Raw genomic sequence first — 57,671 nt, 5'->3', positions numbered from 1 at the left:
TTGCCTGATTGACGCCGACGAAGCTGACCGATTGACTGCGCACGGTGAAATCGAAGTTGCCCATGTGTATTTTCGATCCCATTCCTGGCTGGGCATCCCCTTGTTCGATGGCGATGTGGTGCGTGGCGTGCTTGCGGTGCAGAGCTATACCTCGCAGGTGCGCTATACCCTGCGTGACCAGGAACTGCTGACCTTCGTGTCGCGGCACATCGACACCGCGTTGTCGCGACGCACGGCCGCCGAAGCGATCCATGCCGCCAATCTCAAGCTGGAAGCCCGGGTGCAGAACCGCACCCGCGAACTCGATCACGCCAATGCCAAGTTGCAACACGAAAACTCCCACGATGCGCTGACCGGGCTACCGAATCGTACCTACCTGCAACAGCGCCTCAATCTGGCCTGGTCGCAGTTCGGCAGCGAAGGCGGACACCTGGCGGTGATGTTCATCGATCTCGACCGTTTCAAACTGGTCAACGACAGCCTCGGCCACCATTTTGGCGACCTGCTGTTGATGCAGGCCGCTAACCGTTTGCGCGGTTGTCTGCGCGACACCGACATGCTGGCGCGCCTGGGGGGCGATGAGTTTTCCGTGCTCGCTCCCGAGGCGCCGCTGGACGTGGTGATCGACATCGCTGAACGGATTCTGGTGGCGTTTGACCTGCCGTTTTTAATCAATGGCTATGAGGTTTTTTCGTCCTGCAGCATCGGGATCGTCAGCGCCGACAGTCAGTTCCATCAGGAGCCAGCCGACTTGCTGCGCGACGCCGACGCGGCGATGTACCGGGTCAAGAGCGCCGGGCGCGACAGCTACGCGGTGTTCAATCAGGAAGTGCGTCGTGAAGTCTCGGACCAGGTTGAGCGGGAAGGGGCCTTGCGCAACGCGCTCAAGCGTACCGACGAATTGCTGCCGTATTTCCAACCGATTGTCAGCGTCGAAAGCGGCGAACTGTTGGCCCTTGAAGCGCTGATCCGCTGGCATCAGCCGGGCGGCCGGGTGATCGCGCCAGGCGAGTTTTTGCCGGATGTCGAGGGGCTGCGTCTGATCGGTCGACTGGACCTGTACATGCTCAACAGCATTGCACTGATCCTCGCACAGCCCGAGCACGCCAACTGGCCTGCGGTGCACGTCAATTGCTCCAGCTACAGCATGACGCGTCCCGACTTCGCCAGTGATGTGCTTGCACTGTTGGCGCGGCATGGGGTTTCGCCGTCGCGGATCTGCCTTGAGTTGACCGAAGGTGCGCTGGTGGCGGAGCCGGCGATTGCCCGACTGACCATGCAGCAATTGGCCGACAACGGCATGTCGGTGGTGCTCGATGACTTCGGTGCAGGGTTTTCATCCCTGAGCTATGTGCATCAATACCGTTTCAGCGGCTTGAAGATCGACAAGTCGTTCATCCTCGAACTGACCACCAGCGCTCGCAGTCGCGCGATCGTCCGGGCGATTGTGCGTATGGCCGAATCGCTGGACCTGAGTGTGGTGGCCGAAGGTGTTGAGGATGAAGCGACGCTGGTCTTGCTGCGCGAAATGGGCGCAGGGCAGGCCCAGGGGTATTATTTTGCCCAGCCGATGGGGTTGGAGGCGTTGTTGGCGAGTTCGCTGATGGGGCGTTAGGGTCGCAACCAGGCTCGGCGCGCAAGGCGATACTTTCCAGCACCTGCGTAACCGTGCGAATTCACACTTTTCTTACTTCAGTTCCGTTCTTATTTCGGTTCCAGGCACGAAATATTTACTGGGATCATCGACCTTCTTCAGGTCAATCAAGGCTCGGCAAATGCAATGTGAGAATTGTTTCTGCAACGTGTCGGGGTCTTTCCATGCCATTTGCGATGCTTGCACTTGTTGTCCCTCGGACGATTTATAGCAGACACAATTATCAAGTCGGGTGACGCCGTTATCATTTGTGCTCTGACAGGCAGTGGTAAGCAAAGAGATCGCTATGAGCATTGCGAAGCGTTTCATGGGCACCCCTCCGAGGCTGTTGTGAAGGGCTAACTCTAAATAGACCGCGAAGGCGGTTATACGCCATGGGCCGAAAGCCCAATCTGCTCAATAAGCCCGACAGTAGAAGGAAGCTTAGCTCTCATTTTCCATCGCTCCATCCACAGTCCAAAGCGGACGGTCACAAGGAAGATAAAAATCAGTTGTGTGCGGTTTTCTGGCGAAGAGAATGGGGGGACGCGGCAGACTTGGACAGACTGCCGCGGCACCGCTAGTTGGGCATTGGAATGGTGATGCCTTCCTTCTCCAGATCTTCGCGTACCGACTGGAACTTCTGGTATTTGGAAATTTCGATCGGGCCGTCGTACGTCATGCTTTGGATTTTTCGTGGTGGATACTGAACGTAGGTTTTCATCAATTTGGCGATCGATGCGCTGATGGGCACCAGTGTCCAGGTGTGCTCGGTGTAGTTGTTCATGAAAATGTCATAACGCTCCTGCGGGTCCTGCAGCAGGTCGAACACTTGCGGCACCGTCGCGACATATTTGGTCGGGCCTTTCCAGCCCTGGTTGGTATCGACCGCGAGGCCACCGGTGACGGCACCGTTGTCGCCCCTGAGGTTGAACACTGCCTTGTAGTTGCCGACGCGGGCGGCACCGGGCGACAGTTCATTCTCGGTGAAGTAGAACCACTCCTTGCGAGGATCAGGGCCGGATCCGAGCAGCACCGGGGTCATGTCGTAGCTGTCGAAGATGATCGGTTTGCCTTCGCGGTCCTTGTCCGGCAGCTTGACCCCGGCCACGGAGGCGAAGGTCGCCATCAGGTCCAGGCCGCCCATGATGTCGTGGTTCTTGGTATTCGGTTTTATCTTGCCGGGCCACGCCATAATCGCCGGCACCCGGTTGCCACCTTCACGCACGGTGCCTTTGGTGCCACGGAAAGGCGTGTAGCCGGCATCCGGGTAAACGTCCTGCCAGGCGCCGTTGTCGGTGGTGTAAACCACCAGGGTGTTTTTATCCAGGCCCAGCGCCTTGAGCTTGTCCATGATGCGGCCGATGCGGGTATCGAGTTCAACGATAGAGTCGGCGTATTTGGACTTGGAGATCGACTTGTGCACGAACTCCGGCGCCGGCATGTTCGGCTGGTGCACTTTCATGAAGTTGACGTTGATGAAGAACGGCTTGCTGGATTTTGCCGCCGTGTCGAGAAATTCCATGGTGGCTTTTTCGACGTAGTTGTCAAAGAACGGAATACCGACGATACCGGGTTTGCCATCGATCACTGGCGTGTCGACGTACTGACCGTTGATCTTGAAGTCCTCCACCGGTTTTTCGCCGGCCTTGGCCGACAGTGCGCCGCGCGTCACTTTGGTGAACATCGCGCGGGTTTCGTCATCCATGTCCGGGAACCATGTAGGGTCAGCGTAGGTGTATGCGTTCAGGTGATACAGGCCGACGTACTTCATCACGTCGTAACCTTGAGCATTGGGCAGCGCGTAGTCGTCTTCGCCCAAGTGCCACTTGCCGGTGAAGTAGGTGTCGTAACCGCCGGTTTTCAGCACGGACGCCAGTGTCCATTCAGCCGCCGGCAAGCCGCCGCCCTGACCCTGGAACGCCACGGTGGTCATGCCGCTGCGGTTCGGGATGCGCCCGGTCTGCATCGCGGCCCGACCTGGGGTGCAACTGGGTTGGGCATAGAAGGAATAGAAGGTGGTGCCTTCTGCGGCGAGTTCGTCGATGCTCGGTGTCGGCATGCCTCGACCGACCCCGCCACCATAAGGCCCCAGGTCACCGTAGCCGGTGTCGTCGGAGACGATGAGCAGAATGTTGGGTTTTTCCGTCTGTGCCGCCTGCGCAATGCCGGTGAGTGCCATCACCAATGAGCACGCAACGTAAAACCTGGTGTGGTGTGAAAGACTATTCATGCCCGGTTTCCTTTCTCTGGATTTGCCCCTTTGTCGAACCACTCAAACAGCGTGGGAGCGGCACGGACCCAAATGAGTACCCCCAACCATGAGCCTGGACAGTTCAGGAAACCTTCTAACGGCTGAATAGAATTCCCGTTCACTAACAAATAGCCCACTATTGGACATGGTTAGCGTAGATCGAGATTTAGAGTAATCCAGGCTGAAAGCCGCTGTTTATGGGGCTTTCAGACCTTCGGTGCAGAAGCTATTTGCCATCACTGAGTCGGTTTCACAGGGTTTGCTGCGGATTTTTCTTCTACAAGTTTGTACGCCACGTAGTACTTGTAGATGTTGCCAACATAATCCACGGTCTCCCGGCCAACCACTTGCGCCGCCGCCTGCTCGACATTGCCGAACCAGATGTTCTTGTTCAGCCCGGATTTTTCCGCCAAGGCGCGGAACTTGCGCAGGTTGCCGGGGCCGGCGTTATAGGCGGCGAAGGTCATCAGGGTCTTGTTCATCTGGTTCAGTTGCGGGTCGTCCAGGTACTTGTCCGCGAGCAGACGCATGTACTTGCTGCCGGCCTCGATGTTTTTGTCGGCACTCTTGTCAATGCCGCCGATGCCCACGGAGGGGTCCTTGGCGGTTGTCGGCAGCAATTGCATCACGCCCACCGCGCCTCGGGGGCTGCGGGCTTGCTGATTGAGTTGCGACTCCTGAAAACCCTGGGCCATGAGCATCAGGTGATCGAATCCGTAAGAACTGGCGTGGCGGTTGAAGATCTCGACCATTTCCTGAAACTTCTTCATCTCCTCTTCAGACGTGGCATTGAGCACGCGCTTGCTGCTATTGGTGACGTACTTGGTGCGCAAGCTGTTGCCGAAGGTGGTGCCGACCTTGTGGGTCTTGACGAAGCCGGCGAGCTGTTCTTTCAGCTGCGGGCTGTCCTTGCGGATCGCCCAGGCAAACTCGGAGTTGTCATGCAGAACAATGTCCTCATGAATCTGCATGTCGGTGTACAGCGGTGCCCAGATTTTTGCGATGTATCGATCCACCACCGTGGCCTCGAGCAATCCTGCATTGACCATTTGCAGCAAGTCTTCGGACTCCAGGTTTTCGTCGGCGGCTTTCAGGTCGATGGGGGCCAAGCCTTGCTCCTTGAAGGAGGCGTTCAAGGCCTGGAGGTGCTCGTAGTAGCTGCTGGAGGCGCGTACGGTAATTTTCTGGCCGGACAGGTCTTCCAGTTTTTCAACGGGTTTGCTGTCAGGGGCGGTGACCAGGATTTCCGGGATCTTCACGGCGAACGGGTCGGCGAAATCAACGTCCTTGAGGCGTGCCTCGGTCACGGTGAGCCCGCCGGCGGCGATGTCACCAACGCCTTTCATCAGTTTGGACATCAATTCGTTGCGTGCGGTGGGGATGAACATCACCCGCCATTGCATGGATTTTTTCCCGTAGGGCTGGGTCTTGTTCAGCCAGGCTTCCAGCCCCTTGCCAAGCTCATAGCTGAGGCCGCGTTGGCGTCCGCGATCAAGTTCGAAAAAGGTCTTGCTGTAAGGCACTAGCACCCGGATCAACCGGCGCTCGCGCATGCCCTCGAAATCGCCGACCCAGTCTGGCAGAACCGGCAACACCAGCTTCTGCACTTCGGCTTCTTCGGCGGGTGTCAGTTCGACGGCAGGCAGTTCGGGCTGGGTTTGTGCCAGGGCCGCATTAAGCCAGCACAGCATGAGCATAAGGGCTAATTTATGACAGCTACTCCATACATTGCTCATGCTCACTCACCGACAGGGCAGGGAGATCGGGTTTACATGCCAGTATGGCTAATGGTTGGACTTTTACCGCATCGAAGAGTGGTCAATCGAATGCTTACGTCTCAGCGCGGCGAGCAGGAGCAGGAGCGACGAGGTTTTTTGACTGTGTATAGATGAGTATCGTATCGACACTTGCAGCCGACTCCGCCGAGCAGGCCAATCTGCTGGCGCTGAACGCGGCGATCGAGGCTGCCAGGGCGGGTGACCAGGGCCCTGGCCAAGCGCACGTCCGACTCCACGGGGGAAATTGACCAGTTGCTCAACACGTTTGGCAGCAAGACCCAGGAAGTTTCGCAGAAGATGGAAAGTTGCCTGGACCTGTCGCGTGTCAGTGTGTCCTCGATCGAGAGCGCACGTGACAGCTTTTAAGGCATCCAGTTGTCGGTCAATGAAATCAGGGATCAGAACCTGCAGATATCGCCAGCAGCAGAAGAGCAGCACAGGGTAGCCGAAGAGATCAATCGGCATATCCAGCAGATCTACGACGAGGCGCGGCTGGCCGAAAGCCTGGCCAGCTCTGCGCAAGAAGACTCAGGCCGGCTTTCGTACCGCTCCAATGAACTGAACGGGCTGGTGGGGCGCTTCAAGTCGTAGAGGCGGCCCGATGCGCTCGGCTATCGGTCCAGCAGAGGTGCCAGCAGTGCACACATGCCGCGCCAGTGCGAACCCTCCCAGTAAACCCGTTGGCAGGCGTCGCAGCGCACGAAGTGCGAATAGAGGATGCCAACGCGTGGCGGCACCTGCGACCGGGCCAGTTCCGGGCTGATCTCGTGCAGCGGCAGGTTGCAATGAAGGCACAGGCTGAATGGCCGCGCGCTACGCGCCAGGTCGAGGCGCTCGTATAACTCGCGCAGCTGCAGCGACGGTTTCAGGGCATGCACGTAACAGCCGTGGCTGATGATCCGCCGCTTGAGCAGTTCGCGGTCACGGGTTAGCACGATGCGTCCTTGCTGCGCAGCGATCTCGGCGATCTCGCCATCCTCGAAGCCATTGTCGTAGAGGGTGTCGAAGCCGCTCATGCGCAGCAGGTTGGCCAGCCCGCCCAGGTGCGCATCAGCGACGAAGCGCAGCACCCGTAAAGGTTGCGCACGAACCTTGAGCTGCGGGCTGATGTCCAGCGCTTCGAACTTGGGATACACCGCCAGCCGGTCACCGTCGAAAATCACCCGCTCGAAGCCCACCGACTCGCCGTTGAGCAGCACCAACTCGACCTCGGTGTGCGGTATCCCGAGCGCCTCGATCATGTGCTTGACCGTCGCTGCTCGCGCGCACTCACAAGTAAAGGACTGCCGCCGCCGTTCAGCCGGCAGGAAATCGTTGAGCTCTTCGTAGAAGCGGAAGGTTGCACTGGTCATGCTGAACAGTATGGCAGGGCTGCAAGGATGAGCGAGTCTAGTCCGAATGTCCGTTAATCATCCGGTGTCTTTAGCCCAATCAGGCGCGCCACTTTTTTACACGCTTGTGAATTTACTACCCAATTTCTTGACCGGAAACGGTGCATTTTCACGTCGGTAATTTATTGGAAATCAAATTGGCGCCAATATTGACTGGGTTTTTGTGAAATTGGTCTGATCCTTGCTCTAGGTCTTGCACACACTATTTGGGGGCAGGGCATGAGTTATCAATTTCCGTGTATCGAACTGAGTGGCGGGCCATTTGCCCGGGGTGTGCAGTACGGCAAAGCCTGTCCACAGATCATTGCTCGCAGCATTGAAATCTACGGTCAGCAACTGCTGGACATGGGTTATGACTGGGCCGGTATCAAGCGATTGGTCAATCAATTCATTCCCAATATCGAAGCGTTCGAGCCGCAGTACCTGGAAGAGATGCGGGGCATCGCGCAAGGCTCCGGTCACGACTTCGAGGCCATTGTGATGATCAATGCCCGTACCGAGATTATTCACCTGGGGCGGCGTTCGATGCAGGACAAACCGGAACTGGATGGCTGCACCGGCGCCATCGTCCTTCCTGGTGCCACCGCGAACAATGAAGTACTGCACGGCCAGAACTGGGACTGGCGCATGGAGTGCGCGGAGACTGGCGTGGTCCTGCATATTCGTCGTGACGACGGCCCGGATGTGCTGACGTTCACCGAAGCCGGTGGGCTGGCCCGCGCGGGCATGAACTCCATCGGCACGGCGATCACGGGCAACAACCTGGAATCGGATCGTGACTATCAAGCGCTTGGCGTGCCATTGCCGCTTATCCGCCGCAAGGCGCTGGAAGCCAATCATTTCGCCCTGTCGATGAAAGCCGTGGCGGTGACGCCAAAGTCGGGCTCGAACAACATGATGCTCAGTCATGCGGCCGGGTTTGGTATCAACTACGAATGTGCACCTGATGAAGTGTTCCCGCTGTACGAGGTCGACGATCTATTGGTGCACGCCAACCATTGGCGCAGCGCAGTGGCGCAGATCAAACTGAAGAACACCGGCATCGGTGGTGCACCCGAAAGCTTTTATCGCGATATCCGGGTCGAGAAACTGCTCAAGCCATTTCATGGCAGCCTGACGCTGGAACACCTGAAAAGCGCATTTTTCGATGATTTCGGCAAGCCATTTGCGGTCTGCCGACCACCACGTCCGAGCTCGAGTGGCGAGGACAATCTGTCCGCTACGGTGGCGATGATTCTGATGCGCCCAGCCAGTGGGTTCATGGAAGTTGCCTCCTTGCCGGCGATCAACCGTACATTTGGGCAGTACCGCCTCGAGATGGAATCCGATTACGCGCGGTACGCCACCTGGTAAGCATTGATCGGTTGCCTGCCTGAGCTCTGTCCGATTGAGCCCTGCCCGATTGAGGGCCGTATCAACATCGAGGAACCCACATGTTTCGTTTGATCATTCAGCGTCTGGCCATGGCGGTCCCGACGTTATTGCTGATCTCTATTGCGGTCTTCGCAATGATCCGGCTGATACCCGGTGACCCGGCGCTCTTGATGCTGGGCGACATGGCTGATCCGGCCAGTCTACTCAAGATGCGGCAGTCCCTCGGGCTGGATCAACCGATGATCGCGCAGTACCTGATCTGGCTCAAGGCAGTGTTCCATGGGGATCTGGGCTTTTCGATCACCAGTCACGAGGCCGTTTTGCCGCTGGTGCTTGAAAGGTTCAGCGTCAGTGTGACCATCGTTCTGACGTCGGTCGCGCTGGCGGCGGCGATTGCCGTTCCTCTGGGTATGTTGGCGGCGTGGAAACAGGACACGCTGGTTGACTTGGGACTGGTGACGGCCGCGACGTTGTTGCTGTCGATCCCCGGTTTCTGGATGGGCCTGTTGCTGCTGTATGTGTTTGGCCTGGAACTGGGCTGGTTGCCGGTGGTGGGGTATGTGCCGTTTTCGGCTGATTTCGGCAAAGCGCTGGCCTACATCATCTTGCCCGTGACAACGCTGGTGCTGCACGAAAGCGGCGTGATTATCCGGATGCAGAGGGCCAGCTCGATCGAAGTGTTGCGCCTGGACTACATCGCGCATGCCCGAGCCAAAGGCTTGTCGGAGCGCGCGGTGCTTTGGCGCCATACGTTGCGCAACGCCTTTGCACCCACCTGGACACTGATCGGCCTGATCCTCGGCAACTTGCTGGGTGGGATCGCCGTGATCGAAACGGTGTTCACCATTCCCGGCATCGGGCGCCTGATGGTCGACTCCATTTATGCACGTGATTACCCCGTACTGCAGGGCTGCCTGTTGCTCATTACGTTCGTCTACGTGTTGGTCAACCTGCTCGTAGATTTGATGTATCCGCTGTTCGATCCTCGGGTGAAAGCATGAAGATTTTAAGCGAAATTGCCGCGCCGCCGACCGCTGTGCCGAAGACCTCGGGGCACAAGCGTCCGCTCCCGTTCAACGCGCTGATCGGTGGCAGCCTGCTGGTGGTGCTGGTGCTGCTCGCGGTGGCCGGTATCGTCTGGACACCGTATGACCCGCTGCGTCTGGATCTGGCCAATCGATTCATGGCGCCGTCCTGGCCACACATTTTGGGGACTGATGAGTTCGGCCGCGATGTCTTCAGCCGCATCATCATCGGCGCTCGCACCAGCCTGTGGATCAGCCTGCTTACGGTGATATTGGCCATCAGCATCGGCACGCTGTTCGGTTTGCTCGCCGGTTACCTGCGCGGCTGGACGGACCGCCTGTTGATGATGGTCAACGATGCCTTGCTGGCATTCCCCGGGATGTTGCTGGCGCTGGGGTTGCTCGCGATTGTCGGCGCGAGTCAGTACGGCATCGTGCTGGCGCTGGGCCTGGCCTATATCCCCACCGTGGTTCGGGTGGTGCGCAGCACGGTGTTGTCGTTGCGTGAACGAGAGTTCATCGAAGCCTCCAGGGTCATTGGCAATAGCGAGCTGTACACGATGTGGCGGCATATCGCGCCGAACTGCGTGGCACCGTTGATTGTGCTGGCCACCAGCATGTTTGGCTGGGCGATTCTCTCGGAGAGCGCATTGAGCTTTCTCGGGTTGGGCGTTCCACCGCCTGCGGCCACGTGGGGAAACATGCTTGCCTCCAGCCGGCCGCACCTGGTCACGGCACCGTGGCTGGGCTTCTTCCCTGGCTTGATGATTTCCATTGCCTTGATCGGCATCAATCTTTTCGGTGACGCCCTGCGTGATCGCCTTGACCCCCGGATGAGTCGCTAATGGATACCGTCAAGCCTTTGCTTCGCGTCAGTAATCTTTGCATTCAGGTGGGAACCGAGGGTTCGCTTGCGGTTGACCACCTCAGTTTCGACATGGCCCCCGGCGAGATCGTAGCGCTGGTGGGTGAGTCCGGCAGTGGGAAGACGATGGCGGCGCGTGCTGTCATCGGGCTGTTGCCGCCGCCGATGCGCGTCGCATCCGGTCGTATCGAGTTTGCCGACACCGACCTGTGCACCTTGCCCTACGATCAGTTGCGTGATGTTCGTGGCTCGAAGATCGGGATGGTGTTTCAGGAGCCGATGGTCTCGCTCAACCCGACAATGACGATCGGTCAGCAGATGGCGGAAGGGTTGCGCCTGCACACCGATCTGGATGAAAAAACCATTCTCGCCCGGTCATTGGAGATGCTGCGCCGAATCGGCATGGATGATCCGCAACGCTGTTTGAACGCCTTTCCCCACGAGTTCTCCGGTGGCATGCGACAACGCATCATGCTGGCTTCGGTCATGTTGTTGCGTCCGGCGCTGTTGATCGCCGACGAGCCGACCACGGCCCTCGATACCCTGGCCCAGGCTGACGTCATCGAACTGATGCTCGAACTGACGCGGGAAGAGGGCACTGCGATCCTGTTCATCAGTCATGACTTGTCGCTGGTGGTGCGCCATGCCCACAAAGTCGTGGTGATGCGCAACGGCAAAGCGATCGAAAGCGGCCCCACCGAACAGATCCTGCTGGGCCCCAAGGCCGATTACACCCGGCAATTGCTCGAAGCGCTGCCCACCCGAGGCAACCTTGACAGCGCATCACGGGCCGCGCCGCTGATCGACATGCGCAACGTCACCATCGAGCACCCGGGGCGCCAGGGTTTCCTGTGGCGCGGTAAAGCCAAACGCGCGGTGGATGGGGTCAGTCTGCAAATCGCTGCGGGTGAAACGCTGGCGCTGGTTGGCGGCAGTGGGTCGGGTAAAACCACCCTTGGCCGTTCGGTCGTCGGGCTGGTCAATCCGATTGCTGGCGAGATCTTTTTCGATGGCGTGGACATCCTCAAAAGCGCCAACCGTGAGCATCGATTGCAATGCCAGATGATCTTTCAGGACCCGGTATCGTCCCTCGATCCGCGCGCCAGAATTTCTGAAATTCTCGCTGAACCGTTGCGCCATGTGCCGGGCCTCAGTCGCGAGCAACGTGCCGAGCGCGTGCGCACCATTCTGCAGGATGTCGGTCTGGACCCGCTCTTCGCCAACCGCTTCCCGCACCAGCTTTCAGGTGGTCAGCGGCAACGTGTGGCGATTGGTCGGGCGCTGATTCGTCACCCCAAACTGGTCATCGCCGACGAACCGATTTCCGCGCTCGACATGACCATTCAAAAGCAAATCCTGGCGTTGTTCGAGCGGCTGCAAAAGCAGTACGGCTTTGCGTGTCTGTTCATCTCGCATGACCTTGCGGCGGTAGAACGAATTGCCCATCGCGTGGCCGTCATGCAGCAAGGTCGATTGGTTGAAATTGGCACCACCGCACAAGTGTTCGACAACCCGCAACACGCCTTCACTCATCGACTGCTGGCTGCCGCCAATCCGTTGGTGCGGCTGGCCGATGGCAGTTATCAATTGCGCAGCAGTGCTGCTGTGTGAAGGACTTTAAGGCCGTCGTACCTGTGGCGGCGTGAACCTGTTTCCTCTTTATCAAGGACTCGCTTATGAATCGCTTTTTAGTAAACGCTTTGACGCTGAGCATGATGACCCTGATCGGTTGCGGAATCGCCCAGGCGCAAACCTTGCGTCTGGCAATGAACTCCGATATTCGCAGCCTGGACCCTGGCGTCAATCGTGATGACCGTTCCGATGCGGTCGTGCTGCACATGACCGAAGGGTTGGTGGCCTATGGGGAAAAGGGCGAAGTCAAACCGTTACTGGCACAGAAGATCGATGTCTCTGCCGATGGTCTGACCTACACCTTCACCTTGCGCCAAGGGGTGAAGTTCCATAACGGGGAGCCGTTGACCGCCGCCGACGTGTTATGGAGCTGGAACCGGGACATGGACCCCAAGACTCAGTGGCGTTGCCTGCCGGAGTTCGATGGCAGTGGCTTGACCAAGGTGACCAAGGTAACGGCACCGGATGACCATACCGTAGTGATGGAACTGGAAAAGCCCAGCGGTATGTTCCTCGCCACGCTGGCGCGTACCGATTGCGGCGGCACCGCGGTACTGAACAAAGCCTCGGTCAACGCTCAAGGTGAGTTCCTGGCGCCGATAGGCACTGGCCCTTATCAGTTAAGCGAGTGGAAGCGTGGGCAGTACGTCACGCTGACCAAATTCACTGGCTATCAGTCCTTGCCCGGCCCGCGCGATGGCTATACCGGCGGCAAGAGCGCGCTGACCCATGAAGTACGGTTTGTGATTATTCCCGATCAGGCGACGGTCAAGGCGGCGCTCTTTTCGGGCGACCTGGACATGGCAGAAGTCACCGAAACCGACCTGCCAGAGATCAAGACCCACGCAACGCTCAAGGTCTCGACAGACCCCAGCGCGACCATGAATGTGCTGATGTTCCAGACCCGGGATCCGTTGCTCAAGGACAAGCGCATTCGTCAAGCCATTGCCGCCGCCATCGATGTCAAACAACTGGTCGCGACGACGAGCAATGGCTTCGGTGTGCCTAACAACTCAATCATCAGCGTGGCCTCCAACTACTACGGTCCAAGCGAGCAACGCGGCTTCACCTACGACCCACAAAAGGCGGCGCAACTGCTCCAGGAGGCAGGCTATCGCGGCCAACCACTGACGATCGTCGCCAACAAACGCTCGATGGTTCCCAGTTACGACCTGGCCATTATTGCCCAGGCGATGCTTCAAGCAGTCGGCATTAACGCGCAGGTTGAAGTGATGGAGTGGGGCACTCAGCTTGAGCGTTACCAGGCCGGGCGTTATCAAGCCATGTCCTTCACCTATTCGGCACGCTTCGATCCGGCGCTGAGTTTCGAGCAGGTGACGGGTAACAAGGACAAAGAGTCGCGCAAGGTCTGGGAGGATCCTGTGGCGATTGAGTTGCTGAGCCAGGCACTGAAGGAAGGTGACGTCGCCAAGCGTCAGTCAATCTTCGATCAACTGCATGAGCGCTTCATCGATCAAGTGCCGATGATCGTCATGTACAACGGCCTGGACATCGTTGCGCTGAATCAGAACGTAGAGGGCTACGACGCCTGGATCGGGCAGAAGCCGCGCCTGTGGGGCGTCAGCATCAAGCCTTGAAACTCATTGCTCCAGTGGGGTTTGACGGATGTGCGCCGCGATCAGTCGCTTGAGTTGTTCGCGGTCACCCTTACGCAGGAGCTCAACGATCTGGAAGTGTTCGCGGCTCGACTGCTCGGCGCGCAGATGCGTACGCCAGGTGCCACCTGGAGACGAGGGGGGGCGGCTGCGAATTTCTTCGATGAACTCGATCATTACCCGGTTGGTGCACATGTCATAGATCCCGCGATGAAACTCGAGATTCGCGACGTAGCACTCTTGCATCGTCCCTTCGTTGACCAGGCGGCTGAAGCGCTGCGCGATGACGTCCAGCGCCTGCAAACGCTCCTCGGTGACCTGCATCTGATCGACGGCTGCACATTCGAGTGCGATGCGGACTTCGCGGGTATCCGACACCTGGGTCAAGTCAGGCGTGTGCACGTAGTAACCGCGATTGGGGATGTGTTCGACCATGTTTTTGAGGACCAACTGGTCCAGCGCACGACGGATGTCCAGTCGAGTACAGCCGTAGCGGTGTTCGAGATCGATCTGCTTGAGCCAGCTGCCGGTCGGAAGAACACCGGCATTAATGTCGTTTGAAATCAGCAGCACCAATTGGCTGCGATCAGTAGTTTTTTTGTTCAAAGGTGACTTCCACAAAACTGGGTAGTGGGTGTGTGAGTCGTCGACCGTGCATGACCCTGACCCGCTGTAGTTTTCAATAATGGCACAATTATCAACGAGGTTTCACAATGTTGAGCAACCCTCAAGACACCCCCGAATCGCGGCATCGCCAGATGTACTACCGAGGTAGCACGACCATTTTTTCGTGCCGTAAGGATCCGCGTTTTGCCTATTGTCTTTATGTTCCGCAAACCTTCGACCAAGCACCTCAAGGCCACCGTCTGCTGGTCGCGATCCATGGTACCGGGCGCACGATGGTCGAGTATCGGGACGCGTTCGCCGAGTTCGGGCGCTTCAATCGCTACATCATTCTCGCGCCGCTGTTTCCGGTAGGCCCACTGGGCGATGGCAACCCGCATGGTTTCAAATACCTTAAGGAAGGCGACATTCGTTATGACGAAGTCCTGCTGGCAATGGTCGATGAAGTCTGCGAGGCGCTCAGCACTTCGTTCGAGAAGTTTTCATTGTTTGGTTATTCGGGCGGTGGACACTTTGCGAACCGATTTTACTACCTGCACCCCGAACGTCTACGCTCCGTTTCTATCGGTGCACCGGGGTCGGTGACCTTGATCGATGAGGGGCGCGATTGGTGGGTGGGTACCGGAGGGATCGAGGCGATTTTCGGCAAGCGTCTGAATCTCGATGCGCTGCGTGAAGTCGATGTTCAACTGTTAGTGGGTGCCGCAGACCTGGAAACCTGGGAGATTCACTACGCACCCGGTTCAGTGCAATACATGGAAGGCATCAACGATGCCGGGCGTACAAGGGTGGAGCGCAACGCAACGCTCGCACGTAACCTTGAGGCCTATGACATACGTGTTCAGCAAGACATTGTTCCCAACACCGCCCACGCCGGAATATCGGTTGTGCCCTACGTCCAGGACTTTCTATTGCAACTAGGCGATTGATCAAAACGTCGTCGAGGCCACATCAATTTATGAGCACTGATTACCAGCAAACCTTTTATGAAACCACGGCCGACATCACCCCCTATCCCGCTCAATCGGGTCGCGTAGAGACTAAAGTGTGCATCCTCGGCGGTGGGCTGGCAGGCCTGTCGACCGCACTCGGGTTGGCGGAGCGAGGTATCAATGACGTCATCGTTCTGGAATCTCATAGCATCGGTCATGGGGCCTCGGGTCGTAACGGCGGCTTCGTCTTCGGAGGCTACAGCCTGGGAAACGCTGACCTTCTCGCCACCCTTGGCGTTGAAGAGGCGCAGCGCCTTTACCGGCTAACGCTTGATGCCGTTGAGTTGATCCGCAATCGCGTCAAACAATACGGTATCGATTGTGACCTGGTTGACCAGGGGGTGATTCTCGCCAATTGGTTCAACGACCCGGCAAGACTTGAAACACCGCGAAAACTCATGAGTGACGTCTACGGAGTTGATTGGGAATACATGCCGCCAGGCCAGTTAAAAGAGCTACTCAAGACTGAGCGCTATTTCGGCGGCCTGCTGGAGCGTAACGCCTTCCACTTTCATCCTCTCAAGTACGTGTACGGCATTGCTCGCACGGTGGCTGAATTCGGTGTGCGTATCCATGAACAATCATCCGCCCTGAATATCGAGAAGCGTGGAAAGAAATATGTTGTGCAAACCGAAGGCGGGGAAGTGCATGCCGAGCATGTCATCTTTTCCTGTGGCGGGTACGCGCGCGGCGTCTATCGCCCGGTCGAACGTGCTGTATTACCCATTGCCACCTATGTCGTAGCAACCGAACCTCTCGGGGCTCGCTTGAAAGAAGTTATTGACTGTGAATCAGCGGTCTACGACACGCGGTTCGCGTTTGATTACTACCGGCCGCTTCGCGACAGCAGAATTTTATGGGGAGGGCGGATTTCGGTGCTCAATCGGAGCCCGGAAGCGATCGCCAGTCTGCTCAAGACAGATCTTTTAAACGTCTATCCGCAACTGGAAGGTGTAGAAATCCAATATTCCTGGGGCGGGTTGATGAGTTACGGCCGGCATCAAATGGCCCAGATTGGCCAAGATGAAGCGGGCGTCTGGCACGCCGTTGGTTTTGGTGGTCATGGCATGGCGCCCACGACGGTGGCGGGCGAGGTTCTGGCTGACGCTATCGCCAAGTCGATTCCGATACCCGACGGTTTCCGCCAGTTCGGGTTGACCCGTACGTTTGGTCTGGCCGGTCTGGTCGCCGCGCAAATGACCTATACCGCATGCCAAGCGCGAGATGCTTTCGACGCTCTGCGCCTTAACAAGTAACGGCAACAACCGGGTTAAAAAGGTATTCGCCGAACACGGTCACGTCATGCGGCTTCAGCAACTAAGCCCCTTGCCAGTCGTTAGTCAACGGCAGGGGACTCGTTTCAAGCAACTTGAAATAGTCGGGGATATCGGGATCAGTGAATGTGTTTCTTGACGAAGGTAGCTGTCGTCGAAATCAGCTCGTCGATCTGCTTCTCGTCTTTGCTCATGTTGAAGGCGTGATCCATGGGCCGGACAAGCAGCTCATGTTCTCCGGGATGATAGCGGATAAAGCTTTTTCCGAGGGTTGGCTGCGGAGAAACGATGTTGTCGTTAGTGCCGACGGCGACGAGCAGTGGGCCCTTGTACTGGGTGATCTCGGCGGCGGCATCGAGGGTCATCAAGCTGACAAAGAACGCGGATTTAAGCTTGACCTCGCCACCACCAGGAACTGCCAGTGCGACGGGGGTGTCACCGCTTCGCAACGCTTCCTTGATCTTCTCGGAGCCCCATAACAGCGGGAAAGCGGCTCCCATATTGGTCGCGGGGTTCCAGAGTGCGACCGCGTCGAGTTTATGCGGGGTCCGTCCTGCTACAGCAGCACCAATTGCTCCGCCCATGCTCCATCCAACAAGCGCCATGCGGTTGGCGTCAACGCGCCCGGACTTGGCCAGAAAGTCGAGCGCAGCCAGCCCATCCTCAACATACGTATCGAGTGTGCCGTCGGTCTTGGCACCCTCACTGTCGCCATCAAAACGGTAATCGATGCGCAGGCTGGCAATGCCTTGTCCGGCCCAAAGACGCGCAGCACGGGCGTAGATTCCTTCATTGACGGCCGGAATGATCCCCTCATCCCTACTGCCCCCGAAACTGTGAAGCAACAGAATTACCGGGGGCTTCTTAACGCCGTCGGGCAGGTTCAGAGTGCCGACGACGTTCATTCCGTCAACGGAAAAACTGACTTTTTCTTCAGCCGCAGACGCGAAATACGGGGCTGTAACCAGGCTTGCGAGAAGCACTATACGGGTCAAAAAAGTAGGCATAGGGGATCCTTGGCTAGACGGGTAAAAGTTTAACTATTGGGCCTGGGGGCATCGTCCGAAGATGCAGTCGGGGCTCCGAGCAGTCCCATGGACGGCACAAATGCAGCTCCGACCGCTTATGGCCGGATTGCTTCCTGTCGTGCAGGGCCGCAATCGACTGTGGATTCAACCGACCGATGTAACAGATTGGCTAGCCACTTTCTTGGCAAATCTCTTACCAAAAGCAATCCACCATTTTTCGTAATAGAAAGTCGAGATATGTGCGGTGATAAAAATGGCGGCGAACAACAAAGGGCGCTTCAAGTATTTTATGACGGTATCTCCGCTACCCAGCCAAGTATGTATTAGCATCGGATGAACAACGTAGAGCGCGTACGAGATGGTGGCAATATAAAATAAAGCACGATTGTTCAGAAGCAGGGCAACTCGTGTCCGGCTATTGAGTAATGTGCTCCCCACCATTGCTGCGGCAAGATAGGGGCGGAAGTAGTTCATGAAGCCCGCATCGGGATGGCAGGACAAGACAAACAGGAGGAATAAAAATATTTGAGTGGTTGCCGTTTGTGTCGGAAGTTTGGCAAGGATGTTGCCCAGTCTATTGTTGTATATCAGTGCAAGTATGCATCCGGAAAGTATTTCATCAATGCGGTAATAAGTGTTGATTGCGACATGGACATCATTCATGACTCGATACATCGTGACAGCGATGCAGAGACAAGGGATTAGCATTACCCACTTGTTTCTCATCAGAACGACCAGCCAAGCGATGGCGAAATAAAACTGGACCTCCATGCACAAACTCCAAAGGTGGCCGTTTACACTGCCAAGCCACATAGGCGGCCAGTTGGCAACGAACAGAAAGTTTGCGATGTAGACATCCGGAGTGCTGTTCATGACAGGCAAAGCAATGAGCATGTACAACCAGGCGAGCGGCACAACCCGAAAGATTCTGCGGATTAAAAAATCAACGACGCTGCTGTTGTTGAGCAGAAAGTTTGTTATCAGGAAACCCGATAGCGTAAAAAATATAGCCATTCCCATAACGCCTGCGGCGGCATTAAATTGCCAAGGCTTTGGGCCAAGTGGTAGCAGGTGGCACGCCAGGACAAGCAAGATGCTTATGCCGCGCCATCCATCAAGTACGCTGAATCGAGAACCCTCTCCGGAAATACTATTCATATTTGCATCCCGCTGTTGGGTCGATAGAGGGCATTCGATAAAGGCAATGCTGCGTCTGAAGACTGTCTGAATTCATATAAAAACCCAGTAGTTACAGCGGTGAGCAATTCATGAAGTCAGACCATTTAAGCCTGTAGTCTAGGACACCTTTTGCGCTTTACACTTCACGCCATGAAAAAATTCCAGTCGCGAGGAATTCGCTAAATGACTGGGTTTTTGACGTTGCTTGGTAGCATCGCGCTAAGGAAACGCGCACTTTTTGATAGGTGCCCTGACCGGTGGCTTTGGGCTGTGGATTCAATCGGTCGATTTCTGCCGGTACGGCATGAGACTCAATACTTGGATTTTTTGACCCGGGCGTTTTTAATCATCACCTCGAGTTGGGCGATCATTTCATCAGGGTCAATTTCAGTCATTTCACCGCACGATGCCGCAATGATCATTTCAGCGAATTCGGGACTGTATTCCGACTGGTAAGCGGGAGCTGCGTGATCGACGGTCGATACCACCCACTGGTCATTCACCTCCAGACCGATAATGTGGTTTCTTTCCTGTAGAGCGAAGAGGGCAGTCTGGAACTGTTCGTCCGTCATTTCTGGGAGACGTTGCGCCACCTCAGCCTGAAGGGCTCTCACGCAAACCCCATGACTTGCGAGACTCATGATCAAAACTTGCACGTTACTCAATGATTCCATCATTTGATTTCCTAATCCGAAGGTGGTCCCCGGTGCTCCCGAGGACCAGTCAGGCGACAGTCGTCAGGTCACTGCCCCAAATCGTAGCCAATCATGAACAACGCAGCTTCCAGTGCACGGAGAGAATCTTTAGGTTCGACGATTCCGTGGAAACTGCAGCCTGAGGCCTTGGGATGCGCCAGGACCGCGGCAAGCGTCCAGCTGGCGCGTATGTTCCAAAGGGCATGGTGTGAACCCGAGCGCAAGCGTTTGAATTTGTAAGGACCTGCACTTGGGTCCCGACGCTTTGGCAACACAGCTGATTGAGCCTCCTTTGCGGCCGCCCATGGGAAACAGAGAGCACTTGGAACGCTAGCCAGACTTTTCGCATCGCAGTATTTGACGATGAGCCATCCCAAGCTTGCCGCCACGCGGCTGTCGTAGATCACGAAGTCATCGCACAGCAGCGAGTAAACCTTGGTCATTCCGGAGTTAAAACGCAGTTGGTCGCAACGCAGTGCAGGCGCTTCAGGATCGCCGGCATTGATGGCGGCCTGAACTGCTTGTAGCGATCGCGCCAACCCTGCCTCGTTCAGCTTTAACCATTCATTGTTTCGAGCAGTCACGCCGCCCCATGCCATGACATCCGACGTTGCTTTCACCACTTTCGAATCGTCAGTGCCGGCGGCGGCCAAGTCCGCCTTCAATGCAGCCAATGCCGTTGCGTTACTTAAGAACGTCGATCCTGGGTTGAAGGCCAAACGGTGGTTGCCCGGGTGGTTCCATTGATACTTTTCGAAAGCGTTGAACAAACTTGTGCAGTTCCATTCTTTCCCGCTACGGCGATCAATATAAGCATGCTGAAAAAGGGAAGTATCCAGCTCCGTGGCCATCCAATGGACGAAACCAGCGACATGGAAATCGGCAAGATAGGTTGAACGCTTCATGGACATGCTCCTGTGGGCTGACGGTTAAGTTGGTGTTTTCCTTGCCAGCCCGAGCATCATTCCACACACTCAGGACACTTTTTGTCCTGGACGTAACCATGGTCTCTTTTTACGAGCGTCGAGATTATCTGCGTGACATCTTACAGCGGCATGGCACTGCTTTGCCGACGTCTCAAGTTCATGAAGCGATGTGTGCCTGCTTAGGTAACGTTGATCATCCATTCAAAACAACACAGCGCGACCTTCTAAAGCTCGAGGCCGATGGCTACATAAAATGTCAACGCCGAGGTGCTGCCAAGCACTTACTCTATTGGTCGTCGACCGGAGCCAATTTTAATTTGACGCTCTCGCCAACGGAGGCGATGACACTGTCGACCATTTTCGATCATGCGGATCGGTTTGGTCTCAAGACACATACCCAAAAGCTTTCGCCACTGCGGCGTCATGCACTTCGTGTCATGAACGACTACTCAAAACGACAGCTGGATTGGGAAAAGCGAATAACCACCGGAACTCGGTTTACGGTCCTGATCCCCGGGGAGTACGACTTAACCCATCTGACCAAAATCCAGGAGGCCATATTCGAAAACCAGCCACTGGAAGTGACGTATCAGCCCCGGGATGTGGGTGACATCCAGTGTGTCTATCAACTCAAACCGTTGGGCCTGTCTCACCAGGATTCAAACACCTATTTGTCTGCACTGGTGCAGGAAGAGGAGTGGCCTCTTGGTCAAACTCCAGAGCCGGACGCACCCCGTGGGAAGTACAGCAGCAATGGCCCCAACAAGTTGTGTGCGTTGATGCTTCATCGAATCTTAAAAGTGGAACCTGGTAAACGCGAAATCGCCGACCCTGAAGGCTACGACATCAATTCGATCGATGCGCAGCAGCACCTCATGACAATCCACTCACCGGTCCCCGTAAATGTCAGCTTGCGCCTGAGTGACAACCTGCATAACCGGCTTTCTGAAAATCCACTCTCGCACGACCAGATCCTGGTCGCCGAGGCCGGGAGCTGGATATTGAACTGCCGGATGCTCGACACTCAGGGGCTGCGCCTTTTTTTGCTCAGCAATGCCGCCGACATCGAAGTCCTATCGCCCATCGAATTAAGAAATCACGTTCAGGGCGTCCTGGAGCGGGCAGTCGGTATGTACAAGGCCGGCCCGATTTAACCTCCCTCGGCGTTTTTACAGACTCTCAGCCGATAACAGCCTGTCACGAAGGGCGGCAATCAACCCTTTGTCGCCTCCCCACTGATCACACCGTTTAGCGTCTCTACTTCTAGTCAGGCTTGTACATACAGAGGGGAGCGCGCGATGAGCAACGAACAGGCGGCACCTGAGACGAAAGGCGTTACGGTGACGTTACTTGCAGCCATTGACCTGGGGCCTGAGATCGAGGGTATGGCAGGGCGCCAACTTAGAATGCGCAGGGTGACCATCGAGCCTGGAGGCGTCTTCGGGCCGACTCACAACCATATAGACAGACCCGGCACCGTCTACATTCTGCAAGGAACGATCACTGACCATCGAAATGGCGTCGCCACGGATTATGGGCCGGGAGTGGGCTGGCCCGAGGACAGGAACACCACTCACTGGCTTGAAAACAGAGGCACGATTGCGGCGGTGGAGATCTCGGTCGATATTGTCAGGCAAGAGTAAGCTCAGGACCAAAACAAGGCGATACCTTGATCGTCCAGCGCCATTTGCACGAGCAAGCTGTAGGCGTTGCTGCTGAAGTAGTAGGGGTTTTCCGAGGCCGGGATCTGTAGGTCATGGGACTGGAAAGCGAACCACACATTCCAGTCGACCTGTTCTGACAGTTGGGAACGTCCATAAGGGTTCGGGTCCAGCAGTACGTTGTTGCAAATGCCCTCCAGGGTTTTCAGTTCTGGATGAGCCTCCAGATAACGAGGCGTGCACACGGGATAGACGACTTCATTGAACAAGGGGGGGCGCCGCCGCCCGGGTGACGCACAACGCCTCGGCGGCCCGGCTGGAGTTCCGATACTTGGCGGCGGCCACGAAGGATCTCATGGCCTTGAAGGACGGCATTGAGAGCAGGGTCTGATCAGGCTGGGAGCTTTTAGCCATAACAAAAACTACCTGTTTTCTCGAAAAAAAAGTCGGTTCTGCCCATCGGGCTCCGGGTCCACACTCTACCGCACGATGGGCTGCGGACCACGGCCAATCGAACCCGCGCCGCGAACACAAAAACAAGGAGACGACATGCCGTACCAATCAGGAAGGGAAGCGTTCATGCAAGGTGTCCGGGCGCTCATTCCATTGAGTCCCGGTGTCGTTCCTTTCGGTTTATTGACGGGGGTCATGGCGATCAACATGGGCATGTCGCCCGGCACGACCATGGGCATGACGCTGCTGTTCTACTCTGGGTCCGCTCAGATGGTTGCACTGCAACTGCTCCATACGGGCGTTGTGCCGCTGGCGATCGTGGTGACTGCCTTGGTCATCAACTTGCGCTTCATCATGTACAGCGCCTCATTGGCCCCCCATCTGCACCACTTGCCCCGACGCTGGACGTGGCCGCTGTCCTACATGCTTTCTGACCAGTCCTACGCACTGTGCAGTCTCAAGCTTTCCTCTGGCGAGCTGGGTCAATTCGCACACCACTACTATGCCGGCACCGCCTCTGCCATGTGGCTGTCGTGGCAATTGTCGGTATTGGCGGGCATTTATCTGGGCGCAAGCATCCCCGAGACCTGGTCGTTGAGCTTTGCCATCCCCCTTTCGTTTCTGGCACTTCTGGTGCCCGGCATCCGTAGCGCGGCGAGCCTGGCCGCCGCCTCGGTCGGCGGGATGATCGCCGTGTTGGCGGTCAATATGCCCTATAACCTTGGGCTGATAACTGCTTCCATCGGCGGGGTCATGGCGGGTCTGTTGATCGAGAGTGTTCGCAAACGGCCATTGAGCGATGCGCTGATCCATGATGTCGAGAAGGAGACACCATGAGTGATCTAGCCTTGTGGGGGATGTTCCTGGCGGCCGGTTTGGGAACGTTCGCGATGCGTCTTTCTTTTGTCGAACTGTATGGCCGGTTGCGCATCCCGTCAGTGCTGAGTCGGGCCTTGCTTTACGTACCGGCGAGTGTGCTGGCGGCCCTTGTGCTGCCCGCCGTGGTGTACCCCAACGGGCAGGGTGAGTTCGTGTTGAACAACCCCCAGATACCCGCCGCCATTATTGCGGCGTGGGTCGCCTGGCAGACTCGCAATACGGTCCTGACGCTGGCGGTCGGTATGGGAGGGCTGTGGCTATTCAAGTGTTTCGGTGTGTAATGAATCAATGAGCAGCCGGGACGGCCTCAACAGCAGGGGGCCGTCAGCGACAAACTGTCTGCCAGGCGCCTGGCCTGCTGAGTCGCGTCCTCACGCGCGCGCCGATCAACGTCTTCCCCCAGGATGGTTTTCTCCACAATCACCGAATGCACATCCGTGACGCCGATAAATTTCAGCCAGGCTTCCACGTAGGGCTTCTGGAAGTCGAAGCGCTCCGCAGGTGTGATCGACTGCGCCGAAAAATCCAGGCCGCGGGCGTACATCACCACAGCGAGTTTGTTGTGCAGCATGCCTTCCAGACCGCGTTCCGGGTCAACGCTGAACAGAATGTCTTTCTGCGATACCAAGTCGATGAAGTGCTTGAGTTTGTACGGGATGCTGAAATTCCACAGCGGTACGGACATCACCAGTACATCCGCGCGGTGTAGGTAACTGGCCAACTCTTTTAACGTGTTCCACGCGTCTTGTTGGGCGGTGGTCAACGGCGTGCCATTGAGCCCGGCGTATTTGGCCTCCATGGCCAGCTCATCGAATTCCGGCAGAGCCATGTTCCAGAGGTCGAGGGTGATGACTTCGGTGTCCGGGGTGTTTGCTTGATAACGCGCGATGAAGCTGCGGGCGACTTCAAGAGAAGCCGAACGCTGCTTGCGTGGAGAACACTGAATATGAAGAAGAGTCGTCATGGCACACCTTGAATGAAGGAGGAGCAGGGCAGGTGGGAGCATTGCAACATAGTTGCATTTGAAATATAAATCGTAAATTCCTACTCGATTGATCACGTATAAAACTATGTTCGACGCTCTGCTGCTCAAGACATTTGTCACCGTCGTCGATGAAGACGGCTTCAGCCGTGCCGCCCAGAAGCTGCACCTGACTCAGTCGGCGGTCAGTGGCCACGTGCGGCGATTGGAAGAACAGATTGGTAAACCCCTGTTGACGCGCACCACCCGTTCCCAGCAACTGACGGCCGATGGCGAGCGTCTGGTCTCTTATGCGCGCACGATCCTCGCGCTCAACCGTGATGCCTGGACAGACCTGACACGCACGCCGTTTCACGGGCGATTGCGTATCGGGGTGTCGGAAGATTTTGTCGAGTCTCGATTACTGCGCACTGTTCAGGATTTCGCAGCGCAGTACCCCGGCATGGAGATCGAAGTGCAGGTGAACATTCCGGGTACGTTACTGGCGCTGATGAAGCAGGGGCATCTGGAAGTGGTCATCGGTTCGCTGTGCGAAACCAGCGAAGCGGGGCTGTTGCTATGGCAAGAACCGCTGGTGTGGGCCTGGTCGGCGCAACCCGTCGCCCGGTTACCCACGCCGTTGCCGCTGGCCCTGTTCCCCGAACCGTGCCCTTATCGCGAGGCCGCGCTGACGAGGCTGGCCCAGGCGGGAATCGCCCAACGCACGGCGATGTTGTGCAGCAGCACTGCCGGGTTGCGGGCGGCGGCCCTGGCAGGCTTCGCGGTAGCGCCCATGCCACTCAGTCAGTTGGGGCAAGGATTGGCGGTTGTTGGTGTAGAACATGGGTTGCCGGATTTGCCGGATGCGCAATGTCGACTGTTTACATCGCCTGATGCGGATCGGGGGATTGTGGCTGCGGTTACTCAGGTTATTTTGGAGTACTGCTCGAAGCGGAGGGCTTGATTGTCATTTCAAGGGTTTGCTTGGACGTCTCGGGTACGCGGTCTTTGTTTTCCTGAGGGAAGGTCAGCCGTCTGTTGGATGTTGGTGAACCACTTCGATCATGGACACAAAAAAACGGGCGCCCATTGAGGCGCCCGTTTTTACCTATTCCTTCACCTGCGCTCGCAAGCGCCGACCAATCACGTCCATCAAGTCACAGCCGTCGCGTAATGGAATGACCAACAGCTGAGAAAAGTCTTTCAACACCACCGTGTCGCAACCGAGTTCGGCACGGTAGGCGATGTTTTCCAGCACCTGCGTGACCGTGCGGATGCGGTAATCGGCCATGGCTTGCAAGACGTCGAGAGGGGCTTGGGTGTCGATGAGCAGGGAGGCCGGGATCAGGTCGATTCCGGTGAGGGGCATGTATCTTTCCATAGGTGAGATCTCGTTCAGTTAGATGAGACCGCCAACAGATCGTCGCCAAACGAATAGGGTGGCAGTTGCGCGCAGGTTGGCGAACCGGGAACGAGTAACCGGCAGACCCGAAGGTCTCCCGCGCGCAACCGCCATAGTACAGCGGTTTTGCAGTTGCGACGACGTCTGCAAATGAGCAGGCGGCCCTCGCATTCGTATCTCGGCTCACCAAACCCGAATCGCTATTTCGGGCGACGAGATGGACTATAGGCTTCATCAGAACGGCGGGAAAGGTGAGGGATTCCGAGGTTTGTGTAGGAATTTTTATGCCGTCCTAGGACCAATAATCAACGTTGCTCAATTGGTGGAAATCAACTCAGATACATTCATTTACGTTCGTTCATCACCGCTAACGTTATCCTCTAGAATCCCAACCCCGCAGCCGAGCTGGACTTCCACCCAATGCAAACCCCCACCCCCCTCTGGAAAACCTACCTCCTTTTCCTGGCCCCCATGGTCCTCTCCAATTTCCTCCAATCCATGTCGGGCACCATCAACAGCATCTACATCGGCCAAATGCTCGGCACCCAAGCCCTGGCTGCCGTGTCCGGGATGTTCCCCATCGTCTTCTTCTTCATCGCCTTGGTCATCGGCCTCGGCGCGGGTGCGGGCGTGCTCATCGGTCAAGCCTGGGGCGCGCGTGAGCCGCATCTGGTGAAAACCATCGCCGGCACAACGTTGCTGTTAGGTGCAATGATCGGCCTGACAGCAGCGGTACTCGGCAGCGTGTTCGCAAGGCCAGCGCTGGAAGGCTTGGGCACACCGGCTGACGTTATCGACGACGCCGTGTCTTACGCCCTCGTGATGATGTGGATCATGCCGTCGCTCCTGGTCTACGTGCTGTTCACTCAACTGCTGCGCGGGGTGAGCGATACGGTGTCGCCGTTGATTGCGTTGGTGGTGTCGACGTGTATCGGGTTGGCGCTGACGCCGGCGTTGATTCGGGGTTGGTTCGGGTTGCCGATGATGGGGATTCAGAGTGCGGCGTATGCGGGGTTGGCGGGTAACTTGTCGGCGATGGGGTGGCTGGCGTGGCGGTTGATTCGCAAGGGGCATCCGTTGGCGCCGGATCGGGAGATGTTTGCGGCGATGCGGCTGGATCTGGTGATCCTCGGCAAGGTGTTGCGCATTGGGTTGCCGACCGGGTTGCAGATGGTGGTGTTGTCGGTGTCGGAGCTGGTGATTCTGGCGTTGGTGAATCAGCACGGTTCGCAGGCGACGGCGGCGTATGGCGCGGTGACGCAGATCGTCAATTACGTGCAGTTCCCGGCGCTGTCGATTGCGATCACGGCGTCGATCCTCGGCGCTCAGGCGATTGGGGCAGGGCGCCTTGAACGCATGGGGCCGATTCTGCGCACGGGGCTGTTGATCAATGTGTGCCTGACCGGTGGCTTGGTGGTGCTGGGTTATCTGTTGTCGCACTGGTTGCTGGGGTTGTTCCTCACGGATGATTCCACCCGGGCGAAGGCGGAGCATCTGTTGCACATCATGCTGTGGAGTCTGTTGGTGTTCGGCTTCCAGGCGATTGTCGGCGGCATCATGCGCGCCAGTGGTTCGGTGCTGGTGCCGATGGCGATTTCGATTGTGTGTGTGGTCGGGGTGCAGTTGCCGGTGGCGTATGTGCTGGACGGGCACTTTGGGTTGCAGGGTGTGTGGATGGCGTTTCCGGTAGCGTATCTGGGGATGCTGGTGTTGCAGACGGCGTATTACAAAATGGTCTGGCAGCATCAGAAGATTGAGCGGTTGGTGTAGGCGGGCAGGAGGTAACGGTGCTGAACATGCAGATGATTAAAGTAGACGATAACGGTCTTGATCAGCTCCGTGATGCTCTGCGTCAGGCTGCATTGCCCTGCGATGATGTCAGCGAACCAGGCCGGCAGTTTTACCGTTTCGAAGTGGCGGGGAAGTGGGTGGCTTTTGGAGGGCTGGAGGGTTCGGCTCCCGACCTGTTGCTTCGTTCAATGGTGGTGTGTGAAGCGCATCGTGGAGAAGGGCTGGGCCAAGCCGTGTTGTTTGCATTGGAACAATGTGCGGCCTCACAAGGCGCACTTCGACTGCATTTGTTGACCCAAGGTGCCGCCGGTTTTTTTACCGCCAATGGTTACGAACAGTTCGACAGGCAGGCGGCGCCTGTTGTCATCACCCAAACAGCCCAGTTCAAACATTTATGTCCGGCGTCTGCGAGTTATCTAAGAAAAACGTTAAGTGCTCCGGTTCCATAGACCGGCGAAGTTACTCGAACAACTTATCTTAAAACGACAACTTCGGCTCCCGTATTGGCGCTGGCGATATTACCATCCCCTCCTCGACGAGTGGAATGGCAAAAAGTATGACTGTTTCAGTGGGGGCAGGTCCTAAATATAAGCAGTTAGCTTTTGCACTTTTCGTAAGTAACCTAACAACTAATGGATCCAATGAGCGCTATTAGAAACCCACTGTCATTCACCAGCCCAGTTGTCATGGGGCTGACAGGGAAGTTGATGAGTTAGTACCGGCGATTGCGGCGTTCTCAATAACCGCCGTTTGTCGGTGGTTTGCTCAAAAAATGAACATTCCAGGATCCCCGGCCTCTGATCCTGCAGCACGTCACCCAAGACCTGCTCCTGCAGCCGCAGAAAAGAAGTGGAAAATTAACCTCATGTGCATTGAATGCTAATGGGGGTTTTTTTACCCGGAATTCAGGAGGCAATACATAAGCCGGTCATTGATTTGCCAGGCGAATCAATGGGCTAAGCAGTGCCAGGTCTATGAGTTGGCATATCTTATAAAAGTAAGATCGCGCAGGGTTTTGAAGAGTTGAATGCCCTGTTGAATATTGATCTGTACTATCGAATAAGGTGGAGAAAGTACCGTGGCGATAAATACAATTATGAGCCTGCTCGAAAATAAAGAGTGCATGGAATTTTTACGGTTGGGCGTTATTTACGTTCATTTGGTATCGTGTTGTGTGGCCATTGGTTTGGTATTGACCAGTGATATTGCGATGGTTAGAGACTTGTTGAAACGGAAGACATTCACTGAGCATGATAATGCTCACATGGAAAGTCTTCAGAAGTCTGTCATCGCTGCATTGATAGCGTTGTGGGTGACGGGTGCCGCGATCATCGGTATCGATTACCTGGAAAAAGGTATGGATTACTTTATGAATCCAAAGCTTCACGCCAAAGTGATTATTGTCGTGTTGCTGAGTTACAACGGCATCTTGTTGCATCGCCTGGTATTGCCCGCGCTGCAAAAGGCCGGTTCTTTGCTCAAACTTGGCTTCAGCGCACGGATGCTGGCGCTGTTTTGCGGCTCGCTGTCGGCTGTGTCCTGGATGTATGCGGCCATGCTGGGCGTCGGGCGTCCGTTGGCCTGGAAATACTCCCTTTCCGAACTGTTGATGGCGTATCCGGTACTGATTGCACTGGGTTTCCTGACGATGCTGGTGTTGACTCAGCGTTTGAAACTACAAGACTCCGTCGTTATTTCTCCACGGACAGTAGCGAGCGCATGTTAGGCCTTGCCTAGTCCTGAAACAGGTTTACACCTGATTCACCCTAACGCCCGGTGCACCGCATCGGGCGTTTTGTATTTTAAGGACAGGCACGTGCGTCGTGCATGTGCTTGATGTCAGCCACCGTCAGACCGACAATCCTGAGAGACCGTGTGATGCCGAAACCGACAGGCGTGATCGCCTGAGGAGGTTTTCAAATGAGTCCCTCATCGCCCACCCTCCTGCAGGACCGGGCCGCTGCCGGTCGACGCCTGGTGGAGCCGTTACTCGAATACGCGCATCGACCCGATGTCATCATCCTCGCCTTGCCCCGTGGCGGTGTGCCGGTCGCCTATGAAGTGGCCGCGGCACTGGACGTTCGTCTGGACCTGATGCTGGTGCGCAAGCTGGGTGTTCCGTCTCATCAAGAATTTGCCATGGGCGCCATCGCCAGCGGCGGCATCCAAATCCTCAATGAACAGGCGCTGCGGGTTCACCCGATTGCCCCGGCCACGTTCGATGACGTCGTCGCACGGGAAACCCGGGAGCTGCTACGCCGCGAGCAGGTTTACCGGGGAACGCGCGCGCCTGTGCAACTCAAGGATCAGGTAGTGATCCTGATCGACGACGGCCTGGCGACAGGCGCCTCGATGATGGCGGCGATCCACGCAGTGCGTGTGCACGCGCCGTCACGCATTGTCGTCGCCGTGCCGGTGGCGCCGATTGAGACGGCGGAGGCGCTGCGCAGCGAGGTGGATGAGCTGATATGCCCGATCCTTCCCGACTGGATGATGTCGATCAGCCGTTGGTACATGGACTTTACCCAGACCTCGGATGCCGAGGTCATCAAGCTGTTGCAGCGGGCGTGGCAGCGAGAGTCCAGTTCCGCGCAGCAGCGTATCGGTGATCAGTGACAAAGTTCAGAGCCCTCACTGGATAACGCGTTGCCCGGCGTGCTTCACTCAGCGTTCTCGAGTCAAGGATTCTTCCATTGCGATACGACCTCACGAGCCTGGATCTTTTCATCACTGTGGCGCAGGAGCGCAACCTGACCCGCGCGGCCCGGATCAAGCACCTGGCGGTGTCGGCGATCAGTAAGCGGATTACCGAGCTGGAATCCCAGGTCGGCGCACCGCTGTTGATTCGCAATGCTCGGGGTGTAGAGCTGACACCGGCCGGGCAGTCGATGCTGTTTTATGCGCGGCAGTTGAAGCAGACCCTCGAACAGCTCGACAACGAATTGGGTGACTACGCCACCGGGATCAAGGGGCATGTGCGTATTCATGCGATTACTTCGGCGCTGTCGCAGTTTCTGCCGGATGACGTGGCGGGTTTTGTCGCGCTCTATCCGCTGATCAAATTCGATATCGAGGAGCGGGTTGGCTCTGCGGTGATTCGCGCGGTGGCGGACGGCCGTGCCGATCTGGGCATTATTGCCGTACAGACCGCCGCTCAAGGTCTGGAAACGCTGCCTTATCGCAATGACGAGCTGACCCTTGTCGTGCCGGCCGATCATGCGTTGGCGTCGCGAAAATCGGTTCGCTTTAAAGAGGTGCTGGAGCATGAATTTGTCGGGCCGCACCTGGAAAGCTCGATGCACACGTTGCTGACCAGCGAAGCGGAAAAACTGGGCATGGCCCTCAAATTGAGGATTCGCATCAGCAGTTTCGATTGCATGTGCCGGATGGTGTCGTCCGGTCTGGGCGTGGCGGTGCTTCCGCGCAGCGTCATCAATCAGTACCTGCGCAGCCATAAGTTGAAAGCGGTGACCCTCGATGAGCCCTGGGCGCAGAGGTCCTTGTTGCTGACTTTCAAAAAATACGATGCAGCATCCCCGACTTTGAAGACCCTGATCGATCACCTGAAATTGCCGTCGGAGTAATACAAATCCCCCGATAGCGGTGGTTCAGCTGGTATTGATGTTGACTGTGCTGCCGTCATCGCGAGCAAGCTCGCTCCCACAGGGGGTTGTGGTGAACGCAGCCCTTGTGACCGGCCGAGGGCAAAATGTGGGAGCGAGCTTGCTCGCGATAGCGGTGGTTCAGCTGGCATTGATATTGACTGTGCGGCCGTCATCGCGAGCAAGCTCGCTCCCACAGGGTTCGGTGGTGAACACGGTTCTGGTGAACACCCGGGAGCAAAAGGTGGGAGCGAGCTTGCTCGCGAAAGCGGTGGTTCAACTGCCATTGATGTTGACTGTGCTGCCGTCATCGCGAGCAAGCTCGCTCCCACAGGGGGTTGTGGTGAACGCAGCCCTTGTGACCGGCCGAGGGCAAAATGTGGGAGCGAGCTTGCTCGCGAAAGCGGTGGTTCAGCCGGCATTGATGTTGACTGTGCTGCCGTCTTCGCGAGCAAGCTCGCTCCCACAGGGTTCGGTGGTGAACACGGTTCTGGTGAACACCCGGGAGCAAAAGGTGGGAGCGAGCTTGCTCGCGATAGCGGTGGTTCAGTTGGCGTTTATGTTGACTGTGCTGCCATCGCGAGCAGGCTCGCTCCCACAGGAACTGCGCCTTCGAGCGTTCTCCGATGGAGAACGCTGCCGTGGTAAACCATCAATTTTCATCTGCTTCGACTGCTCCTAGTATCGGCTTATCAGCGGTGGAGTTCGGCCAGTCCGACCCCCGTGACAACGATAATAAAGCCGAGCGATACGAGCATGAACGAGCCTGCACACGACCTTCTCTCTGATCTGGTCATCGACCGCGAGTCATTCGTTTACGTCGATCTGCACAAGATGCTTTCGCCCGCCCAGGTCGCGAAGCTTCCGTATTCAATTCGCATTTTGCTGGAGAACGTCGCTCGTTGTTCACCAGAGGCGTTGCCCTCGGTCCTCGCCCGCGCCGTTGGCCAAGGGCCTGATTGCGAAGTGCCGTTTCAGCCCAATCGCCTGATGTTCCACGACACCACTTGCTTGCCGGCGCTGGCGGATTTCGCCGGCATGCGTGATGTGGTGGCGGAGTTGGGGGGTGATCCGAGCGCGATGAATCCGCTGATTCCGGCGGTGCTGACCATCGACCACTCGGTGATTGTCGAGCGTTATGCCGAAGCCGATGCCGTGGAAAAGAATCTGGACATCGACTTTCGCCGTAATAGCGAGCGCTATCGGTTTATCAAGTGGGCACAGAAGAGTCTCGACAACTTCGGCGTGATTCCGCCGGGCACCGGCATCATCCATCAGATGAACATGGAGGCGCTGGCGCAGGTGGTCTGGGAAAGCAGAACCGAGGATGGCCAGCGTCTGCTGCACCCGGATGACATGGTTGCCACGGACAGCCATACCCCGATGATCAACGCGATAGGTGTGCTGGGTTGGGGCGTCGGCGGGCTGGAAGGGCAGGCGGCGATGGTCGGCGAACCGGTGCCGATCAGTTTTCCGAGCGTGATCGGCATTCGGGTGACCAACCGCCTGCGCCCCGGTGTCACCGCCACCGATCTGTCGCTGCACGTGGCCGAAATCCTGCGCAAGCGTTCGGTGGTGGGCAAGTTCGTCGAGTTTACCGGCCCGGGTCTTTGCACCCTGAGTTGGGCGGCTCGCGGGACAGTCTCCAACATGGCGCCCGAGTACGGTGCGACGGTGGTGTTCTTCCCGTTCGACCAGGAAACCTTGTCGTACCTTGAGTTGACAGGGCGCTCGCCCGAACTGTGCGAGAAAGTGCTCAGCTATATGAACGCCCAGCCGTTGTGGCGCCGGGATGACCTGCAAGAACCGCACTTCGATGAACTGATCGAGCTGGATCTGGCGAGCATCGAACCGAGCGTCGCCGGCCCGCATCAGCCTCATCAGCGGCAGAAGCTGTCCGACGCGGCAGCATCGTTTCGTAATGAGGTGATGGGCGGTGCCAACCTGATTGCCGGGCCTGCCGAGCAACGTTTTTTCGAGCCATCATTTCACGAGCCAATCACTCATGGTGCGGTGGTCATGGCGGCCATCACCAGTTGCACCAACACCGCCAATCCGTCGCAGATGATTCAGGCCGGACTGCTCGCCCGCAATGCCCGCAAGCTCGGGCTGACGCGCAAGCCCTGGGTAAAGACGTCGCTGTCGCCAGGCTCACAAGTGGTGGCGGATTACCTGAAGGAGGCCGACTTGCTCGAGGACTTTTCGGCGCTGGGTTTTGACCTCGCCGGGTTCGGCTGCATGACCTGCATCGGTAACTCGGGGACGCTTGAGGAGCACGTCGAAGTGTTCGCCGATCAAGGGCTCAAAGGCGTCGTGGTGTTGTCCGGTAATCGCAATTTCGAGGGTCGGGTAAACCCCAAAGTCCCAGCCGGTTACCTGGCATCTCCGGCGTTGTGTGTGGCGTATGCCATCGCCGGGACGATCGATATCAACCTGGATGCACAACCGTTGGGGCACACCCGCGACGGAAAACCGGTGTACCTGCGCGATCTGATGCCGACCGATGCTGATGTCGCGACTCAAGTGATGGAGGTGGTGAAGCCGGCGTTTTTTCAGCAGCGTCTGGCCACGGTCTGGGACGGCACCCATCACTGGCAAGCCTTGTCCGCCGAGGGCAGCGTGCAGTTTCCGTGGAGCCCGCAGTCGACGTACTTGCGCCGCCCTCAATACCTGGCGGATATCCAGGCCGAGCCGAAAACCAGCCAGGCCATCAACGGCGCGCGGGTGTTGATGGTGTTGGGTGACAACGTCACGACCGACCATATTTCTCCTGCAGGCGCTATTCCCGCCAACAGCCTGGCCGGCCAATGGTTGTTGGAGCGCGGCGAGGATCCACGGGATCTCAACCAATACTCGACGCGTCGCAGTAACCATGAAGTCATGGTGCGCGGCGCGTTCACCAACCCTTCGGTGAAAAACCTGCTGCTGGGCGACAACCAGCCGGGGCTTGGCGCCTGGGCGTGGAACGCGGATCACAGCGAGTGCCTGCCGTTGTTTATGGCCGCCAAAAGCTACGCCGAACAACAGCTGCCGATGGTGATGTTCGCCGGTATCAACTACGGCGCCGGTTCAAGTCGTGACTGGGCCGCCAAGGCGCAGGCGCTGCTGGGCGTGAAAGCCGTGGTGGCCCGCAGCATCGAGCGGATTCACCGCAGCAACCTGATCGGCATGGGCGTCATTCCGTTGCAGTTCAAACCGGGGCACACCGTCGATGACCTGGATTTGCAGGGCAACGAGCACTTCGATTTCCTCGGGCTGGATGAACTGAACGTCGGCGACAACGCCGTGACCCTGGTCATTTACCGCGCCAGTGGCGAACCACAACAGGTCGAGCTGGCCGTGCGCATCGACTCGTTGCAGGAGATCCGCTACCTCATCAACGGCGGGGTTCTGCCCTTTGTGATCCGCAAAGTGGTGAAGCGAACGCGCCACTGACTCGACCGCCGGGCTTGATCCCGAGGCCTGGTATTTGCTTTTAACAATAATAAGGAACAGCCACTATGCAAGGCGACGATAAAGACGCGGGCACCCCCGTACCTGACAAGTTCACCGGCGCAACACGCCGCACGTTACTTATACAAATGGGCGCAATCGCCGGAGCTTCCATGCTGGCGTCGCTGTTGCCCGTCAGCTTCGCTCACGCTGACGCTTCAAATAAAAAGTCATCTGTAAGTCGGAGAACAACCCCTATGTACGCCTATGTCGGATCGCGCACGACCAAGGAGCGAAACGCCCGAGGTGAGGGCATCAGCGTCTACGAAGTGGATCAGGAGAAGGGCACATTGACCCTGGTTCAGGTGGTCAAGGACCTGGTGAATCCATCGTTCCTTGCGCTCAACCGCGCCTGCGACCGGCTGTACACCGTGCACGGTGACAAGAGTGACGTCAGCGCTTTCAGTATCGACAAGGCCACCGGCAAACTGACCTTCATCAATCAGCAAAGCTGTGAAGGCAAGAACCCGGTGCATCTGGCACTGGACCCGACTGAACGTTTCCTGGTGGTTTCAAACCACATCGCCGGTTCCCTGGCGGTGATGAATGTGGCCGAGGATGGCTCGCTCGGTACGCTCAATCAGCTGCTGAAACTGGAAGGCCCGATGGGCCCGCACCGGGTCGAGCAACCGTTCTCAAAACCGCATTTCAACCCGTTCGATCACACCGGCAGTTTTGTGTTGGTGCCGGACAAAGGCCTGGACCGGATTTTCAGTTTCCATTTCGACAACGGCAAACTCGTACCCGCCGATCAACCTTTCGTGACCACGCGAGAAGGGGCCGGCCCCCGGCACCTGGCCCTGCATCCCACTGCGTCGTTTGCCTATGTCGTCAACGAGCTGGATTCGACGGTGACGACCTATCGATTCAACCCGCAGGATGGCTCGTTGAAACCGCTGCAGGTGGTCACATCGCTGCCGTCGACGTTCACCGGCAACAGCCGCGCCTCTGAAATCGAGGTCGATCGCAGTGGGCGTTTTGTCTACGCCTCCAACCGGGGTTATGACAGCGTGGCCGCGTTTGCCATCGATCAGAAAACAGGGTTGTTGAGCCCGGTCGAGTTCATGCCGACTGACGGCAAAACGCCGCGCTTCTTTACGTTGACCCCCAATGAACGTTTCCTCTTCGCGCTCAACGAAGACAGCGACACCATCATCTCCATGGCCGTAGATCCGAAAAAGGGCGGGCTGAGCAAGACAGGGTTTTCGGTTTCGACCGGAAGCCCGGTGTGCATGGTTTTTTCTGCCTGAGCATTTATTAAAACTATACATACCAGTCAGTTAAGTGATTTTCAGCTGCTACGGATCGCGTTACGAATTAACTGACTTTCATTAGTTGCACACCTGTTTGCAGTGAGGTCGCCATGAACAACAATAAGACGCTCGACGAAACCGCGATTGTCCGCAAGGTCACGCTACGCATCATTCCTTTCGTGTTTCTGCTGTACATCGTGTCTTATCTGGACCGCGCCAACATCGGCTATGCCGCGCTGCAAATGAACAAGGAGCTCGCGCTGTCCAGCGAGGCCTTCGGGTTCATTTCGGGGATTTTCTTCATCGGCTATTTCCTGTTTGAAGTGCCCAGCAACGTCATGCTGAACAAATTCGGCGCCAGGGTCTGGATCGCCCGCATCCTCGTGACCTGGGGCTGCATCGCCGCCATGACCGCGTTCGCCCAGACCGCCAATCAGCTTTACATCCTGCGGTTTTTCCTTGGCGTGGCCGAGGCCGGTTTCTTTCCCGGAATCATCGTCTACCTGACCTTCTGGTTTCGCTCCAAGGAGCTGGCGACCACCGTCGCACTGTTCACCGCAGCGATCCCGGTGAGTTACATCATCGGTGCGCCGCTGAGCACCTGGATCATGGACAACGTCGGCTGGATGAACTGGAGCGGCTGGCGCTGGATGCTGTTTCTGGAAGGTATTCCGGCGGTCATCCTGGGCATTGCCTGTTTCTTCTTCCTGACTGACAAGCCCGAACAGGCCAAATGGCTCACGCCTGAAGAAAAGGAATGGTTGCTGGCCGAGCTGGAGCGGGACCGTCAGAGCCGTAAAAACGTCAAGAGCCTGAGCGTCTACAAGACGATGACCAACCCCAAGGTTCTGTACCTGTCGTTCATCTACTTTGTGTACCAGTGCGGCAGCCTCGGCGTCGGCTACTGGATGCCGCAAATCATCAAGAGCTTCTCCGAGTCGCTGAGTCATACCCAGATCGGCTTGATCGCCATGCTGCCTTACATCGTGGCAACAGCGGCGATGATTATCTGGTCGCGCAGTTCTGACCGGCGCAACGAGCGCAAGCTGCACTCGGCGATCCCGTTGCTGATTGCTGCACTGGGGCTGGTAGGGGCGGCTGTGCTGGCCAATCCGTTTGCAGCGATGGCGATGATTTGCATTGCGCTGTCCGGGCTCTACAGTTTCAAATCGCCGTTCTGGGCACTGCCGACGCTGTTCCTGAATCGCTCGACGGCCGCGGTGTCCATCGCCGTCATCAACTCCATCGGTAACCTGGGTGGCTTTGTCGGGCCTTCGCTGATCGGCATGGTCAAGGGCAACAGCCAGAGCGCTGCCAATGGCTTGCTGTTTCTCAGTGCGCTGTTGCTGGTGGGCTTTTTGATGACGCTGTTCATGCGGGTGCTCAACAGAGAAGCCCCGGAAACTGTACCCGCCGCTACCTGGAGCAAATGATGAGTGCTATCACCCCCGCAGTTCTTGAAGATCTCGCCCCGCAAGGCGTCCTTCGCGCCGCGATCAATTTCGGCAATCCGGTACTGGCTCAGCAGGGCCAGGATGGATCGCCACAAGGCGTCTCCGTCGCATTGGCCAAGGCACTGGCGCAAGAGCTTGGCGTGCGTCTGGACATGGTGACGTTCGATGCCGCCGGTAAAGTGTTTGCCGCGCTGGAGGAGGGGGCCTGGAACCTCGCATTCCTTGCCATCGAGCCCGTGCGCGAGCAACAGATCGCGTTCAGTGCGCCCTACGTGATCATTGAAGGCACCTATTTGGTAGCGGCCGATTCGCCCTTTGTGGCCGTCGAAGATCTCGATCAGCCAGGGTTGCGGCTGGCGGTCGGCAAGGGCGCGGCTTATGACCTGTTCCTCGCGCGCACCTTGAAACACGCGCAGCTGGCGCGGGCGGAAACCTCCGCGGCTGCGGTCGACCTGTTCTTCGACAAGGACCTGGATGCCGCGGCGGGCGTACGCCAACCGTTGCAGAAAGTGGCCGATGCAGACCCGCGTTATCGCGTGCTTGAAGGGGCCTTCACAGCCATTCGCCAAGCGATGGCTGTGCCTCGAGATCGAGAGGCAGGTGCCGCTTATGTGAGGGCATTTGTGGAGCGTAAAAAAGCCGAAGGGTTTGTGCACGCAGCCCTGAAGGCCAGCGGTCAGGCGGATGTCACGGTGGCGCCGCAGGCTGCGATCTTTTGATTCGCTGATATTGACTCTGTCCCAAGGGACAGAGCCTAAGGTCATCCTCGCCAAAACGGATGTTTATTCAAGCGAGGGGACAGTTGTATGAGTCAGTTATGTCTGGTCACAGGCGCCAATGGGCATTTGGGCAATACCTTGGTCAGAGCCTTGCTCGATCAGGGTTACCGAGTCCGCGCCGGGGTTCGTGATGTGAACGATTCGGCAGCGTTCGAGGGGCTGGATTGCGAAAGGGTGTATGCAGAACTGCTCGATGAAGCGGCCATGCTCGAGGCGTTGAGCGGGGTGGACGTATTGTTTCAGGTTGCCGCGGTGTTCAAGCATTGGGCGAGGCATCCGCACGCCGAGATTATCCAGCCGAATGTGGAAGGAACACGTCGCGTTTTGCAGGCGGCGGCGAAGGCCGGGGTCAAGCGCGTGGTGTATGTCAGTTCCGTTGCGGCCATCGGTCAGAACGGGCAGAAGCTCGATGAAGAACACTGGAACGACGAGGACGAGAATGCCTATTACGCGTCCAAGATCCTGTCGGAGCAAATGGCCTGGCGTACGGCGCAGGCGCTGAACCTTTGGATGGTCTCGGTGTTGCCCTCGGCGATGATCGGCCCCAACGCGGCCAAGCTGACTGACACCATGAAGTTTGTCGATTCGGTCAGGCGGCGGCAAATGCCTCTGGACCCAGGCTTTCATTTCAATTTTGTCGACGTGCGAGATGTCGCCCTGGGGATGATCCTCGCGGCAGAAAAAGGCCGGTCAGGGCAGCGCTACATTCTGGCGAATGAGCGGTCCTCTTCAATGGCCGAAATCATTGATGCAGCGAACGAGGTTTCACCGGGCTATCGCCCACCACCACCGGCACCCAAATGGCTGTTGGTCGCGGTGGCATGGGTACAGGAGCGTTGGGCCGGGTTGACCGGTCGGCCAGCGCAACTGTTGCTCAGTCAGGTCAGGATGTTCCACGACGTCAAGCAGGAATACGCTATCACCAAGGCCATGACCGAATTGGGCTTCCGTCCGCGAGCGCCGGAAGTCGCCCTGCAATCGGCGTTTATCTATCTAGGCCAGCGCTCGACGCATCGCTATGAGGCGTTATCACTGCGCCCGGTTCAAAAAGGCAATTGATCTCGTTTTTGAGTTCGCTGAGGTGATCTACCAAGGCCAGCAAGTCGGCTACTTTCGCGAAGATGTGTTGGCGCTTGAGGTCGATTGCCTCGTTGGCCAGTTCCAAGGGAAAGGCTTGCAATGTGTTTTTTGCAGCGACGAGAGGCACCATCTCGGCGAGCTTGAAACCGGCGATCTGCGCCCGGCGGATCAGGCGCACGAGCGTGAGGTGATGTGAGGTGTAGACGCGATATCGACCCTGACGATCCGGTTCCGGGATCAACCCCATCTGCTCGTAAAGTCGAATGGCTTTCGGGGTGCAACCGGTGAGCCCGGCGAGTCTTCCAATGAACATCAGCAATCCTTCTCGCCACGCGAGTCGCTATCAAAAATCCGGAAGTCATTCTAACGCAGACTGGTCACCGCGTTTATCGGGTATCTGAAGGCGCAGATACCCGCGTTGGGGCCGTGAGCTAAGCTTCTAGTCAGCTCCGTCCAGAGGTCTCTTGCCATGGGCAGCACCTTGGAAAACGTCTTTATTTCATTCGGCAGCGCGGCCTTTGGTGTTGTGCTGACGCTATTGCTTCCAATGCTTCTGAGCCACTGGCGATACTCGCGCCGGGACGATCTGCTCGGCTTCTGGGCATCGACCTGGCAGGATGCCGACGACCCGGATCAATGGGTCATTGAGACGGTCGATGTCGATATCGACAGTGGACGACTTCGATTGCGTAACGCCAACAATATTGGCGGTTACCTGTGGCAGGGCTCTTGTGATCTGTATGACGGTCACTATCTTTACGGCACCTGGAAATCCGTCAAGAAAGGCGCGACCTCTACGGGGGTATTCAGCTTCCTGATTCTTCCTCAAGCCGAGGTGTTGGTGGGTCAGGCCATGGGCCAGGACAAGCATGGCGTCCCTCGGACGTCGGACTGGATCCTGGCCAGGCGCAAAGAGGATATTGAGCTCGGGAAGCAGTGGCTGGCCAAACACGCCACTTACTACCGCGGTGACGTTAAGCCAGGCGCTTGATTTCGGCGATCAAATGATCGACCCCCGCCAGCATGAACTCGATCGTTGTTTCGTCGATGAAGTGGCCGTTCTGGATCTTTTGATTAACGCCGGGAATGACGATCTGAGGGCCGCAAATGACCCTGGACAGCGTGGCCGATAGCGTTTCACGCAGTTGAGCCTGGGCACGCACCCCGCCGAGTACGCCGGGTGAAGAGGACATGATCAGCACGGGTTTGTTTTTCAGCGGTGAATTGAAGCCTGGGCGGGAGGCCCAATCCAGCGCATTTTTCAGCACGCCGGAGGTGCCGTAATTGTATTCAGGCGAGCAGATGATCAAACCATCGGCTTGTGCGAGGGCCTCTTTCAATGCCGCCACGGATGCCGGCAGCGCTTGCGTTTCGATATCTGCGTTGTACAGGGGGATGTCATTCAGCGCGAAGAGACTCATTTCTGCCTGATCGCCCAATCGAGCGCAAAGGGATTTGAGTACTGCTGTATTCGTTGACTGTGAACGCAGGCTACCTGAAATACCGAGCAGACGATGAGCGACGGTGGCCATAAAAATCCTTCAATCCGAGAGATGAGTAATCAAACAACTACACAGCCTGTTTCTCTGCGGGTGACACCCCGATCATCACAAACAGTGCCCGGGCAATCCGCTCGCTTTTGTTGCGCCACGCGTGTCGCGTGCCATTTTGAATAACGACGTCGCCGGCCTTTACCAGACGGCTCTGACCGTTATCCAGCTCCAGCCACATCTCACCTTCCAGAATGATTCCGTAATCAATGGTGGCGGTGGTGTGCATGCCCGGATGGTCCGGCTCGAAGCTTTCGATCAAGCCCGGCAGTGCAGCGCTCAACTCGCCAAAGGCCTGGACGCCATCGACGAGGTTCTGCATGACGGTGTCGGGTGGGAAATCGAACATGGCGATGCTGGTGCCGCCCTGAGGAGGAATCAGCGAGGCGTGATCAAGCGTTGGGTCGCGCTGTTTTTCGAGGAGTGTCGGCTGGGCGGGCGTCGTCCACAGCTGCGCCATTGCGTGCCCCGGGATTGAGGCAAAGGACTGGGCTCTTGGGGCAAAGTCATCTGAAACGAACACGGAATTACCCTGTTCGTCGTGGCCGGTCACGATTCTTCTTATCTTCATAGGAGTTACTCAACAGGCAGTCAAAGAGTCAGCGAGGGGCGGTTGAACCGCTCCGCTCGCTGAGTTTAGTCAAGGACAGATGACGTAGTTGCTGAAGCCGCCATGGCGGTTTTCGATACCGGTAATCGCGCTGTTGACGTCCTCCAGACTGAAGGCCGTGTTTTCGAAGAACGAGAGGTCAAGCACCCCGGATTCAACCATGTCCGCCATGGCTTGGCCTTGTCCGGTGGTGAACCAGGCCGATCCGCTGATCTGGATGTCGTTGTCCATAATCCAGTGCAGATCGATCGGCACTTCGCCGGCGATGGCGCCGACGTTGACCAGATGCCCACCGCGATGGAGGGATTTAAGCGCCTGGGTCAGGCTCTCGTGAGGGGCGCCCGGGCCTAGAGCATCAATGACTACATCGACCCCTTCGCCATGGGTCACTTGATAGGCCCATTCGTGGGTGGGAATCGTACCGAGGGTGTGAATTTCAATCCGGCCTGGGGCCGCCAGGTCTTTCACCTTCTGGAACAGGTCCTGGTTTCGGGCGGTGCCGAGGATTTTACGAACGCCCATGGCCAGCGCCAGTGCGACGGCGCCCAGGCCAAGTGTGCCGCTGATTCCGTTGATCAGCACCGTGCTGCCAGGACCCGCGTTGGCCTTGAGCAATGCTTTGTAGGCGGTGCCCAGATAACCCAGGCGTGCAGCGGTTTCGAAACTGATGTTGTCCGGCAGTTTGACCAGGCTGTATTGCGGGGCAGGGATGTACTCGCAAAGGCCGCCGTAGGGGTAGTCTTCGAACATGCGTGGGCTTTTCGGTGTGAAGCCGAAATAACCGTTGAACGTATAGGCGGTGCACGCAATGGTGTTGCCCGCGCGGCAGGCCCGGCATGAACCGCAGTGCCTGCCCGGATTGACGTAAACCCGGTCACCGACCTTGAAGTCGTAGACCTGGGCGCCGACGGCTTCGACGACACCAGAAGGGTCCAGTCCGAAAATGGCAGGGAGTTTTGGCAGGGGGTTATGCGGGAACCATTTGACCCAGTTGGTGAGGATGTTGTGCAGGTTCGGGACGATCCCGCAGGCCTTGATCTTCACCAGTACTTCGGTCGGACGAATCTCGGGGACGGGCACTTGTTCGATGACCATGGGTTTACCGCCTTCATACAGACGTGCGGCGCGCATAGTTTTTGCAGTCATGATGTTCTCCAACACACATATTGTTTTTGTAGTGGTATGTAACCCTGCAGCACGCTTCAAATTGTCGGCCCTAACGCAGCCCGTCTTCGCCCTTCACCTCGCTGGCAGCCAGACCACCGAGTCGCGCATGAATCCGCCCGCCCGTGGCCATGGCCAGGCCAAAAGCGATTTCGCCGCGACGAGGGCCGTCCCACACGGTCATTTCAGCCACGCCGAAGTGGCTGCGCACATAGGCCGCCTGGATGTGCCCGAGCGGGATCATCACCCGGCAACCAGGGCCGCCGATGGTCTTCGCCGCCGGCACGATCGCCTTCGGATTGCCGAGGGCTTCGCGCATGGCCCAGCCACCGGCTTCATGCCAGACCGCACCGTGTTCCAACTCGCCGTCTTCCCCGACGATTGCACCCTTGCCATAGGCTTGTACATGCCTGGCGCCGCCCAGTGCATGAATCAGTTGCTCGGACAGCTGCGCGCCCAACGCTCTCAGTTCCTGCATGAACGGCAGCAGGTCCTCTACATATTGACCTGCGTAGGGATTGGCGACCACGGCGGTGGCGACCGCAATCCTGAGCGGGACCGACGAGCGAGTCCCGCCTTCATGGAACACTTCTTCGATGTCCAGTTTTACCTTGCGAACCATCACTAGCGACATGCCTAACCTCCAGAACCGAGAGCCTCAAGCGGCTCGTCATTTTTTTTAAAACCGGCCTTTTGCATTATGCATTTTATGATGTATGGTGCAAGAAATTAGTTTTTGTGCATAAAAAACAGGAGAAGAACATGAAGCTGATTTCGTACCGCAAAGAGGGGAAGGCCCATTTCGGCGCCGTGTCCGGTGACGGGGTGGTTGAGCTGACCCGGCGTTTTACCCAGGTTCCGGACCTTGCATCCTTCCTGGCCGACCCGGCCTTGATGCAGGAGGCTCGCCAGATCGTAGAGGCCGCGCCACCCGACTACCCGTTTTCAAGCGTTGAACTGGAAGCCGTCATCCCCAATCCCGGGAAGGTGATTTGCGTCGGCATTAACTATGTGGCGCATGCCGAAGAAGCCGGCAGAAAGGTCGGTGAATTCCCGGTGATTTTTCAGCGTTTCGCCGAAACCCTGCTACCCCACGGAGAACCACTGGTAAGGCCTCAGGTATCAGAGCAGTTTGATTTCGAAGCCGAGCTGGCTGTGGTGATCGGCAAAGGAGGGGCGCATATCGATCCGGCCGATGCGATGGATCACGTCGCGGGTTACACCTGCTTCAACGACGCCAGCGTTCGTGACTGGCAGTTCCATACGCACCAGTACGGCATGGGCAAGACCTTCAGAAAAACCGGTGCGCTGGGCCCATGGCTCATTCCCGCTTCGGAAATTTCCGATTACCGTAAGCTGGTGGTACGCGGAGTACTTAATGGCGAGCAGTTGCAGGAAGGCAGTCTTTCAGAGTTGGCCTTCGACATTCCGCATTTGATTTCGTACGTGTCGAAGGCATTGGCGTGGAATCCGGGCGACATTCTGGCCACCGGTACGCCGAGCGGGATCGGCTTCAAGAGGAATCCACCGATTTTCCTTAAACCCGGTGATATTTTCGAAGTGGTCATCACGGAGATCGGGACGCTATCGAACGGCGTTATTGACGAAGCCTGAGCGTTGTCCTCTACACAATCATAAAAACTGGAGGTTCCAGATGCCCGCGTTACCGACTATCAATTTCACCCACTCCGGCGTGTTTTGCGCAGACCTCGATCGCATGGTCGATTTCTACTGCCGTACCTTAGGCTTTATCGTCAGTGACAAAGGTGTCGCCTCAACGGGTCATCGGTTGTTTTTCATGACGCAGAACCCGGAGTTGCATCACCAGGTCGTACTCTTCGACGGCAAGCCTGTCGACCTGCCGTTCAACCCGATCAATCAGCTGTCGTTCCTGCTGAACTCGCTGGATGACTTGAAGACTTACTACCAATTCGCCAAAAGCAGCGGCATTGAAGGGATCGCTCAGGTGGACCACGGCAACGCCTGGTCGATGTACTTCAAAGACCCTGAAGGCAACCCCATCGAAATGTACGTCGATGCGCCGTTCTACACCGCACAACCCTGCAAGGAACCCCTCGATCTGGAGCTGCCGACCGAGGTCATCCTCGCCCAGACCGAAGCCATGTGTAAGCGCCGCCCTGGCTTCCAGACGCGAGAAGAGTGGAAGAACTCCATCCGCGCGAAGATCGAAGAACAGCGGGTTCGAATCGGCTTATAACTCGCCGATCTGTGGATGTTGAAGCCTGGTTGATGGGCACGCAAACGCTTGTTCATCAACCAGACGTCGCACTGGATAAAAACAAAAAGCGGAGTAGACGATGGACTACGATGTCATCATTGTTGGAATGGGTCCGGTGGGTGCTCTGTGCGCAAATCTGGCCGGCATGTGGGGGCTGAAGGCCCTCGTCGTGGACAAGTCCGAAACGGTGTACACCAACCCCAGGGCCATGGGGTTTGACCACGAAGTGATGCGTGTTTTCGGCAACATTGGCCTGGCCAATGAGATCGCCGAACATGTCATGCCTTATCGCCCCTCGGAGTACCGAACCACCGGCTCTGCGCTGATCAAGCGCATTGATGCCGCCAAGCCTCCTTTTCCGCTGGGTTGGGCACCAAATTATGTGTTCTCGCAGCCGCCCGTCGAGCGTGCGTTGCGGGGCAAAATTGCCGATTTGAAGTCGGTCACCGCGGAACTCGGTTCAGAAGTTCTGTCGGTCGATTCCACAGGCTCACAAGCGGAGGTGCGCATTCGGGCCAAAGACGGAACCGAGCGCACGGTCACGGCGGACTATGTGCTGGCGTGTGATGGCGGCACCAGCCCGATCCGCACCCGACTGGGCCTGAAGATGGAGGATCTGGCGTTCGATGAACCGTGGCTGGTGGTCGATGTGATCCTCAATGAAGGGGCGGGTGAGCATCTGCCGAAGACCAACGTGCAGTTTTGTGAACTGGCCCGGCCTTGTACTTTTGTCGTCGGGCCGGGTCAGCATCGGCGCTGGGAGTTCATGATCAATCCTGACGAACAGCCAACGGAAATCTCACAACCCGAAGCGATCAAGAAGCTGATCTCCCGCTGGTTGCCGGAGGGCGACTATCAGCTATGGCGGGCGTCCGCTTATCGATTCCATGCACTGATCCTGGAGCAATGGCAGTCCGACCGGGTGTTCTTCCTCGGGGATGCGGCGCACATGACACCGCCCTTCCTGGCGCAAGGCATGTGCCAGGGGATTCGCGATGCATTGAACCTGGTCTGGAAGCTCGCGCTGGTGAAAGAAGGGCTGGCATCCCCGGCGTTCCTGAATACCTACCAGACCGAACGTGTGCCTCATGTGCGCCAAACGACGATGGCGGCCAAAGAGTTCGGTGGCGTGATCTGCGAACGCGACAGTGAGAAAGCCGCAATCCGCGATGCGCAGTTGATCCGGCAGATGACGGAGAATCCGGCAGGGACCATCAGGCAATCGCTGATTCCAGGGTTGTCTCAAGGATTTGTCGCGCAGGTCGCGCCTGCCGGTGAGCTGTTTCCGCAACCGCTGGTCATCAACCATGCCGGCAAGACGGCGCTGCTGGATGAGTTCACCGGCCAGTCCTTCCGAGTGGTCATTGCCCCCGGGTTTGACGCCAGCGCTTTGTTGAGATGCCTGCGCAGCAGTCAATCGCTCAAAGGTCTGCCCATCCATGTCGTGCGATTGGTCGACCCTCAACAGTCAGGTCCACGCACCGCGGATGATTATCAGGAAGTCGATGGGGTGTTGGCGCAATGGCTGGAGAGCCGAGGCTGCAATGTCGTCATCGTGCGGCCGGATCACTACGTGTACGGCGGGGCGGTTACGGTTGCCTGGGCGATGGAGTTGCTGGAGGGAATGGAGCTTGCGCTGTGGTGCAAAAAGCCTGAACCGAGTGATGGCGGCGCCAGTGACCCGATGATCAGGTTTGCCCAAGGGTTAAGCCAGTAGAAAACAGAAAGCCCTTCGCTTTGCACTGTCCACGAAAGCAGTTGCATGGCGAAGGGTCAGGAACACGGTTTCTGGTACAACGATAAACCCTTGTGGGAGCGAGCTTGCTCGCGAAGACGGATTCACATTCAACAGCGATGTTGACTGGTCTACCGCCTTCGCGAGCAAGCTCGCTCCCACATTTGAACATCTATTGAAGCGTGGCTTGTTGGCGTTCGATCGCTTCGATGGTTCGCTCCAGGGTGTCCTGAATGTGGTTGCGCAACAGCGTCACCGCTTTATCGGAGTCCCGTGCCAGCGCCGCATCCATCAGGTCCTGGTGCTCATTGCCCTTGTGGCGTTGGCGGATTCTTTGCTTGGCAGAGAAGCGTCTGTAGCGCTCGGCCCGGTCAAACAGGGAGTCGATCATCTTGAGCATCAACGGCGATGGGCACGCTGCGAACAGCGCGAAGTGGAACGCCTTGTGCCGGGTAGACCAGTCATCGTCGAGCACCAGCACGCCAGTCCCGAGTTTTTTCTCAACCAGATTCAAGCGGTGAAACGCGCCGAGCACATCGGCCTCCCACGCGTCATCGCCAAACTTGATGGCATCGCCCAGTGCCTCGCATTCCAGCAAACAGCGCATCCGCGTGATGTCGCGAAAATCCGTGGTGGAAATCGGGGCAACCCTGAACCCTTTGTTATCGCTGGCTTCGACGACGCCGTCCTGCGTCAGGCGATTGAGTGCCTCACGAATGGGCGAACTGCTGAGCCCGTAGGTCTTGGACAATTCGGCGACTTTGAGTTTTTCGCCGGGGGCCAGCTCGCAACAAACAATCGCTTTTTTCATCTTGGTCAATGCGACTTCGATCAGCGGACTGTTGGGGGAGGAGGGGATCATGATGGGTCATCCTTAAATTTGCACTAAACGGATTTTATGCGCAAAAAGTTGTTTGGTGCAAAGGATGAATGTCGCGTTGCGCATAAATTTTCCTGCGTCGCAAGGGGCAAATTGACGAGCCCTCTTTCGGACGCTCTAGACCGGCCCTTTGCCTCCAATCTCCTTCCCGCCATCCATTTCAACGCGCCTGCCTCTGCTGTCCTCATGGACTTCTCGCCTGCCGCAACCCCGCCCCCCGCTATCCGAATGACCTCCCGAATCTTCTTGACATTGAATTTGTGCAGGATTACGTTTTGTGCACAAAGTGATATTGAATGCAATAAATCATGTTTTACGCATAAGTGGTCGGGCTCGTAAATCTGACCAGAACGGACAGGGACGAAGCGCCGCAGCACCCGTGGTATTCGCAGCCAATGCTGCGAGTGGATGACCTTTTACAAAAACAAAAAAACAGGAACATCTTCATGAAAACAGCCAACCAGCGGCTCTGCCCGTTGCCGGTTTCCAGCATCGCCTGCGCGGTCAGCGCAACGGTGTTGCTGAGCCTCTCAACGCCCTCGCACGCCTTCCAGATCGACACGGGTAATCCCGATCTATCGGCGACCTGGGACAACACGATCAAGTACAGCAACGCGTGGCGTGTGAACAAACTTGATCACAAGGTCGCGGTCGGCCCCGGTACGTCCAACAGCAATCCCAACCTGGACGATGGCGACCGAAATTTTGATCGTGGACTCATCTCAAATCGTCTGGATGTCCTGTCCGAATTCGACATCAAGTACAAAGACGTCGGTGCTCGTCTGAGTGCGGCCTCCTGGTACGACGATGTCTACGCCCACGACAACGATAACGACTCCCCCGGCACCGCCAACTCGGTGAGTGTCGAGCACGATGAGTTCACCAGCGACACTCGCCGCATTCACGAACAGCACACCGAAATCCTCGATGCGTTTGTTTATGGCTCGAAGGAAATCGGCACGACCTCGTTGTCCGGGCGACTCGGCCAGTTCACGCAAATTTATGGCGAAAGCCTGTTCTTCGGGGCCAACGGCATCGCCAATGCTCAGTCCACCGTTGACCTGGTGAAGCTTCAATCTGTACCGAGCTCGCAGTTCAAGGAAATCCTGATGCCCACCAAACAGGTGTCAGGCAACTGGCAGCTGAACGACACGGTCAGCGTCGGCGCCTACTACCAATTTGAGTGGAACAAGACGCGCCTGCCCGCAGCGGGCAGCTACTTCAGCGGCGCGGATTTTGTCGGCGAAGGCGGGGAGCGGGTGTTCTTTCCTACCGGCGAACTACGCCACGGCAAGGACATCGATGCCAAGGATTCCGGGCAGTTTGGTGCGCAACTGAAGTTCGCCGTCCAGGACTGGGAGTTCGGTCTGTACGCCGCGAAATATCACGAAAAGACCCCGGTGTTTTACTTCCGTCCGGCCGCGCTGGTCCCCGGTGCTGATGACACGTTCGTCAACGTTTATCCCGAGGACGTCAAAGTGTTCGGGGCGAGTTTCAGCACCCTGGTCGGCGAGGCCAACATCGCCGGTGAAACGTCGATTCGGCTCGACACGCCTTTGGCGGGCGTCGGCGGAACGATTATTACCGGGCTGGATTCCGACAACGATTCCAACCCGGCGTACCCCATCGGCAAGTCGTGGCATGCCCAGGTGTCGATGGTCAATGTCTACGGCGGATCCGCGCTGTGGGACGGTGCTTCGTTCGTCGGTGAACTGGCGTTCAACCGTCGATTGAGCGTGAGCAAAAATGCCGATCAACTGGACCCCAACACCACTCGCGATGCCTTCGCGCTGCGCTTCACCTTCGAGCCGCAGTACTTCCAGGTTTTCCCCGGCATCGACGTTCAAGCCCCGATCACCATTGGTTACAACCCTTCCGGGCGCTCCTCGGTCACGCCTCAGGCGTTCGGCCCTGAACATGGCGGGGACCTGACGTTGGGCCTCAAGGCCGATTACAAGAAACAGTGGTACGCCTCGCTGTCCTACACCAATTTTTTCGGTGAGGCGGGACCTGTCATCAACTCCTCCAACTCGTTCACTTACCAGCAAAACATGAAAGACCGGGATTTTGTGGCGTTCTCGATCCAGCGAACCTTTTAAGCAAAGAACAGGCGGGCCCTGATAATGACAAAAATTAAACTGCTGTTGCTTTCCACCTTGTCGATCTCAATCTGCGCCAGCACTGCATTCGCGGCGGTGAGCCCTGACGAGGCGGCGAAGCTCAAGACCACCTTGACTCCCATGGGCGCCGAAAAGGCCGGCAATGCCGACGGCTCCATTCCAGCCTGGACCGGCGGACTGACCAAGGAAGTGGCCGGGGCAAAATCCGGCGACATGCCGGCCGATCCGTTCCCCGGTGAGAAGCCGCTGTTGCAGATCACCGCGAAGAACGCTGCGAAGTATGCGGATAAGTTGAACGAAGGGACGAAAGCCTTGCTGGCCAAATATCCCGACACCTTCCATCTCGATGTGTACCCGACTCATCGTACCGCCGCGGCCCCCGACAGCGTTTATCAAAACACCTTTACCAACGCGACCCAATGCAAGACCACCAGCAATGGATTGTCGGTGGAGGGCTGTTACGGCGGCATTCCGTTCCCGATCCCGAAAACCGGCAACGAGGTCATCTGGAATTTCCTGCTGCGCGTCGAGGCCGAATCCATTCAGATGGGCTATGCCAACATCATCGGCAATGCTGACGGAACCCGGACACTGGCCAGCCGTGGCGTGGAGAACTGGCAGTACCCGTATTACTTCAAGGATGGCGGCGTGGATAAGTGGTCGGGACAGTATGCGCTGCTGCGTTTCCTGACCAACGAACCCCCGTTCAAGGCCGGCGAATCGCTGGTGACGCACGACAGCATCAACGCCCAGGAACCACGTGAAGCCTGGCAATACCTGGTCGGCCAACGCCGCGTACGCCGCGCGCCTACCGTGGGTTACGACACGCCAGACTTCGTGGCGTCGGGTGCCAACTACTTCGACGAGGTGCATGGCTTTATCGGTCACCCGGATCGTTATGACTGGAAACTGGTCGGCAAAAAAGAGCTGTACATCCCGTACAACGACAACAAGTTCAACGCCGAAAAACGCGACGATGCCTTTGCGGCTAACCACCTCAACTCGGACAAGGTTCGTTGGGAACTGCATCGCGTCTGGGAGCTGGAAGCCACGGTCGCGGCGGGTAAACGCCACGCTGTGCCCAAGCGCAAATTCTACATCGATGAAGACAGCTGGACGGTCTCCCTGGTCGATGGCTATGACGCCGAGGGCAAGCTGTGGCGTGTGTCCCAAGTGCTTCCATTCGTTGTGCCTTCCATTCCGGCAGTGGTGGTGAAACCGGTGGTGATTTACAACCTGCAAGCCAAGACGTACAGCGTTGTGCAAAGCCTGAACGGCGAAACCTACAGCGTTATCCCGCGCAAACCCGAGAACTTCTTTACCGGTAACTCGGTAGCGTCCGGGTCGGTGCGCTGAGCCTCGCAACCGCGTGTTCACACTTGTGTTCCATGGGCGCCGTGCCACTGACGCGGCGTCCACAGAACCGCATCATCGAGGCTCGAAAATGCGTATTCAAACTCCCAGGCTTTTACATCCGCATCCGTTCAAGGCGTTCATGCTGAGCGTGTCGATCATCACGGCGCTCACCGGCACGGCTGCGGCGGCGCAAACCGATGGACTGCCGGTGCAGCCATCGATCACCAGCGCCATGGCGGCCCAATCGGTCATGCTGAGTGTTGCGAGGGCAGGGAAACGCCTTGTGGCTGTTGGCGAACGAGGGTTCATCATTGTTTCTGATGACAATGGCAGCACCTGGAAGCAAGTCAGTTCCCCGGTCAGCATGACGCTGGTCAAGGTTCGCTTCATTGATGACCGCGAAGGCTGGGCGGTCGGGCACGCCGGGGTTGTCTTGCACAGCCAGGATGGCGGGCTGAGCTGGAGCAAGCAGCTCGATGGCGTCCAGGCAGCCGAGATCGAATTGCAAGAAGCGAAACGCTTCGACGATGCGGAAAAAATCGCTCAAGCACAGCAACTGGTGGACGATGGCCCCGACAAACCGATGCTCGATCTGCTCTTCCTCGACGCCAAAAACGGGCTGGTGGTGGGCGCTTACGGTCTGGCGTTTGTCACCCATGATGGCGGGCTCAGCTGGCAGTCGATCCGCTCCCGTCTCGATAACCCTAACGGCTTGCACCTCTACAGCATCGAGCGTGTCGGGGCGGACCTCTTCGTCGCCGGCGAACAGGGCACGTTGTTGCGCTCAGGTGACGAGGGCCAGACCTTCGAGTCGCTGACGTCACCCTATGAGGGCACGACCTTCGGCCTCCAGGCGACCAGCAGTGGTTCGATTCTGGCGTTCGGGCTGCGCGGCAAAGCCTTCGAGTCCAAAGATCGCGGCGATACCTGGCAGCGACTCGACACCTTGCAACCCGTCACCTTGACCAGCGGCCTGCGCCTTGACGATGGCTCGGTACTGCTCACCGATGAGTCAGGCCGAGTGCTGCGTTTCGCGGACGGCGATACCAAAGCCTCTCTCCTTCAAGTGACTCAACCCGGTTACTTCACGGGCATGGCGCAAGCCGCGAACGGTGACCTGATCATCAGCAGCGCACGCGGCATGCTGTCGTCCGTGGTTGCCGTGGAATCGTCGGAGCACGATCAATGAACAGCTTTACGCGTACTGCCGAGCCTCACACCGTCCCTCAAACGGACACCTTCGATCCTTCTTCCGGCACCCTGGTTGAACGGCTTTTGTTCAATCACCGGCGCATCATTTTGGGCATCTGTGTCTTGCTCAGCCTGGTGTTCGGCTACCAGGCGCTGAGTTTGAAGCTCAATGCCGCCTTCGAAAAAATGATCCCGACGGATCACCCTTATGTGCAGAACTACCTGAAGAATCGCGGCCAGTTGGGGGAGGGCGGCAATACCTTGCGGATTGCGATCGAGGCCAGCCAGGGCAGCATTTTTGATGCCGCCTACCTTGAGACGGTCAAGAAAATCAACGACGAGGTCTTTTTGCTCCCTGGTGTCGACCGGTCGTACATGAAGTCCCTGTGGACCCCGGCGACTCGCTGGATCGGCGTGACGGAAGAGGGTTTCGACGGCGGCCCGGTCATCCCTGACAACTACGATGGCTCTGCCGGCAGCCTGGATCAGGTTCGACAGAACGTAGAACGGTCGGGCGAAGTCGGCCGGCTCGTGGCCTCTAACTTCAAATCCAGCATCGTGCTTTTGCCGCTTCAGGACATCACCTCGGACGACGGCAAACCACTGGACTACAACGCACTCTCAAGCCAGCTCGAACAGATTCGGGCCAAGTACGAAACCGACAACATCAAAATCCACATCACCGGTTTCGCCAAGGTGGTGGGCGATCTGATTGATGGCATGCGGCAGATGCAGCTGTTCTTCGCTGCGACGCTGGTGATTTGCGGCATCGTGCTGTTCTGGTACACCCGCTGCATTCGCAGCACGCTGTTGGTGCTGCTGTGTTCAATCATCGCCGTGGTCTGGTTGCTGGGGTTGCTGCCGACCCTGGGCTTCGATCTCGATCCGTACTCGATCCTCGTCCCGTTCCTGGTGTTTGCCATCGGGTTGAGTCATGGCGCGCAGAAAATGAACGGCATCATGCAGGACATCGGGCGCGGAGCCGACAAGCTGGTGGCGGCACGCTTCACCTTTCGCCGGCTGTTTTTGACCGGGCTGATGGCGCTGGTGGCCGACGCCGTGGGTTTCGCGGTGTTGATGATCATCAAGATTCCGGTGATTCAGGATCTCGCCGTCGCCGCGACAATCGGCGTGCTGACGTTGATTTTCACCAACCTGATTCTGTTGCCGATTCTGTTGTCGTACACCGGTGTCAGCAAAGCGGCGGCTCAGCGTGAAGCGGCGAGCGACAAGTTCTCGCAGCTGGATGCGCTTCACGCCCGGCACCCGTTCTGGGCTTTTCTGGATCGATTCACCGAGCGCAAATGGGCGAGCGGTGCCATCCTCATCGCCGTGATGCTGGGGGTGGCCGGTTTTGCTGTCAGCCTGCACGTGAAGATCGGTGACTTGAATCCCGGGGCGCCGGAACTGCGTCCGGAGTCGCGCTACAACAGCGACAACCGCTTCATGGTCAGCAACTTTTCCGCCAGCAGTGACAAGTATGTGGTGATGGTGAAAACACCGCAGTACTTCTGCGCCAACTATCAGACACTGGTGTCGGTCGATGCACTGGAGGCGCAGCTGCAACAACTGCCGGGGGTTGTTTCCACGACGTCGTTGGCGGCGCTGAGCAAGCAGGCCGCAGCAGGCATGAACGAAGGCAGCATGACCTGGTATGAGATACCCCGTAACCAGGGGCTACTGAACGCGATCATCACCCGCGCGCCGCGAGAACTGTTCAATCAGAACTGCGACCTGCTGACGGTGTACGTCTACCTCAAGGACCACAAGGCCGACACGCTCACCAGTGTGGTGCAGACCGTCGAACAGTTCGCTGCGACCCATAACACTGACCAGCTCCAGTTCCTCAATGCGGCGGGCAATGCCGGGATCGAAGCGGCCACCAATATCGTGGTGAAGCGTTCGAACGTGCAGATGCTGTTCATGGTGTACGCGGCCGTCATCGCCCTGTGCTTTATCACCTTCAGATCCTGGCGAGCGGTGGTGTGTACGGTGCTGCCGCTGATGCTGACGTCGATTTTGTGCGAGGCCTTGATGGTTGGTCTAAATATCGGCGTCAAGGTGGCGACGCTCCCCGTCATCGCATTGGGCGTGGGGATTGGTGTGGATTACGCGCTGTATATCCTCAGCGTGACACTCACCAATCTGCGTAATGGCTCAAGCCTGTCGGATGCGTACTACCTGGCGCTGCTTTCCACCGGCAAGGTGGTGGTGATGACGGGGATTACGCTGGGCGTTGCGGTGCTCACCTGGGTGCTGTCGCCAATCAAGTTTCAAGCCGACATGGGCATTTTGCTGGGGTTCATGTTCATCTGGAACATGGTGGGCGCTTTGGTACTGGTGCCGGCACTGGCGCATTTTCTGCTCAAGCCCAAGAACCAGCCGTTGCCTGTGAAGGGCTGATACCTGACCGCGAGAGCGGGTTCAGTTTCGCTGAACCCGCTGATCATCATTGCCAATAGCGACTCAGGAGGGATGCGCGATCTCTAGCCAATCTTCAAATCGGGTTGCTCCGACAATGGGGTTGTCGCCTGGCGTGAGGGACTTGTCGTTGATCGGGGCGCCGAAGTAAGGAACCGTGTTATCCGGGACGGCTTCGCGCGGGTCCTTGGTGTGTTTCAGGTACTCACTCACGAATTCGACAATAGGTCGGCGATCAGGCCCGGCCACTTCCACGGTCTGATTGATCGGCGCTGTTTGAGCGATAGCCGTCAGTGCGGCCGCGACATCGACCGAGGCCACCGGTTGCAACGCGGCGGACGTTAAATGGATGGTGTTGCCGTCCTCGCGACCCGAGTAAGCAATGGCACCAATGAACTCGAAGAACTGCGTGGCCCGCAGGATGGTGTAGGGAATGCCCGATGCCTTGATGAGTTTTTCCTGGGCCATTTTGGCCCGGAAATAACCACTATCGAGCATTCGTTCGGTGCCGACGACTGACAGCGCAACATGATGTTTGGTGCCGGCTACCTTCTCGGCAGCGAACAGGTTATGCCCGGCGGTCTCAAAGAAATGCAACGCCGCGTGATCCTCGAATGAGGGGGAGTTGGCCACATCGACCACCACCTCGGCGCCCTTGAGCGCGTCCGCCAGGCCCGCGCCGGTGATGACGTTGATGCCGGTACTCGGTGACGCTGAGATGACTTCATGCCCCAGATCCTGGAGGTTCTTGCAGACTTTGCTGCCGATCAGCCCGCTTCCTCCAATGATGACGAATTTCATGGCCGGTCTCCCGATGCGGTGTGTTGGGACAGTCATTAAACACCCTGGCAACGGGCGTATCGGGCGGCCATTGGCGTGGGCCGACAGGTGGTCGGAAGTCTGAACGCCAGGTGGCATTAACGGCATTTATTTGCTTTAGTCCACCTATCGCTGGCTCACGTATGCGGCGCCTCAGCTCATGACGGGAGCCCAAACGGAGAATCCCATGAAACACCGATTCCCGACCTGCGCCGTGCTGGTGGCCGCCCTCGCATTCGGCGCGTTGCCTTGCGTCCAGGCGGTGGAATACACGCAGGTCAATGAAACCGCCAGCACCATCTCCTTCACGTATAAACAGTTCTCCTCGCGGGTGTACGGTACGTTCGGCAAGTTCGAGGCCACGCTTGATTTCGACACGGCAAAACCATCGAAAGGCCGGGCCGCGCTCACCATCCAGCTCGACAGCATCGATGCTGGAAGCAGCGACGCCAACAGCGAACTAAAAAAACCAGCCTGGTTCGACACGGCAGCGTACCCAGTGGCGACGTTTGAGTCGACCGGCGTGAAGGTGCTGGGCAACAACCGTTACTCGATCACCGGCAAACTCACGCTCAGGGGGATCACGCGTGTCGTGGAGGTACCGGTGCTCCTGAAGGCCGAAAACGCCGTCGGGATTTTCGATGGCCGGCTAACGCTCAAACGCAGCGACTTCAAAATCGGTGAAGGCGAATGGGCCGACACTGCTGTCTCCGACGACATCAACATCAGGTTCCGGATGGTTGCGCCGCAGCAGTAACCAATCTCCCTTTAGTGCGCCGCTGTTGGCACCGCCGCCGCGCTGACTTTTACGGACCCGGTCGCCGGTTTTTTTGAGACCGCGCCCAGCTTATCGCTGGCTTCGTAGGTGAAAGTTGCCGTGAACGGCGCGGCGACGATGGCCGGTGGCGTGTAGAGCACACGAATCCCGTCGGTGCTGACCGTGCCCTTGCCGGAGTCCGGTTGGCTCAGACCCACCACCTTGAGCGGCAGGTTGCCGTCGGGGTCGGTGTCGTTGGCCAACACGTTGATGGTCAGCGGCAGGCCGTTGTTGCTGGTGGCGCTGTCAGGGTTGGCCACGGGTTTCTTGTTTTTGCCTTCCTTATCGCCATCTTGATTGCCGGTGCGGAAAGTCGGCAGCGCCACGGAGTTCACGTAGGTGACACCGTCCCAGCCAGGCAGGGGCGTTGGCATCAACTGGAACTGCCCCGGATGTTCGACATCCCAGCGCAGCAACATCGAGGTGTCCTCGTGCTGGGTGTTGTGGCAGTGCTCCATGTAGGTGCCGGCGAACTCGCGGAAGCGCAGCGCCACGTCGACATCCACCGAACTGTCGATGCCTTCGCCGATGCGAAAGACGTCCTTGCGCGCCCATTTCTCCCATTCCGGCGGCGCCTTGCCGTCGCGGCTGAGGATGACCCCTTCTTCGAAATGCACGTGCACCGGGTGGTTCCAGCCGTTGCCGCCGTTGACGATTTTCCAGACTTCGAGCGTGCCGTCACCGGAGAACCCGGCATCGGTTGGGCCGGTGGCCAATTGCGGCGCGGCACTGATCCGGCGAGGGTCCATCCTGAAACCGGGACCACCGTCGGTTTTGATGGTCCAGGGGGCTTCGTCTGTGCCATCGGAGCGACCGAAAATGAACTCGCGATGCCGCGCCACTTTGAGTTTGGCCTGGTCGCTCGGGTTGTCGCGGTCGATGGGCAGCGGAATCAGTTTTTTGCCAGCGGGTTTGCCCGGTTTGGCAGGCTCATAGGCTACCGGGTCCAGACTTCGGTCCTGACCGGCGTAGGGCTGCACAAGCAATTGCAGAAACTTGCCCACCACGGGGTCGCCCTTGTCCCATTGCGGCCCTTTGCTGGTTTGTTTGATCACGGCTTTATATTTTTCGGACAGCACGTCCGCCAGCGCCAGTTCGTCCTTCTCCGGACCCTTGCCCGTGCGGTGTTCCATCAGGTTGACGAAGTAGATTTTGTCGCCAGTCTTGATGCCGTTTTTGCCAAAGTTGATGATGATGTCGTAGCGCTCGGCGACGCCTAGCGTCGGCAGGATTGCATTGTGGTCTTGCCGGTCACCGTCGCCATCCAGGTCCATGCTGCCGTCAAAGGGCACGGCGTGTTCCATGAGGTTGCCGTCGTTGGCAATCAGGTGGAACGGCACTCGGTTGTAGGACACCCCCGATCCTGCAGGCCCTGGGAATTCGCCGCCATTGCCGCTGATTTCACGCACCACGGCAAACTTGAAGAACCGCGAGACCGAGCCGTTGAGGATGCGGAAACGATAGCTGCGCGCGCGGACTTTCAAACGGGGTTGGTACTGCCAGTTGACCAGCATCTGATCCCCGAGAAAGCCGTCGGTGTTGAACGGGTTGAACCACAACTGACCGGCCTGATCCCAGGCCTTGTCGGCGACCACCAGGTTGACGTCATAGTCGCGGTTGCCCCACGGCAATGCCGAGCCACTGGGAAGGCGCAGGTTGACGCCGTCATTCACCGA

The 57,671-nt window shown here is 57.6% G+C and carries 51 protein-coding genes and 1 pseudogene (1 of these 52 running past the window's edge); 33 read left to right on the top strand and 19 right to left on the bottom strand.

Translation table 11 applies throughout. From position 1 onward, the window contains the following. Nucleotides 1-1,615 carry the 3' portion of a sensor domain-containing phosphodiesterase gene (locus tag VD17_RS28850; protein ID WP_046056805.1) on the top strand. It extends 1,283 nt beyond the left edge of the window, so only the last 1,615 of its 2,898 coding nucleotides appear in the window; its start codon lies beyond the left edge, outside the window; its stop codon occupies nt 1,613-1,615. 598 nt (nt 1,616-2,213) lie between these two features. Here VD17_RS28850 and VD17_RS28840 read toward each other — a convergent pair. Together VD17_RS28840 and VD17_RS28835 are read right to left on the bottom strand one after the other, a co-directional pair. Further along, nucleotides 2,214-3,866 carry an arylsulfatase gene (locus VD17_RS28840; RefSeq protein WP_046056803.1) on the bottom strand — a complete coding sequence of 551 codons (1,653 nt, stop codon included), beginning with the start codon at nt 3,864-3,866 and terminating at the stop codon, nt 2,214-2,216. Between the two features lie 257 nt (nt 3,867-4,123). Beyond that, complete coding sequence (locus VD17_RS28835) at nt 4,124-5,584, bottom strand: lytic transglycosylase F (RefSeq protein WP_259674608.1); 1,461 nt, start codon at nt 5,582-5,584, stop codon at nt 4,124-4,126. A 221-nt stretch (nt 5,585-5,805) separates the two neighbouring features. Here VD17_RS28835 and VD17_RS33230 point away from each other — a divergent pair. After that, nucleotides 5,806-6,256, top strand: a pseudogene (locus VD17_RS33230) (methyl-accepting chemotaxis protein); the annotation flags it as partial. A gap of 20 nt (nt 6,257-6,276) precedes the next feature. Here VD17_RS33230 and VD17_RS28825 read toward each other — a convergent pair. Beyond that, complete coding sequence (locus VD17_RS28825) at nt 6,277-7,017, bottom strand: Mut7-C RNAse domain-containing protein (protein WP_046056800.1); 741 nt, start codon at nt 7,015-7,017, stop codon at nt 6,277-6,279. Between the two features lie 258 nt (nt 7,018-7,275). On the opposite strand from VD17_RS28825, the gene VD17_RS28820 reads away from it, so the two are divergent. From VD17_RS28820 to VD17_RS28800, 5 genes are all read left to right on the top strand, one after another. Next, a complete protein-coding gene (locus VD17_RS28820; RefSeq protein ID WP_046056799.1) occupies nt 7,276-8,409 on the top strand; it encodes a C45 family autoproteolytic acyltransferase/hydolase in 1,134 nt (377 codons plus the stop codon). An 80-nt stretch (nt 8,410-8,489) separates the two neighbouring features. Beyond that, the gene (locus VD17_RS28815; RefSeq protein WP_046056798.1) at nt 8,490-9,431 is read left to right on the top strand and encodes an ABC transporter permease; all 942 of its coding nucleotides are present in this window, start codon (nt 8,490-8,492) and stop codon (nt 9,429-9,431) included. Next, a complete protein-coding gene (locus VD17_RS28810; protein ID WP_080932093.1) occupies nt 9,428-10,300 on the top strand; it encodes an ABC transporter permease in 873 nt (290 codons plus the stop codon). Before VD17_RS28815 ends, VD17_RS28810 begins: the two co-directional genes overlap by 4 nt. Continuing rightward, a complete protein-coding gene (locus VD17_RS28805; RefSeq protein ID WP_046056797.1) occupies nt 10,300-11,931 on the top strand; it encodes an ABC transporter ATP-binding protein in 1,632 nt (543 codons plus the stop codon). Before VD17_RS28810 ends, VD17_RS28805 begins: the two co-directional genes overlap by 1 nt. Nucleotides 11,932-11,996: 65 nt before the next feature. Beyond that, complete coding sequence (locus tag VD17_RS28800) at nt 11,997-13,550, top strand: ABC transporter substrate-binding protein (RefSeq protein ID WP_046056796.1); 1,554 nt, start codon at nt 11,997-11,999, stop codon at nt 13,548-13,550. A gap of 3 nt (nt 13,551-13,553) precedes the next feature. Here VD17_RS28800 and VD17_RS28795 read toward each other — a convergent pair whose 3' ends face one another. Then, entirely contained in the window at nt 13,554-14,174 is a 621-nt protein-coding gene (locus VD17_RS28795) for a GntR family transcriptional regulator (RefSeq protein WP_046056795.1), read from the bottom strand. 107 nt (nt 14,175-14,281) lie between these two features. Here VD17_RS28795 and VD17_RS28790 point away from each other — a divergent pair, with 107 nt between their 5' ends. Next, nucleotides 14,282-15,121, top strand: a complete 840-nt coding sequence (locus tag VD17_RS28790) for an alpha/beta fold hydrolase (RefSeq protein WP_046056794.1) — start codon at nt 14,282-14,284, stop codon at nt 15,119-15,121. 29 nt (nt 15,122-15,150) lie between these two features. Further along, nucleotides 15,151-16,440: an NAD(P)/FAD-dependent oxidoreductase gene (locus VD17_RS28785; protein ID WP_046056793.1), complete on the top strand. Its 1,290-nt coding sequence runs from the start codon at nt 15,151-15,153 to the stop codon at nt 16,438-16,440. Nucleotides 16,441-16,577: 137 nt separating this feature from the next. Here the strand turns inward: VD17_RS28785 and VD17_RS28780 are convergent, their stop codons facing one another. The 4 genes from VD17_RS28780 to VD17_RS28765 form a co-directional block, all read right to left on the bottom strand. Continuing rightward, nucleotides 16,578-17,465: an alpha/beta hydrolase family protein gene (locus VD17_RS28780; RefSeq protein WP_046056792.1), complete on the bottom strand. Its 888-nt coding sequence runs from the start codon at nt 17,463-17,465 to the stop codon at nt 16,578-16,580. Between the two features lie 165 nt (nt 17,466-17,630). Further along, nucleotides 17,631-18,644: an acyltransferase family protein gene (locus VD17_RS28775; protein WP_046056791.1), complete on the bottom strand. Its 1,014-nt coding sequence runs from the start codon at nt 18,642-18,644 to the stop codon at nt 17,631-17,633. A gap of 332 nt (nt 18,645-18,976) precedes the next feature. Further along, entirely contained in the window at nt 18,977-19,342 is a 366-nt protein-coding gene (locus VD17_RS28770; RefSeq protein ID WP_052962771.1) for a hypothetical protein, read from the bottom strand. Nucleotides 19,343-19,407: 65 nt separating this feature from the next. Beyond that, nucleotides 19,408-20,265, bottom strand: coding sequence for a hypothetical protein (locus tag VD17_RS28765; RefSeq protein WP_046056790.1), 858 nt, complete (start codon nt 20,263-20,265; stop codon nt 19,408-19,410). A 98-nt stretch (nt 20,266-20,363) separates the two neighbouring features. Between VD17_RS28765 and VD17_RS28760 the strand changes: the two genes are divergently transcribed. Then, the gene (locus tag VD17_RS28760; protein ID WP_046056789.1) at nt 20,364-21,440 is read left to right on the top strand and encodes a helix-turn-helix transcriptional regulator; all 1,077 of its coding nucleotides are present in this window, start codon (nt 20,364-20,366) and stop codon (nt 21,438-21,440) included. Between the two features lie 144 nt (nt 21,441-21,584). Continuing rightward, the gene (locus VD17_RS28755) at nt 21,585-21,929 is read left to right on the top strand and encodes a cupin domain-containing protein (protein WP_046056788.1); all 345 of its coding nucleotides are present in this window, start codon (nt 21,585-21,587) and stop codon (nt 21,927-21,929) included. A 2-nt stretch (nt 21,930-21,931) separates the two neighbouring features. On the opposite strand, the gene VD17_RS28750 is transcribed toward VD17_RS28755, so the two are convergent. Beyond that, nucleotides 21,932-22,216: a hypothetical protein gene (locus VD17_RS28750; protein WP_259674607.1), complete on the bottom strand. Its 285-nt coding sequence runs from the start codon at nt 22,214-22,216 to the stop codon at nt 21,932-21,934. A gap of 280 nt (nt 22,217-22,496) precedes the next feature. Between VD17_RS28750 and VD17_RS28745 the strand changes: the two genes are divergently transcribed. Then, on the top strand, nt 22,497-23,237 hold the full coding sequence (locus tag VD17_RS28745) for an AzlC family ABC transporter permease (protein WP_046056787.1): 741 nt from the start codon (nt 22,497-22,499) through the stop codon (nt 23,235-23,237). Next, a complete protein-coding gene (locus VD17_RS28740) occupies nt 23,234-23,560 on the top strand; it encodes an AzlD domain-containing protein (RefSeq protein ID WP_046056786.1) in 327 nt (108 codons plus the stop codon). The genes VD17_RS28745 and VD17_RS28740 overlap by 4 nt, the downstream gene beginning before the upstream one ends. Nucleotides 23,561-23,586: 26 nt before the next feature. On the opposite strand, the gene VD17_RS28735 is transcribed toward VD17_RS28740, so the two are convergent. Further along, entirely contained in the window at nt 23,587-24,243 is a 657-nt protein-coding gene (locus VD17_RS28735) for an FMN-dependent NADH-azoreductase (RefSeq protein WP_046056785.1), read from the bottom strand. A 106-nt stretch (nt 24,244-24,349) separates the two neighbouring features. On the opposite strand from VD17_RS28735, the gene VD17_RS28730 reads away from it, so the two are divergent. Further along, nucleotides 24,350-25,204: a LysR substrate-binding domain-containing protein gene (locus VD17_RS28730; protein WP_046056784.1), complete on the top strand. Its 855-nt coding sequence runs from the start codon at nt 24,350-24,352 to the stop codon at nt 25,202-25,204. 144 nt (nt 25,205-25,348) lie between these two features. Here VD17_RS28730 and VD17_RS28725 read toward each other — a convergent pair whose 3' ends face one another. Beyond that, a complete protein-coding gene (locus tag VD17_RS28725; protein ID WP_046056783.1) occupies nt 25,349-25,621 on the bottom strand; it encodes a hypothetical protein in 273 nt (90 codons plus the stop codon). Nucleotides 25,622-26,062: 441 nt separating this feature from the next. Between VD17_RS28725 and VD17_RS28720 the strand changes: the two genes are divergently transcribed. The 10 genes from VD17_RS28720 (at nt 26,063) to VD17_RS28670 (ending at nt 39,072) form a co-directional block, all read left to right on the top strand. Next, on the top strand, nt 26,063-27,412 hold the full coding sequence (locus tag VD17_RS28720; protein WP_046056782.1) for an MATE family efflux transporter: 1,350 nt from the start codon (nt 26,063-26,065) through the stop codon (nt 27,410-27,412). Between the two features lie 26 nt (nt 27,413-27,438). Then, a complete protein-coding gene (gene arsN2 / locus VD17_RS28715) occupies nt 27,439-27,882 on the top strand; it encodes an arsenic resistance N-acetyltransferase ArsN2 (RefSeq protein WP_046056833.1) in 444 nt (147 codons plus the stop codon). A 629-nt stretch (nt 27,883-28,511) separates the two neighbouring features. After that, nucleotides 28,512-29,159 carry a hypothetical protein gene (locus tag VD17_RS28710; RefSeq protein WP_046056781.1) on the top strand — a complete coding sequence of 216 codons (648 nt, stop codon included), beginning with the start codon at nt 28,512-28,514 and terminating at the stop codon, nt 29,157-29,159. Between the two features lie 194 nt (nt 29,160-29,353). Beyond that, nucleotides 29,354-30,049 carry a phosphoribosyltransferase gene (locus VD17_RS28705; RefSeq protein ID WP_046056780.1) on the top strand — a complete coding sequence of 232 codons (696 nt, stop codon included), beginning with the start codon at nt 29,354-29,356 and terminating at the stop codon, nt 30,047-30,049. Between the two features lie 77 nt (nt 30,050-30,126). Continuing rightward, the gene (locus VD17_RS28700; protein ID WP_046056779.1) at nt 30,127-31,017 is read left to right on the top strand and encodes a LysR family transcriptional regulator; all 891 of its coding nucleotides are present in this window, start codon (nt 30,127-30,129) and stop codon (nt 31,015-31,017) included. A 774-nt stretch (nt 31,018-31,791) separates the two neighbouring features. Further along, nucleotides 31,792-34,470, top strand: a complete 2,679-nt coding sequence (acnA, locus tag VD17_RS28690; protein ID WP_046056777.1) for an aconitate hydratase AcnA — start codon at nt 31,792-31,794, stop codon at nt 34,468-34,470. 254 nt (nt 34,471-34,724) lie between these two features. After that, nucleotides 34,725-35,777, top strand: a complete 1,053-nt coding sequence (locus tag VD17_RS28685; RefSeq protein ID WP_046056776.1) for a lactonase family protein — start codon at nt 34,725-34,727, stop codon at nt 35,775-35,777. Between the two features lie 113 nt (nt 35,778-35,890). Continuing rightward, nucleotides 35,891-37,213 carry an MFS transporter gene (locus VD17_RS28680; protein ID WP_046056775.1) on the top strand — a complete coding sequence of 441 codons (1,323 nt, stop codon included), beginning with the start codon at nt 35,891-35,893 and terminating at the stop codon, nt 37,211-37,213. Continuing rightward, a complete protein-coding gene (locus VD17_RS28675; protein ID WP_046056774.1) occupies nt 37,213-37,953 on the top strand; it encodes a transporter substrate-binding domain-containing protein in 741 nt (246 codons plus the stop codon). The genes VD17_RS28680 and VD17_RS28675 overlap by 1 nt, the downstream gene beginning before the upstream one ends. Before the next feature lie 87 nt (nt 37,954-38,040). Continuing rightward, the gene (locus VD17_RS28670; protein ID WP_046056773.1) at nt 38,041-39,072 is read left to right on the top strand and encodes an NAD-dependent epimerase/dehydratase family protein; all 1,032 of its coding nucleotides are present in this window, start codon (nt 38,041-38,043) and stop codon (nt 39,070-39,072) included. On the opposite strand, the gene VD17_RS31980 is transcribed toward VD17_RS28670, so the two are convergent. Further along, nucleotides 38,999-39,406, bottom strand: coding sequence for a MerR family transcriptional regulator (locus VD17_RS31980; protein WP_080932092.1), 408 nt, complete (start codon nt 39,404-39,406; stop codon nt 38,999-39,001). The two genes, VD17_RS28670 and VD17_RS31980, sit on opposite strands and share 74 nt — an antisense overlap. Nucleotides 39,407-39,562: 156 nt before the next feature. On the opposite strand from VD17_RS31980, the gene VD17_RS28660 reads away from it, so the two are divergent. Continuing rightward, nucleotides 39,563-40,084: a hypothetical protein gene (locus VD17_RS28660; protein WP_046056771.1), complete on the top strand. Its 522-nt coding sequence runs from the start codon at nt 39,563-39,565 to the stop codon at nt 40,082-40,084. Here the strand turns inward: VD17_RS28660 and VD17_RS28655 are convergent. The 4 genes from VD17_RS28655 to VD17_RS28640 form a co-directional block, all read right to left on the bottom strand. Further along, on the bottom strand, nt 40,068-40,625 hold the full coding sequence (locus tag VD17_RS28655) for an NADPH-dependent FMN reductase (protein WP_080932091.1): 558 nt from the start codon (nt 40,623-40,625) through the stop codon (nt 40,068-40,070). The genes VD17_RS28660 and VD17_RS28655 overlap by 17 nt on opposite strands. A 37-nt stretch (nt 40,626-40,662) precedes the next feature. After that, nucleotides 40,663-41,214 (bottom strand): cupin domain-containing protein, encoded by a 552-nt coding sequence (locus VD17_RS28650; protein WP_046056770.1) that lies wholly within the window; start codon nt 41,212-41,214, stop codon nt 40,663-40,665. A 69-nt stretch (nt 41,215-41,283) separates the two neighbouring features. Next, entirely contained in the window at nt 41,284-42,399 is a 1,116-nt protein-coding gene (locus VD17_RS28645) for an alcohol dehydrogenase catalytic domain-containing protein (RefSeq protein WP_046056769.1), read from the bottom strand. Nucleotides 42,400-42,469: 70 nt separating this feature from the next. Continuing rightward, on the bottom strand, nt 42,470-43,051 hold the full coding sequence (locus VD17_RS28640; protein ID WP_046056768.1) for an amino acid synthesis family protein: 582 nt from the start codon (nt 43,049-43,051) through the stop codon (nt 42,470-42,472). Nucleotides 43,052-43,179: 128 nt separating this feature from the next. Here VD17_RS28640 and VD17_RS28635 point away from each other — a divergent pair, with 128 nt between their 5' ends. From VD17_RS28635 to VD17_RS28625, 3 genes are all read left to right on the top strand, one after another. Next, complete coding sequence (locus tag VD17_RS28635) at nt 43,180-44,031, top strand: fumarylacetoacetate hydrolase family protein (RefSeq protein ID WP_046056767.1); 852 nt, start codon at nt 43,180-43,182, stop codon at nt 44,029-44,031. A 40-nt stretch (nt 44,032-44,071) separates the two neighbouring features. Further along, a complete protein-coding gene (locus VD17_RS28630; RefSeq protein WP_046056766.1) occupies nt 44,072-44,635 on the top strand; it encodes a VOC family protein in 564 nt (187 codons plus the stop codon). 100 nt (nt 44,636-44,735) lie between these two features. Further along, on the top strand, nt 44,736-46,373 hold the full coding sequence (locus VD17_RS28625; RefSeq protein WP_046056765.1) for a bifunctional 3-(3-hydroxy-phenyl)propionate/3-hydroxycinnamic acid hydroxylase: 1,638 nt from the start codon (nt 44,736-44,738) through the stop codon (nt 46,371-46,373). A 190-nt stretch (nt 46,374-46,563) separates the two neighbouring features. Here the strand turns inward: VD17_RS28625 and VD17_RS28620 are convergent, their stop codons facing one another. Beyond that, nucleotides 46,564-47,253, bottom strand: coding sequence for a GntR family transcriptional regulator (locus VD17_RS28620; RefSeq protein ID WP_046056764.1), 690 nt, complete (start codon nt 47,251-47,253; stop codon nt 46,564-46,566). A 464-nt stretch (nt 47,254-47,717) separates the two neighbouring features. Between VD17_RS28620 and VD17_RS28615 the strand changes: the two genes are divergently transcribed. The 4 genes from VD17_RS28615 to VD17_RS28600 all read left to right on the top strand — a co-directional run bounded on the left by VD17_RS28615 (nt 47,718) and on the right by VD17_RS28600 (nt 54,341). Continuing rightward, entirely contained in the window at nt 47,718-49,370 is a 1,653-nt protein-coding gene (locus tag VD17_RS28615; RefSeq protein WP_046056763.1) for a DUF1302 domain-containing protein, read from the top strand. Nucleotides 49,371-49,394: 24 nt separating this feature from the next. Continuing rightward, nucleotides 49,395-50,747, top strand: coding sequence for a DUF1329 domain-containing protein (locus VD17_RS28610; protein WP_046056762.1), 1,353 nt, complete (start codon nt 49,395-49,397; stop codon nt 50,745-50,747). Nucleotides 50,748-50,835: 88 nt separating this feature from the next. After that, complete coding sequence (locus VD17_RS28605; RefSeq protein WP_046056761.1) at nt 50,836-51,936, top strand: WD40/YVTN/BNR-like repeat-containing protein; 1,101 nt, start codon at nt 50,836-50,838, stop codon at nt 51,934-51,936. Beyond that, nucleotides 51,933-54,341, top strand: coding sequence for an efflux RND transporter permease subunit (locus VD17_RS28600; protein ID WP_046056760.1), 2,409 nt, complete (start codon nt 51,933-51,935; stop codon nt 54,339-54,341). Before VD17_RS28605 ends, VD17_RS28600 begins: the two co-directional genes overlap by 4 nt. Nucleotides 54,342-54,404: 63 nt before the next feature. On the opposite strand, the gene VD17_RS28595 is transcribed toward VD17_RS28600, so the two are convergent. Then, nucleotides 54,405-55,160, bottom strand: coding sequence for an SDR family oxidoreductase (locus VD17_RS28595; RefSeq protein ID WP_046056759.1), 756 nt, complete (start codon nt 55,158-55,160; stop codon nt 54,405-54,407). A 205-nt stretch (nt 55,161-55,365) separates the two neighbouring features. Here VD17_RS28595 and VD17_RS28590 point away from each other — a divergent pair, with 205 nt between their 5' ends. After that, nucleotides 55,366-55,935 carry a YceI family protein gene (locus VD17_RS28590; protein WP_046056758.1) on the top strand — a complete coding sequence of 190 codons (570 nt, stop codon included), beginning with the start codon at nt 55,366-55,368 and terminating at the stop codon, nt 55,933-55,935. 11 nt (nt 55,936-55,946) lie between these two features. On the opposite strand, the gene VD17_RS31975 is transcribed toward VD17_RS28590, so the two are convergent. After that, the coding region (locus tag VD17_RS31975; RefSeq protein WP_259674605.1) for an Ig-like domain-containing protein at nt 55,947-57,671 on the bottom strand (1,725 nt) is incomplete at its 5' end.

This window comes from Pseudomonas fluorescens (assembly GCF_000968015.1).
Lineage (GTDB): Bacteria > Pseudomonadota > Gammaproteobacteria > Pseudomonadales > Pseudomonadaceae > Aquipseudomonas > Aquipseudomonas fluorescens_W.
Note: the sequence above shows the minus strand (reverse complement) of the source record. Positions and strands in the feature narration are given on the sequence as shown.

Coding starts and splice junctions, on each gene's coding strand:
- VD17_RS28840 (WP_046056803.1), bottom strand. CDS start 3,866: ATGAATAGTCTTTCACACCACACCAGGTTTTACGTTGCGTGCTCATTG.
- VD17_RS28835 (WP_259674608.1), bottom strand. CDS start 5,584: ATGCTCATGCTGTGCTGGCTTAATGCGGCCCTGGCACAAACCCAGCCC.
- VD17_RS28825 (WP_046056800.1), bottom strand. CDS start 7,017: ATGACCAGTGCAACCTTCCGCTTCTACGAAGAGCTCAACGATTTCCTG.
- VD17_RS28820 (WP_046056799.1), top strand. CDS start 7,276: ATGAGTTATCAATTTCCGTGTATCGAACTGAGTGGCGGGCCATTTGCC.
- VD17_RS28815 (WP_046056798.1), top strand. CDS start 8,490: ATGTTTCGTTTGATCATTCAGCGTCTGGCCATGGCGGTCCCGACGTTA.
- VD17_RS28810 (WP_080932093.1), top strand. CDS start 9,428: ATGAAGATTTTAAGCGAAATTGCCGCGCCGCCGACCGCTGTGCCGAAG.
- VD17_RS28805 (WP_046056797.1), top strand. CDS start 10,300: ATGGATACCGTCAAGCCTTTGCTTCGCGTCAGTAATCTTTGCATTCAG.
- VD17_RS28800 (WP_046056796.1), top strand. CDS start 11,997: ATGAATCGCTTTTTAGTAAACGCTTTGACGCTGAGCATGATGACCCTG.
- VD17_RS28790 (WP_046056794.1), top strand. CDS start 14,282: ATGTTGAGCAACCCTCAAGACACCCCCGAATCGCGGCATCGCCAGATG.
- VD17_RS28785 (WP_046056793.1), top strand. CDS start 15,151: ATGAGCACTGATTACCAGCAAACCTTTTATGAAACCACGGCCGACATC.
- VD17_RS28780 (WP_046056792.1), bottom strand. CDS start 17,465: ATGCCTACTTTTTTGACCCGTATAGTGCTTCTCGCAAGCCTGGTTACA.
- VD17_RS28775 (WP_046056791.1), bottom strand. CDS start 18,644: ATGAATAGTATTTCCGGAGAGGGTTCTCGATTCAGCGTACTTGATGGA.
- VD17_RS28770 (WP_052962771.1), bottom strand. CDS start 19,342: ATGATGGAATCATTGAGTAACGTGCAAGTTTTGATCATGAGTCTCGCA.
- VD17_RS28765 (WP_046056790.1), bottom strand. CDS start 20,265: ATGAAGCGTTCAACCTATCTTGCCGATTTCCATGTCGCTGGTTTCGTC.
- VD17_RS28760 (WP_046056789.1), top strand. CDS start 20,364: ATGGTCTCTTTTTACGAGCGTCGAGATTATCTGCGTGACATCTTACAG.
- VD17_RS28755 (WP_046056788.1), top strand. CDS start 21,585: ATGAGCAACGAACAGGCGGCACCTGAGACGAAAGGCGTTACGGTGACG.
- VD17_RS28745 (WP_046056787.1), top strand. CDS start 22,497: ATGCCGTACCAATCAGGAAGGGAAGCGTTCATGCAAGGTGTCCGGGCG.
- VD17_RS28740 (WP_046056786.1), top strand. CDS start 23,234: ATGAGTGATCTAGCCTTGTGGGGGATGTTCCTGGCGGCCGGTTTGGGA.
- VD17_RS28735 (WP_046056785.1), bottom strand. CDS start 24,243: ATGACGACTCTTCTTCATATTCAGTGTTCTCCACGCAAGCAGCGTTCG.
- VD17_RS28730 (WP_046056784.1), top strand. CDS start 24,350: ATGTTCGACGCTCTGCTGCTCAAGACATTTGTCACCGTCGTCGATGAA.
- VD17_RS28725 (WP_046056783.1), bottom strand. CDS start 25,621: ATGGAAAGATACATGCCCCTCACCGGAATCGACCTGATCCCGGCCTCC.
- VD17_RS28720 (WP_046056782.1), top strand. CDS start 26,063: ATGCAAACCCCCACCCCCCTCTGGAAAACCTACCTCCTTTTCCTGGCC.
- arsN2 (WP_046056833.1), top strand. CDS start 27,439: ATGCAGATGATTAAAGTAGACGATAACGGTCTTGATCAGCTCCGTGAT.
- VD17_RS28705 (WP_046056780.1), top strand. CDS start 29,354: ATGAGTCCCTCATCGCCCACCCTCCTGCAGGACCGGGCCGCTGCCGGT.
- acnA (WP_046056777.1), top strand. CDS start 31,792: ATGAACGAGCCTGCACACGACCTTCTCTCTGATCTGGTCATCGACCGC.
- VD17_RS28685 (WP_046056776.1), top strand. CDS start 34,725: ATGTACGCCTATGTCGGATCGCGCACGACCAAGGAGCGAAACGCCCGA.
- VD17_RS28680 (WP_046056775.1), top strand. CDS start 35,891: ATGAACAACAATAAGACGCTCGACGAAACCGCGATTGTCCGCAAGGTC.
- VD17_RS28675 (WP_046056774.1), top strand. CDS start 37,213: ATGAGTGCTATCACCCCCGCAGTTCTTGAAGATCTCGCCCCGCAAGGC.
- VD17_RS28670 (WP_046056773.1), top strand. CDS start 38,041: ATGAGTCAGTTATGTCTGGTCACAGGCGCCAATGGGCATTTGGGCAAT.
- VD17_RS31980 (WP_080932092.1), bottom strand. CDS start 39,406: ATGTTCATTGGAAGACTCGCCGGGCTCACCGGTTGCACCCCGAAAGCC.
- VD17_RS28660 (WP_046056771.1), top strand. CDS start 39,563: ATGGGCAGCACCTTGGAAAACGTCTTTATTTCATTCGGCAGCGCGGCC.
- VD17_RS28655 (WP_080932091.1), bottom strand. CDS start 40,625: ATGGCCACCGTCGCTCATCGTCTGCTCGGTATTTCAGGTAGCCTGCGT.
- VD17_RS28650 (WP_046056770.1), bottom strand. CDS start 41,214: ATGAAGATAAGAAGAATCGTGACCGGCCACGACGAACAGGGTAATTCC.
- VD17_RS28645 (WP_046056769.1), bottom strand. CDS start 42,399: ATGACTGCAAAAACTATGCGCGCCGCACGTCTGTATGAAGGCGGTAAA.
- VD17_RS28640 (WP_046056768.1), bottom strand. CDS start 43,051: ATGTCGCTAGTGATGGTTCGCAAGGTAAAACTGGACATCGAAGAAGTG.
- VD17_RS28635 (WP_046056767.1), top strand. CDS start 43,180: ATGAAGCTGATTTCGTACCGCAAAGAGGGGAAGGCCCATTTCGGCGCC.
- VD17_RS28630 (WP_046056766.1), top strand. CDS start 44,072: ATGCCCGCGTTACCGACTATCAATTTCACCCACTCCGGCGTGTTTTGC.
- VD17_RS28625 (WP_046056765.1), top strand. CDS start 44,736: ATGGACTACGATGTCATCATTGTTGGAATGGGTCCGGTGGGTGCTCTG.
- VD17_RS28620 (WP_046056764.1), bottom strand. CDS start 47,253: ATGATCCCCTCCTCCCCCAACAGTCCGCTGATCGAAGTCGCATTGACC.
- VD17_RS28615 (WP_046056763.1), top strand. CDS start 47,718: ATGAAAACAGCCAACCAGCGGCTCTGCCCGTTGCCGGTTTCCAGCATC.
- VD17_RS28610 (WP_046056762.1), top strand. CDS start 49,395: ATGACAAAAATTAAACTGCTGTTGCTTTCCACCTTGTCGATCTCAATC.
- VD17_RS28605 (WP_046056761.1), top strand. CDS start 50,836: ATGCGTATTCAAACTCCCAGGCTTTTACATCCGCATCCGTTCAAGGCG.
- VD17_RS28600 (WP_046056760.1), top strand. CDS start 51,933: ATGAACAGCTTTACGCGTACTGCCGAGCCTCACACCGTCCCTCAAACG.
- VD17_RS28595 (WP_046056759.1), bottom strand. CDS start 55,160: ATGAAATTCGTCATCATTGGAGGAAGCGGGCTGATCGGCAGCAAAGTC.
- VD17_RS28590 (WP_046056758.1), top strand. CDS start 55,366: ATGAAACACCGATTCCCGACCTGCGCCGTGCTGGTGGCCGCCCTCGCA.